The following is a 57,671-nucleotide window of genomic DNA, read 5'->3' on the forward strand; positions in this document are numbered from 1 at the left end:
GCGCGGGGAACTGCGCGACCAGCCACACCCAACCCGCACCAACCCACCCACCCCAACCACCCCCCCACCCGGGGGTCTAGGGCGGAGCCCCCAGGGACAGGATGGGACGGGTAGGGGCGGCGGAGACGAGGGGCGGGGGCGAGGAGCTACTTCGTCGACTCGACCGCGTGGCCGCCGAACTGGTTCCGCAGCGCCGCGATCATCTTCATCTGGGGAGAGTCGTCCTGCCGGGAGGCAAAGCGGGCGAACAGCGACGCGGTGATCGCCGGCAGCGGCACGGAGTGGTCGATCGCGGCCTCCACCGTCCAGCGCCCCTCGCCGGAGTCCTCCGCGTACCCCCGCAACTTCTGAAGGTGCTCGTCCTCGTCCAGCGCGTTGACCGCCAGGTCCAGCAGCCAGGAACGGATGACCGTTCCCTCCTGCCAGGAGCGGAACACCTCACGGACGGAGGTCACGGACTCCACCTGCTCCAACAGCTCCCAGCCCTCGGCGTAGGCCTGCATCATCGCGTACTCGATCCCGTTGTGGACCATCTTCGCGAAGTGCCCGGCGCCCACCGTGCCCGCGTGGACGTACCCGTACGGCCCCTCCGGCTTGAGCGCCTCGAAGATCGGGTGGAGCCGCTCGACGTGCTCCTTGTCTCCGCCGACCATCAGCGCGTAGCCGTTCTCCAGGCCCCACACGCCACCGGACACGCCCGCGTCCACGAAACCGATCCCGCGCTCGGCCAGCTGCCCGGCGTGCTTCTCGTCGTCCGTCCAACGCGAGTTGCCGCCGTCGACGACCGTGTCACCGGGGGAGAGCAGACCGCACAGCTCGTCGACGACCGACTGCGTGGGACCGCCCGCGGGGACCATCACCCACACCACCCGCGGCGCTTCGAGACCGCTCACGAGTTCCTGGAGACTGCTCACGTCGGAGACGTCGGGGTTGCGGTCGTAGCCGATGACGGTGTGGCCCGCGCGGCGGATCCGCTCGCGCATGTTGCCGCCCATCTTGCCGAGGCCGATGAGACCCAGCTGCATCGATGCCATGTCAGTTCACTGCTCCCTGAATGCTCTGAACGTTGCGAAGACTGCGGTAGGTGGCCACCAGAGAGGCCGTGGAGGCGTCGAGACCGGGGACGTCGGCGCCTTCCGTCAGCGCCGGTTCCACACGCTTGGCCAGGACCTTGCCCAGCTCGACGCCCCACTGGTCGAAGGAGTCGATGTTCCAGACGGCTCCCTGCACGAACACCTTGTGCTCGTAGAGGGCGATGAGCTGGCCCAGCACCGACGGGGACAACTCCGTGGCCAGGATCGTCGTGGTCGGACGGCTGCCGCGGAACGTGCGGTGCGCCACCTGCTCCTCCGGCACCCCCTCGGCCCGTACCTCCTCGGCCGTCTTGCCGAAGGCGAGCGCCTGGCCCTGAGCGAACATGTTCGCCATCAACAGGTCGTGCTGCGCGGCGAGTTCGGGACCCAGTTCCTCCACCGGGCGTACGAAGCCGATCAGGTCGGCCGGGATCAGCTTCGTGCCCTGGTGCAGCAGTTGGTAGTACGCGTGCTGGCCGTTCGTCCCCGGCGTGCCCCACACCACCTGGCCCGTCTGCCACTCCACCGGATGCCCGTCGCGGTCCACCGACTTGCCGTTGGACTCCATGTCCAGCTGCTGCAGGTACGCCGTGAACTTCGACAGGTAGTGGCTGTACGGCAGCACCGCGTGCGACTGCGCGTCGAAGAAGTTGTCGTACCAGATCCCCAACAGGCCCAGGAGCAAAGGCGCGTTCGACTCCGCCGGCGCGCTGCGGAAGTGGTCGTCGACGGTCCTGAAGCCCTCCAGCATCTCCCGGAAGCGGTCCGGGCCGATCGCGATCACCAGTGACAGGCCGATCGCCGAGTCGAACGAGTACCGCCCGCCGACCCAGTCCCAGAACTCGAACATGTTGTCCGTGTCGATGCCGAAGTCCGACACCTTCTCGGCGTTCGTCGACAGTGCCACGAAGTGCCTGGCCACCGCCTTGTCTCCCCCACTCTCGACTTCGCTCGAGCGGGAGGTACCCCCATCCCCCAGCCCGGCCAGCAGCCAGGAACGGGCCGACGTCGCGTTCGTGATCGTCTCGATCGTCGTGAAGGTCTTGGACGCGACGATGAACAGCGTCTCCGCCGGGTCCAGGTCGCGCACCGCCTCGTGCAGGTCGGCGCCGTCCACGTTCGACACGAAACGGAACGTCAGGTCGCGCGCCGTGTACGGTCGCAGCGCCTCGTACGCCATCGCCGGGCCCAGATCCGAGCCGCCGATGCCGATGTTGACGACGTTCCTGATCCGCTTGCCGGTGTGGCCGGTCCAGTCACCGGAGCGGACCCGCTCGGCGAACGCGCCCATCTTGTCCAGCACGGCGTGCACGCGCGGCACCACGTTCTCGCCGTCGACCTCGATCACGGCGTCCCGCGGGGCGCGCAGGGCCGTGTGGAGGACGGCCCGGTTCTCCGTGATGTTGATCCTCTCGCCGCGGAACATGGCGTCCCGGAGGCCGAACACGTCCGTCGCGGTGGCCAGTTCCTGGAGGAGCGCGAGAGTCTCGTCGTTGATCAGGTGCTTGGAGTAGTCGAGGAGCAGGTCGCCCACGCGGACGGTGTAGCGCTCGGCGCGTCCCGGATCCGCCGCGAACAGCTCGCGCAGGTCCGGGTGCAGCATCACGTCCGCGCGGTGGTCCTGCAGTGCGGTCCACTCGGGGCGCAGGGTGAGCTTGGGCGTGTCAGACATGGGCGGCGGTCTCCTTGGTGCCCTCGCCGCGCAGGGCGACGGCGTACATCTCGTCGGCGTCGAGGCGGCGCAGCTCCTCGGCGATCAGCTCGGAGGTGGGGCGCACCTTCAGGGCGAGGGTGCGCGCCGGCTGGCCCGGCAGGGTGAGCGTGGCCAGCGGGCCCTCGGGGCGGTCGATGACGATCTCGCCCCGTGCGGTGCCGAGGCGGACACCGGTCACGACCGGTCCGCCGGTGACCACCCGCTCGACGGGCACCCGCAGCCGCGCCTCCAGCCAGCGCGCCAGCAGCTCGGCGCTCGGGTTCTCCGCCTCGCTCTCGACGGCCGCGGACGTGATCTGCGCACCGGCCTGGTCGAGCGCCGCCGCCAGCATCGAACGCCAGGGGGTCAGCCGGGTCCACGCCAGGTCGGTGTCACCCGGCGCGTACGAGATGCGGCGCTGCTCCAGCGTGGCGAGCGCGTCGTCGACCGCGTACAGGTCGGTGATCCGGCGCTGGGCCAGCGCCCCGAGCGGGTCCTTGGCGGGCACCTCGGGCGCGTTCACCGGCCACCAGACGACGACCGGCGCGTCGGGCAGCAGCAGCGGCAGGACCACGGAGTCGGCGTGGTCGGACACCTCGCCGTACGTCCGCAGGATGACCGTCTCGCCGGTGCCCGCGTCCGCGCCCACGCGGACCTCCGCGTCCAGGCGGGACGTGGTGCGGTCGCGCGGGGTCCGGGCGTGCCGCTTGATGACGACCAGGGTGCGCGAGGGGTGCTCGTGCGAGGCCTCCTCGGAGGCCTTGATCGAGTCGTAGGCGTTCTCCTCGTCGGTCACGATGACCATCGTGAGGACCATGCCCACGGCGGGGGTGCCGATGGACCGGCGTCCCTGCACGAGCGCCTTGTTGATCTTGCTTGCCGTGGTGTCGGTGAGGTCGATCTTCATGGCCTGCGCCAGCTCCGTCCGTCTCGTGCGAGCATCTCGTCGGCTTCCTCGGGTCCCCAGGTGCCCGAGGGGTACTGCGCGGGCCTGCCGTGCCGGTCCCAGTACTCCTCGATCGGGTCGAGGATCTTCCAGGACTCCTCCACCTCCTGGTGGCGGGGGAAGAGGTTGGCGTCGCCGAGCAGTACATCCAGGATCAGGCGTTCGTACGCCTCCGGGCTGGACTCCGTGAACGACTCGCCGTACGCGAAGTCCATCGACACGTCCCGGATCTCCATCGAGGTACCCGGCACCTTCGAACCGAAGCGCACGGTCATCCCCTCGTCCGGTTGCACGCGGATGACGATCGCGTTCTCGCCGAGCTCCTCGGTGGCCGTGGAGTCGAAGGGGGAGTGGGGCGCCCGCTGGAAGACCACCGCGATCTCGGTGACCCGCCGGCCCAGGCGCTTGCCCGTGCGCAGGTAGAAGGGGACGCCCGCCCAGCGGCGGTTGTCGACCTCCAGCTTGACCGCCGCGTACGTGTCGGTCTTCGAGTTGGCGTCGATGCCCTCCTCCTGGAGGTACCCGGGCACCTTCTCGCCGCCCTGCCAGCCCGGCGCGTACTGACCGCGCACCGTGTGCAGCCCGACGTCCTCCGGCAGACGCACGGACTTGAGGACCTTGAGCTTCTCGGTGAGCAGCGACTCGGCGTCGAAGGCGATGGGCTCCTCCATCGCGGTCAGCGCCAGGAGCTGGAGCAGATGGTTCTGTATGACGTCACGGGCCGAGCCGATGCCGTCGTAGTAGCCGGCGCGGCCACCGATACCGATGTCCTCCGCCATCGTGATCTGGATGTGGTCGACGTACGACCTGTTCCAGATCGGCTCGTACATCTGGTTGGCGAAGCGGAGCGCCAGGATGTTCTGGACGGTCTCCTTGCCGAGGTAGTGGTCGATGCGGAACACCTGCTCCGGGTCGAACACCTCGTGCACGATGGCGTTCAGCTCGCGGGCGCTGGCCAGGTCGTGGCCGAACGGCTTCTCGATGACCCCACGCCGCCAGGAGCCCTCCGGGGGGTCCGCCAAGCCGTGCTTCTTCAGCTGCTGCACGACCTTGGGGAAGAACTTCGGCGGTACCGAGAGGTAGAAGGCGAAGTTGCCGCTGGTCCCACGGGAGGCGTCCAACTCGTCGACGGCCTCGCGCAGTTGCTTGAACGCGTCGTCGTCGTCGAAGTCGCCGGGAACGAACCGCATGCCCTCGGCGAGCTGCGTCCAGACCTCCTCACGGAACGGCGTACGGGCGTGGTCGCGCACCGCGTCGTGCACCACCTGCGCGAAGTCCTGGTCCTCCCAGTCGCGGCGCGCGAACCCCACGAGCGAGAAACCCGGCGGCAGCAGACCGCGGTTGGCCAGGTCGTACACGGCTGGCATCAGCTTCTTGCGGGACAGGTCACCGGTCACCCCGAAGATGACCAGACCCGAGGGGCCCGCCACGCGGGGCAGACGGCGGTCGCGGGGATCGCGGAGCGGGTTGGCCCGATAGGCCTCGACCGCGTCCGCCAGGGAGCCCGTCCCGGTGAGAACCTCGTCGCTCATTCCCCGTCAACTCCCTTCCTGCTCAAGGACGTCGAGACCGCGCCCAGCAGCTCCTGCCAGGCCACCTGGAACTTCGCCACGCCCTCGTCCTCCAACTGCTTCACGACCTCGTGGTACGGGATCCCGAGCGCCTCCACGGCCGCGAGGTCGGCCCGCGCCTGGGCGTAACCGCCGGTCACCGTGTCACCCTGCACGACGCCGCGCTCGGCGGTGGCGTCGAGGGTGGCCTCCGGCATGGTGTTGACCGTGCCCGGCGCGACCAGTTCGTCCACGTACAGCGTGTCCTTGTACGCCGGGTCCTTCACGCCCGTGGAGGCCCACAGCGGACGCTGCTTGTGGGCGCCCGTCGTCACGAGCGCGGTCCAGCGGGCGGAGAGCAGGGGCGCGTGGCCGCCGGAGCCGAACACCTCCTCGTACGCCTCGTACGCCAGACGGGCGTTGGCGAGGGCCGCCCTGCCCCTGAGGGAAAGGGCCTCGTCCGTGCCGAGCTTCGTCAGCCGCTTGTCGACCTCGCTGTCCACACGGGAGACGAAGAAGGAGGCGACGGAGCGGATCGCGGACAGGTCGAGGCCGGCCGCCTGTGCCTTCTCCAGACCGGCGAGGTAGGCGTCCATGACCTCGCGGTAGCGTTCCAGCGAGAAGATCAGCGTCACGTTCACGCTGATGCCGAGGCCGATGACCTCGGTGATCGCCGGAAGACCGGCCTTCGTCGCCGGAATCTTGATCATGACGTTCGGACGGTCCACCAGCCAGGCGAGCTGCTGGGCCTCGGCGACGGTCGCCGCCGTGTTGTGGGCCAGGCGCGGGTCGACCTCGATGGAGACCCGGCCGTCGCGCCCGCCGGTCGCGTCGTACACCGGACGCAGGACGTCGGCCGCGGCGCGAACGTCGGCGGTCGTCATCATCCGTACGGCCTCGTCGACCGTCACACCGCGCACGGCCAGACCGGCGAGCTGTTCCTCGTAGCCCTCCCCGGAGCCGATGGCGGCCTGGAAGATGGACGGGTTGGTGGTGACGCCCACCACGTGCTTCTTCTCGATGAGTTCGGCGAGGTTGCCGGACGTGATGCGCTCGCGGGAGAGGTCGTCGAGCCAGATGGAGACGCCCTCGTCCGTCAGGCGCTTCAGGGGTTCCGCGGCCGTGGTCGCCGCGGTTGCTTCGGTGGTCACAGTGATCATCTTCCTTCAGGCGCTCGCGTCAACCGCGGGCGGCGGTAAGACCAGTAGGTGAATTGAGCACAGCCCGGGCGGCGGCGACGACGTTCTCGGGGGTGAAGCCGTACTCGGCGAACAGGGTCCTGGCGTCGGCCGAGGCACCGAAGTGCTCCAGCGAGACGATCCGTCCGGCGTCCCCGACGTAGCGGTGCCAGGTCAGCCCGATGCCCGCCTCGACCGCGACACGGGCCTTCACGCCCGGCGGCAGCACGCTCTCGCGGTACGCGCGCGGCTGCTCCTCGAACCACTCCACGGACGGCATCGACACCACCCGCGTGCCGACGCCCTCGGCCTCCAACCGCTCCCGCGCGGCCACGGCGACGTGCACCTCGGAACCGGTGGCGATCAGGATGAGGTCCGGATTCCCGGTCGAGGACTCCCGCAAGACATAACCGCCCTTCGCCGCCTCGGCGTTGGGGGCGTAGGTGGGCACGCCCTGGCGGGTCAGCGCGAGGCCGTGCGGGGCCGGGTGGGTGGCGTGCCGCCTGAGGATCTCGGCCCAGGCGATGGCGGTCTCGTTGGCGTCGGCCGGGCGGACGACGTTCAGGCCCGGGATCGCGCGCAGCGAGGCGAGGTGCTCGACGGGCTGGTGGGTCGGACCGTCCTCACCCAGGCCGATGGAGTCGTGCGTCCACACGTACGTCACCGGGAGCTGCATCAGGGCCGACAGACGCACGGCGTTGCGCATGTAGTCGGAGAACACGAGGAACGTGCCGCCGTAGATACGGGTGTTGCCGTGCAGGGCGATGCCGTTCATCTCCGCGGCCATGGAGTGCTCGCGGATGCCGAAGTGGATCGTGCGGCCGTAAGGGCTCGCCTCCGGCAGGGGGTTGTCCGCCGGGAGGAACGAACTCGTCTTGTCGATGGTGGTGTTGTTGGAGCCCGCCAGGTCTGCCGAGCCGCCCCACAGCTCGGGGACGACCGCGCCGAGCGCCTGCAGCACCTTGCCGGACGCGGCACGCGTGGCGACGGACGCGCCCTCCTCGAAGGCCGGCAGCGCCTGCTCCCAGCCCTCGGGCAGCCGGCCCGCGACCACCCGGTCGAACAGCCGCGCGCGCTCCGGCTGGGCGGCCCGCCACTCCGCCAGCTCCTTGTCCCACGCGGCGTGCGCCTCGGCACCCCGGTCCAGGGCCTGACGGGTGTGGTCCAGGACCTCGTCGGCGACCTGGAACGTCTCGTCCGGGTTGAAGCCGAGGACACGCTTGGTGGCGGCCACCTCGTCGTCGCCGAGCGCGGATCCGTGCGCGGCCTCGGTGTTCTGGGCGCCCGGGGCGGGCCAGGCGATGATCGTGCGCATCGCGATGATCGAGGGGCGCGCGGTCTCGGCCTGCGCCGCCCTGAGCGCGTCGTACAGCGTGGGGACGTCGATGTCGCCGTTGAACGCGGGCTCGATCCGCTGCACGTGCCAGCCGTACGCCTCGTACCGCTTCAGCACGTCCTCGGAGAAGGCGGTGGCGGTGTCGCCCTCGATGGAGATGTGGTTGTCGTCGTAGAGGAAGACCAGGTTGCCGAGCTTCTGATGACCCGCCAGCGACGAGGCCTCGGCGGAGATTCCCTCCTGCAGGTCGCCGTCGGAGACGATCGCCCAGATGGTGTGGTCGAAGGGGGACTCGCCCTCGGGGGCGTCCGGGTCGAACAGGCCGCGCTCGTAGCGGGCGGCCATCGCCATGCCCACCGCGTTCGCGACACCCTGACCGAGCGGGCCGGTGGTGGTCTCGACGCCCGCCGTGTGCCCGTACTCCGGGTGGCCGGGCGTCTTGGACCCGTGTGTACGGAACGCCTTCAGATCGTCCAGCTCCAGCTCATAGCCCGCGAGGAAGAGCTGGGTGTAAAGGGTCAGCGAGGTGTGGCCGGGGGAGAGGACGAAGCGGTCGCGGCCGGTCCACTCGGGATCGGCGGGGTCGTGCCGCATCACCTTCTGAAAGAGGGTGTACGCGGCCGGGGCGAGACTCATCGCGGTGCCCGGATGCCCGTTGCCGACCTTCTGCACGGCGTCGGCCGCGAGAAGCCGGGCGGTGTCGACGGCACGGCGGTCGAGGTCGGTCCACTCGAAGCCGTCAGATGTCTGTGCTGTCTGTGCGGTCTGTGAGCTCATCTGCAGGAAGCCCTCCATCTTCAAGAAGTCCTCACGAAGCGGGATGCCGTGGCCGGTTCGCCTTCAAAGCTAAAAGTCTGACTTTTGCTGGGGAAGGTGCGCCTGTGTCAGCCTTCGGTGAAAGTGGGACATCGACCGCAGGACCGCTCGCAGGGCAGACTGCTGGGCGGACAACAGGGCCGAGCCTCAGCGAGAGGGACATGGCGCACAGAACCCCCCAGAACGCGGGGAGAACCTCCCCGGATGGTGATGGGATCAAGACGTTTCCCTTCCCCGTCGACCTCAGCCTCTCCGGCGTCGGCATGCAGGTCGGCCGGATGGACCCGGACCGCGCCTGGCACCCGGACGTGCCGGTGGAGCGCGTGCACCGCATCGACTTCCACGTGGTCATGCTGTTCGGCGGCGGCCCCGTGACCCACATGATCGACTTCGCCGAGTACGAGGTCTCCGACGGTGACCTGTTGTGGATCCGTCCAGGCCAGGTCCACCGCTTCTCCCGCACGGCCGAGTACCGCGGGACCGTGCTGACCATGCAGCCCGGCTTCCTTCCGCGTGCCACCGTCGAGGCGACCGGCCTCTACCGCTACGACCTGGCACCGCTTCTGCGCCCGGACGCGGCCCGGCTCGCCGCTCTGCGGCACTCCCTCGACCAGCTGGAACGCGAGTACACCGACACCGAGACCCTCCCGCTCAGCCTGCACACCGCTGTGCTGCGGCACTCCCTGACCGCGTTCCTGCTCCGCCTGGCCCACCTCGCGTCCGGTTCGGCGGAAGCCGAACGCCTGCACGCCGACACCACTTTCACCCGCTTCCGTGAGGCCGTCGAGAAGGGGTTCGCAGCCAACCACAGCGTCAGTGCGTACGCCGACGCGCTCGGGTACTCCCGCCGTACGCTGGTGCGCGCTGTTCGCGCCGCCACGGGGGAGACGCCCAAGGGGTTCATCGACAAGCGGGTCGTGCTGGAGGCGAAGCGGTTGCTGGCCCATACGGACCTGCCGATCGGGCGGGTCGGTGCCGCTGTGGGGTTTCCCGACTCGGCCAACTTCTCCAAGTTCTTTCAGCTGCACACGGGGGTGGCTCCGGTGGCGTTCCGGGCGGAGTTGCGCTGAGGGGATGGAGCCGAGAGCTGTTTTCGCCATCGCCGCCCCTGCACGTCCCGTCGCCCGGGGCGCTGCCACTCCGATCCCGTTCAAGCGTGTCGGATGCGGGCGGTGGCCTGGACGGCGTGATGCAGGCCGTCGCCCCGCCGGCGGTGGTGCCCGGCGGTGGCGCGAGCCGCCGCATGAAGCTTCCCCTTGATCGTGGACACCTGGAGACTGGGACGTGTGAGCCCAGAGGGAGCAGTGCAAGCAGTGCCGGGGGGAAGCCAGTACACAAGGCGGTATTCGGAAGGGTCCAAGCAGGCCGCGGTCGCACTTGTGGCCTCCTCGGCCCGGACGGTGAAGTCCCCCTGTGTCTGGGCAATCTCAACGCGCTGCACACGGTGTCTCCGGACGCCACGCTTGTGTGGCGCCATCGCCACGAGCGCCCCCCAAGCTTTACGGCGCGGTCGGCGCCCGCTTGACCGCCGCCGAAGCCGCCCGGTTCCCCGGTGCGTCGAGTCGGCGTTCGCTGAGTACAACGCGCTGCGGACCAAGGTCGAATCGCAATCCTTATCCTGCTTGAGAGTGAGGTCGGATGATTTCCCTTGCTGATTTGGTAGATCTAGCGCGGCGGTATGAGGGCGATCTCTCCCTGCCTGTCGACCCGCTTCGCGTGGGGGATCGGGAAATCGATGTCGACGCCACCCCGGCTGTCATGGGATGCATCAATCTTTCTCAAGACTCGACATATCGAGAGAGTGTCGCGACCTCGACTCGGTCTGCTGTCCGAAAAGGGCGTATCCTCGCGGCGCAAGGAGCCGATATCGTCGATATTGGCGCCGAGTCCAGCAATCCCCGTACTGTGCAGGTGACCGCGCGCGAGCAGATCTCCGCCTTGGTGCCGGTCGTGAAGGAACTTGCTGAGCAAGGGATCGTCGTTTCGATCGAGACCTACGAGCCTGCCGTTGCCCGATCGTGCCTGGAGGCGGGGGCGCTCCTCTTGAATTACTCCGGTGGGTTGGCGTCGGACGGTGACATGTTTCCCATAGTGGCCGACCGGCAGGCGACGATCATTCTGTGCCATGTCGAAGGGAAGGACTCTCGGGACGTGAGTGCAAGAGGTGTCGATGAAGACCCTGTCCCTGGGATGCTCGACTACTTTGGTAGGCGCGTGGAGCACGCTCGCTCGATGGGAGTCGATCGAATCGCCATTGATCCTGGAATCGGCTTCTCTCATGGGGAATCTGTAACTGCCGATGTTCGCATTCAGTATCAGGCCAGGGCTCTCCTCAATACATTCCGATTGCGACGGATGGGTCTTCCAATCTGCCACGCCCTACCGCATGCTTTTAGTCTCTTCGAGGATGAATTCCGTACCGCCGAAGGGTTCTTTGCCGTGTTGGCACACCTTGGAGGAACAGGTATTTACCGCACTCACGAAGTGCCCAAGGTCAGGGCGATACTAGCTGCTCTCCGGGCACTCGGTCCTCAAGCCTTCAGTCTGGACAAAACCGAGTCGACCGCCCGGTGGATTCCTATGCCGGAGGGGTAGTGGTACTCCCCGACGTCAGTCAAAGAGACACGGAGCCCTTTCCAACCTCACTTGCCAGGCGGGCGGTTGGGCTGACAGACAGATGAAGCCCCTGATAGATGGGTTTTCGACCAAGAGAACCGTCTCCACCAGAGGCTTCGCATGCTTGTCTTCCCGTCCGTCGCCGGCGTGGCCAGCTCTGCCCTGCGCTTCCTCGCCGCCCGCCTGAGAGAACACCGCCGCGCTCTCGGAACCCGATGGAGGCGTCTCAATGCAGGACGACAGGCTCTGCTCACCCTCGCCCACCTGCGCAACGGCCAGCCCTACGCCCTGCTCGCGGCCGGATTCGGGATCGGCACCACCACCGCCTACCGATACATCACCGAGGCCGTCAACCTCCTGGCCGCCCTCGCTCCCACCCTCAGCGAAGCCGCACGAGCGGCGTCGACGAAGGCGTACGTGATCCTGGACGGGACGCTCCTGCCGATCGACCGAATCGCTGCCGACCGCCGGTTCTACTCAGGCAAACACAAGAAGCACGGCATGAACGTGCAGGTCATTGCTGATCCGAAAGGGCGTCTGATGTGGGCTTCACCAGCCCTGGCCGGCGCCGTCCACGACGTCCGTGCCGCGCGCGAGCACGGCATCATCGAGGTACTCGCCGCGGCCAACATCAGCTGCTGGGCAGACAAGGGCTACCAGGGCGCAGGCGGCACGGTCCGTCTCCCTTACCGCGGCCGATGGGAACCCCTCTCCACCGGTCAGCAGGCCGTCAACCGGTCCCACGCAAAGATCCGCGCACTGGTCGAGCAGGCCATCGCCACCCTCAAGTCCTGGCGCCTCCTCCGTAAACTCCGCTGCTCGACGACCCGGATCACCAGCCTCGTCCAAGCCGTCCTGGTCCTACAGCTCACTGCCACGGGCTGAGATCAACTCGCAGCATTCACCAAGTCCGTCAATTCCGCTTCCGTCGTCCCCGCCCGCAGACGGACGTCGAAGGGTAACCCTCATCGCAGAACACCAGGTCGAGGTCCAGAGGTGTCAGCCTGCGGAAGACGATCGCCAACCAGATGGCGTCGTCTTCCTGCCAGACGCCCATGTACAGGCAGCTACCGTCCTCGTGCAGATACGCCTCACCGGGACCGTTCTCGGTATCGAACTGCCATATGAGACTGCGTACTTCGCTGCGTTGCGCCGAGTCGATCTCGACCCCGGACCACCGGGCACGAATCGCGTCTGTCAGACCATCCCGATCGATGCGCCATCCGCCCCCATCACCCTCGACCACCGCCAAGAACGTCATAGCCAGGTCTACAGACATCCGTGGCACAGCGTCGATCGGCTGTCGCCTGAACTTGGAATGGGCTCACTCGCCCTCGCCCCGGTCCTCTACGTCCGCCGTCAGCGGGTCCACCGTGGTGAGCAGCCGGTAGGCGGCGGGTGAGCGCGATTTACGGCGGTGCGCTCAGCCCGCTTCGTGAAAGCCAGAGGCTAAATGGGATGCTTACAGATCCACACCCAGTGGGACCTCAAGTGGCCCAATATTGCGTGCACCAGCACCATTGGCTCAGGGCACGGAAAATCATCCCCGTCGCCATCATCACGATAGAAGCACCTATCAATGACGACTCGGTTGACCTTGTGCCCCTCGCCTTCGAGAAAGCTCTTGGCGAACTCGTCAGGAGCCGCGAGAAACGCAGACTTCTCATCCGGGCTCAGTTCAACGTTGAAGACTTCTACCTCTTGCACCGATTCTTGCGGAGCCTCGCGTGTCATTTTCGCCATGGGTCCACCTCGCCGGATGTCCGTCTTCCTTCGCGCCGGACACAGAGCTGATGCCTCGTGAGGAAATTTCCGCCGTAGCGCTTCCCTGCTGATTCTCTCTACAACAGCATGCTCTTGCGACGGGCTTGCGCAACTCGGCAGCATCACCAGATGTCCACTCATCCACGGAACCTGCTGACAGTGTCACCCAGATGGCGTAGCCCCTCTCGCCTGGCTCTCGGAGAGCCAGAAGAATGGACTGGAAAAAAGGCCGGGGAGTCCCTGTCTCAGCCGGCCACCCTGATACAGAAGGAGCGGGAAAGTGGGTAATTCATTCCGGTCCATCAACTTCCCGGATCGCTTCATCCGACACCAGAACTTCCTGGGGGAACTCACTCAGATCGTGAGCGAACTGGACCGAGAGGACGCCACGTTCGAAATCGTGCAGGGTCTCGCGGACCCCAATCTCCTTTCGTTCCGCTCGTTCAACTTCCCCACGCACTACCTGCGGCACCAGGACTTTCGCATGAAGCTCCACGAGGGGCCCAACGTCCCTCTCGGACCGCCTCCGCCCGAGACTCCGGAGATGCAGCTCATGCGCAAGGACGCAACGTTCGTCATGGTCCCGGGGCTCGCGGATGCCGGCGCGGTGTCGTTCCGCTCCCTCAACTTCCCCACACGCTTTATCAGGCACAGAAACTTCGATCTCTTCCTTGAGGAGACCGACAACGGCAACGACGTCGACCGCAAGGACTCGACCTTCAGGATTGTCGGCGGACTGGAGCCGGAGCCGCCCGGGCCCAATTAACCTCGCGCGCCAATGCGGAGGTGGGCGAGCCCGAGCAGGGCCTACCAGCCTGCTCAGGCTCCGCCATCGGATGCCGATAGCGCGGCAGTCGCAAACCCATCTAACAGGGGCTTCATCCGTCTGTCAGGCCAACTACCTTGCCAGCAGCAGAGGTTGGAAAGGGCTCACGGGCTATTTGTACGGCAGCCACACGCTCGTCCTGTCGGGTGGCTCGAACCCCGACCGCACGTACGACACGAGGTCCGGCAACCCGGGGTGCCGGTTGTGTGAGTGCCAGATCAGGGACCACGGGTACAACGGCGCGGGGTCGACGAGGGGGATACGGTGCAGCGACTCGTCTTCCGGCCAGGTGAGGCGGGTCCTGTGTCCCACGAACGTGATCAGTGAGCTCGATGCGGCGATCGTCTCCAGCAGTGACTCCGGGCCGAAGTTCGGGCCGCTCGAGTCCATGGTCACGGAGAAGGCTTCGCCGAACTCGCGGTAGAACTCGGCCCATTCGCTGCCGCTGACGATTCCGGGCATCCACGCGGTGAAGGGGGTCAGATCTGCGGGCCGGAGCCGTTCCGTCCTCGCGAGTGGGTGCTGCGCACCGACGACGACGTCCAGCCCCTCGAAGTGGACGGGCGTGCTCTTCAGCAGGGGGTCACGCTCCTCGACGGGGCTTCGCAGGTACGCGAACGCCACGTCGATCTCGCCGTCCAGGAGCGCACGGACGGCCGCGTCGGCCTTGGCGAGGGTCACCGTCTCCAACGGGGCGTCCTGATGAGTGCGATGGAACTCCCGCAGTATCTCGGCCGACGCGAGGTGACTGCGCAGCACGTCCACCCGGAGGGGCTCCCCGGCGGTCCGTACCGACGCGACGGCCTGCCGCACCGCCATCAGGACGGCACGCGCGTGCGGGAGGAAGGACTCCCCGTGCGTGGTGAGGACCGCTCCGGTGGGCACGCGCCTGAACAGGGTCACATCCAGGGACGACTCCAGCGTCGCGATGCGTTTGGACACCGCCTGCTGGGTCAGGCCGAGGCGGGCGGCGGCGTGCCGGAACTGCCCTTCCTCCGCCACGGCGACGAAGGCTCGAACGGACTCCAGATTCACCCGGGGGACGCTAGCACTCGACAACCAGAGGTTGTACGCGGGCTTGCTCCACTGTGTGCGAGCCCCCGGGCGCCGGATTTGGACAACGGTTCCGACGACGGGTCCCGAGGGCGCGCGACTCAAGGACGCGTGTGTGTGGGCGCATGCGGACGACGGTCTGCCGCCCCGGTCACCCGATCGACGCTCGGCCGGCGTTCTGGGCCGACCTCAAGGCGGCGGTGACCCCGATCCGGGTGATGGAGGACGCCCGGCCCGGGCGGAGTACTCCTCCAGCCGAGCCGGGCGCCGCCAACTCGCCGGTTAGTGACCGAAGTTGAACCAGTTGACGTTCACGAACTCCTGGGGCTGGCCGCTCGTGAAGGTGAGGTAGACGTCGTGGGTCCCGGTGACCCCGCTGATGTTCGCCGGGATCGTCCTCCAGGACTGCCAGCCGCCGGTGTCGCCGACGGCGAAGCTGCCGACGGGGGCGCTCGTGCGGCTGTCGAGGCGGACCTCGACGAGGCCGCTGACGCCCGAGCCGGCGCCGCTGGCGACGCGGGCGTTGAACTGGGCGGCCGCCGTGGAGCCGAAGTTCACGCCCCGGTAGAGGGCCCAGTCCCCGTTGGCGAGAGCGCCGATGTTCTGGCCGCCGCCCGAGTCCGAGGTGGACTCGGTGCTCACGCCGCTCTGACCGTCGTAGGACTCCGCCTGGATGGGGCTGTAGGCGTCACGGTTGCCGGTGGGCGGGGGAGTGGTACCGCTCCCACTGGAGAGCACCTGGACGTAGTCGACGACCATGGGGTGGCCGGGCTCCGTGGCGCTGTCCAGGCCGCCGCCGAGCGCGTCCGGGAAGGCGCCGCCCATGGCCACGTTCAGGATGATGAAGAACCCGTGGTTGGTGGCGTTGGCCCAGGTCGTGGCGTCGACCTGGTTGGCCGTCACCGTGTGGTAGTTGGTGCCGTCGACGTAGAAGCGGATCGCCTCCGGGCTCGCCGAGCGGTCCCACTCCATCGTGTAGGTGTGGAAGCCCGACTGGCACGTGGTGCCCGGGCACGCCGTGTAGTTGCCGATGCCGGTGGTCTCGTTGCACGGGCCGCCGGGGTTGGTGCCGCAGTGCATGGTGGCCCACACGCGGTTCAGGCCCTGGACGTTCTCCATGATGTCCAGCTCGCCGACGCTCGGCCAGTTCTGGTAGTTGCCCCGGTAGGGCCCGCCCAGCATCCAGAACGCGGGCCAGTAGCCCTCGGCGGGGGTGCCGGTGACGTTCGGCATCTGGATGCGGGCCTCGACCCGGAGTCTGCCGCCCGACGGGGGCTGGAAGTCGGTGCGGTTGGTCTCGATGCGGCCCGAGGTCCACCTGCCGGCGGAGTCGCGCAGCGGGGTGATGCGGAGGTTGCCGTTGCCGTCGAGCGCGACGTTGTTGGTGCTGTTCGTCATCGTCTCGACTTCGCCGGTGCCCCAGTTGGCGGGGCCGCCCGGGTAGGAAGTGCCGGTCGCGTACTGCCAGTTGGAGGTGCTGACGCCGGTTCCGGCGGAGCCGTTGAAGTCGTCGACGAAGACCTGGGTCCAGCCGGTCGGAGGGGCGGGTGCCGACGCCTGTGCCGCCGAGGCGCCTGCCGCGGCCAGGCTCAGTGCGCTGAGGAGAGCGAGGAGGGTGCGGCGTAGAGGCCCGCGTCTGGGGGGTGTGGGGGTTGTCCTCATGAGTACCTCTTTGCGTACGGAGTGGGGTGCACGGATGCAGAGGCGAGCGCCCTGAGTGGAGCTCTGGGGAAGACCGTTCATGAGAGCGCTCTCAAACGAGAGGTGCGGGGCCAATGTGCTCCCGGTCACTCGGGCCGTCAAGAGGTGAAGCAGTGAAAGTTCGACTGGGGGGGATGAGTTCACGCTCTGAAGGAGTCGGGAAGGAGGCGGTCTCGTGGGAGCTCCTGTTGGATCACAGGACGGGCACGGGCTCGATGGCGGCGGCCGGGGCCGGGCAGTATGCGCGGTATGGGGAGACGCGGGGGATGCGTGGGAGCGGGCTGTCTGGCCGTGGCGGTGGTGGCCGGCGTCCTGCTCGTGCTGGTCGTCGGCGCGGTGGTGTCGTTGAAGCTCGATGACCGCAAGGCCGAGCGAGATGCCCGGGACCAGCTGGCCTCGACAGTTGACGGGACGCGGGCCGGGCTGTCGCGTGCGGCAGCCGACGGCGTACTGGTCGACACCGAGATCCGACGGGCTGTCACGACCTGGCTGAAGAGTTCGGGCGAGATCCGGCGGGACGGCCGACGAGTGACGGTGACGGCGCGCTTCGCCGTGGTCGTGGGCGGGGGGTTCGCTGTTTCCGGCGACGCCGACGGCTGCTTCCGCTTCGAGGTCGTCCCGGCCGTGGGCCAACCGCCCGTCTCTGTGCGCGAAATGCCGTACAAGGCCTGTGGGTACGAAACCTGGCGGTTGCGGCGTGACCCGGCCGACGTGGCCGATGACGTCGTCGCCGAGCTGCGGGCCGCGGTGACGACGAACGGTGCTGAGGGTGCCCGTACGGCGGATGTGTGGACGACCCCGGGCATTGAGGTGGAGGACACGGAGTGGGAGGGAGGTCGGTTCACCGCTCTCGTATGGCTGTCAGGTGCCGGTCGGGAGGGCCGGGCTGTCGAGGACTGCTATGAGTTCCGTGTGCGAAGCGACCTCGACGCGGTCTTCGCCAAGAAGCTCGAGCCGGACGGCTGTTACCGCATCGAGCGGGAGAGAGACGGAAGCTGAGGGGCCGGATCTCCGTCGTGGTGCTCTGGTGGTCCTCTGGTGGTTGGGCGGGGCCTTCTCGTGTTCCGGGTTCTGTGTGTGGGCGGCAGCGGCCCGGCGGGGGGCGTCGGGTACGTCGCGTACGGGGTCGTCGGCGCGTTGTGCTGCCGGGGGCGCCCGGGTCTTCAGGGGCGCGGGGAACAGCGCGACCAGCCACGACGCACCCGCAGCCGCCCCCCACAGAACCAGGCACACCATATTCGCTGGAACCGCCGGAGGCACCCCGCTAGCGTCTCACCGCATGACGGACATACAGGGCACGTGTACCGACCAGTTCGCCGCCGTACGCGACGCGTTGGCGGCCACGCTCGCAGACCGTGACGTGGGCGCCTCCGTGGCGGTGTACGTGGACGGGGAGCCCGTGGCCGACCTGTGGGGCGGCTTCGTGGACGAGGCGCGTACCGTCCCCTGGGAGCGGGACACCCTCACCAACGTCTGGTCCACCACCAAGACCATGACGGCCCTGTGCGCGCTGATCCTCATCGACCGCGGCGAGTTGGACCCGGCCGCCCCGGTCGCCGCGTACTGGCCCGAGTTCGCCGCGGCGGGCAAGGAGAAGGTCCAGGTCAGGCATCTGCTCGGCCACACCGCCGGGCTGCCGACCTGGGCGGAGCCGATGACGGTCGAGGACCTGTACGACTGGCCCACCGCCACCGGCCGTCTCGCCGCGCAGGCCCCGGCCTGGGAACCGGGCACCGAGGCCGGCTATCACGCGCTCACGCAGGGGTATCTGGTCGGAGAGGTCGTCCGCCGGGTCACCGGCCGCCCGCTGGGCACGTTCTTCGCCGAGGAGGTCGCCGGTCCCGTGGGCGCCGACTTCCACATCGGGCTGGGGGAGGAGCACGACCACCGGGTCGCCCCCGTGATTCCGCCCCCGAGCACACCGGATCCGTCGTCCCCGCTCGGTCGCCGCGGCAATCCGGATGTGCCGCCCGCCACTGCCAACACGGCGGCCTGGCGGCGCGCCGAGATCCCCGCCGCGGGCGGTCACGGCAACGCTCGCTCGGTGGCCGCCGTGCAGTCCGTACTGGCCTGCGGCGGCACGGCACGGGGCGTACGGCTGCTGTCGGAGGCCGGCTGTGAGCGCGTGTTCGAGGAGCAGTTCCGCGGTGAGGACAGCGTGCTGGGCGTGCCCATGCGGTACGGACTGGGATACGGGCTGCACAGCGGCCAGTTGCCCAACCCGCGCAGCTGCTTCTGGGGCGGCTGGGGCGGCTCGATGGTCCTGGTCGACCTCGACGCCCGTATGACGGTGGCGTACGTGATGAACCGGATGCTCCACCAGGAGTCGCTCGGCGACGACCGGGCGTTCCTGATGCTGGCTGCCGCGTACGAGGGGTTCTCGGTCTAGCCGGAGGGCACGCCGATTCCGGCGTGGCGGTGCCGGATGAAACGAGCGGGGCCGGAGGGCATCGGCGGCTCCCTGGGGCAAGGGACCGTCCCGGTATCTCTGCGGGGGATCGGTGAAGTCCTCACCGGTGCGAGGGATGTCGGAGGGCCGGGAGGTGGGCGGACGGGGGCCCTGGCGAGGGCGTGGCGGGGCTCATGCGAAGATCGCTCACGGCCGAGGGAACCAGAACGCGGCATTCCCCCTCTCTAGGGTCGGGTGCCGCCCGAAGCTCCCCCCGAGGCTGCGGGCGGCACCCGGTGACCTGCAACAAGGTGTTCATGCCCTGTGCATGGTTCCGCACGGACCGTCCCGCTGATCATCGGATCACGGCCAACCACCGCCCACCGACAGGAGTTCCGCATGCCCAGCCGCCGCCGTTTTCTCGCCGGGTCCGCCGCCCTCGGCGTGACCGGAGCGGCGGCCGGGTGTTCGGCGGGCAAGGAGGCCGGGGGCGGGGACGCGGCGCAGCCGGAGGGCCGCCCGTCCGCCTCGGTCGTCCCGGCCACCCAGCCCAGGGCCCAGCGGCTCAACTTCGTCGTGGTCCTCGCGGACGACCTCGGCTGGGGCGAACTCGGCAGTTACGGGCAGAAGCTGATCCACACGCCGCGTCTCGACGCCCTGGCCGCCGAGGGACTGCGGTTCACCGACGCGTACGCCGCCGCCCCCGTCTGCGCGCCCTCCCGCTGCTCCCTGCTCACCGGACTGCACAGCGGCCACGCGACCGTGCGCGAGAACCCATGGGGGCCGGGCGGCCAGGGCAGCCTCACCGAGCACGACTTCACCTTCGCGGAGGCGCTCCGGGCCCGCGGCTACCGCACCGGTCTCATCGGCAAGTGGGGCTTCGGACCGGAGGAGCCGGACCAGCCGAGCCACCCGAACTCCCGGGGATTCGAGGAGTTCTACGGCTACATCACCCACCGCCACGCCCACGACTACTACCCGGACTACCTCTGGGAGAACGGCACCCGGCAGGAGATCCCCGCGAACCGGGACGACGCCCGCGAGGTGTACGCGCCCGACCTCATCCAGCAGCGCTCGCTCGACTTCGTCGACGCGCACAAGGACGAGCCGTTCCTGCTCTACCTCGCGCCGACGGTCCCGCACGCCCCCAGCCAGGACCCCCACCTGGGCCGGTATGCGGACGCCCCCTGGCCCCACCCCGACAAGGCGCACGCCGCCCAGGTCACGTCCTTCGACACCCTCGTCGGCAGCGTCGTCGACCGGCTCACCGAGCACGGTCTCGCCGAACGCACCCTCGTCCTCGTCACCAGCGACAACGGCCCGCACGAGGAGGGCGGCACCGACCCCGACCTCTTCGACGGCAACGGCCCGCTGCGCGGCTACAAGCGGAACCTGTACGAGGGCGGCATCCGCGTCCCGCTCATCGCCTGGTCCAAGGGCCGCGTCCCGGCGGGGACCACCGACCGGCCGACCCCGCTGACCGATCTGCTGCCGACCCTGGCGGACCTCGCGGGCGCGCCCGTCCCCACGGACATCGACGGCCTCTCCCTGGCGCCGCTGCTGCGGGGCGCCCGGGACACGGCGCGCACCCCCGTGCACGATCACCTGTACTTCTACCGGAACCACAGTGGCGTCACTCCGCGCGCCGACGTCGTCGACGGCGGCCGGGCACGGCGTCTGGCCGAGGCGGTGCGCCGCGGGGACTTCAAGGCGGTGCGGTTCGCGCCCGGTCAGGACCGGCGCGTGCCGGACGACCGCTGGCAGGTCGAGCTGTACGACCTCGCCAAGGACCCCGGAGAGCGGGACGACCTCGCGGCGGCACGGCCACGGGAGGCCGACGCGCTGGTGCGCCTGATGCGTGAGTCGTGGGCCGACACCTACGAGCGCAAACCCTTCGGTGTCACCCTCGAAGTGACCCGGCAGGGTGGGGAGTTCCTCGTGACGGCCACCCTCGCCAACGGCTCCGCCCGGCCCTGGACGGCCGCCGGGCTCTCCCTCCAGGCACCCGACCGCTGGCAGGTGCGCACGCTCGGCCGGGCGAGCGCGGACCGCGTCCCCGCGGGCGGCCGGCTCACCGCCCGCTGGACGGTCACCCCCTCCGCGGGCGCGAAGCGCGGCCGGCTGACCTGCCACGGCACGGCCACGCACGTGGGGGTGCCGGTGGCGTACGCGGCACAGGTGGTGGCGCGGTAAGCCTGTTGGTGCGTGGCTGCCGGGTGCGTTGCGGTGCCGGGTGCGCCCGAGGCTCCTGGGGGCGCGGGGCTGTGTTGATATGCGGCTCCGCCGCGTGGGCGCGACCAGCCACAGCGATCCCGCAGTCGGCCACCGTCAGAACCTGGCAGACGAGACCGGACCGGTCAGCTCCCCGCCTCCGGTTGCCACCCCAACCCACGAGAGATCCCCCGAGCCGCCAACCGCACCGCGGGTACCAGCACCGGAACCTGCGCGCCATCCTGCGGCACGACCACCGACACGGCCGCCACGACCGCGCCGTCCCGGCCGCGGACCGGGGCGGCCACCGAGAGGGCGTCGTCCGTGACCTGACGGCTGCTCACGGCGACGCCCGTGCGCCGCACCTCGGCGAGGACGCGTCGCAGGCGCGCCGGGTCGGTGATGGTGTACGGCGTGAACGCGGCCAACGGCCCCGCGCAGTACTCCTCCTGGTCGTCGGGGTCGCCGTGCGCGAGCAGGGCGAGGCCGACGCCCGTGGCGTGCAGGGGCCAGCGGGCGCCCACGCGGATGTGGACGCCGACCGCCGAGCGGCCGGAGAGCCACTCGATGTAGACGACCTCGCCCCCGTCCCGCACCGCCAGCTGTACGTTCTCGTGCGTCGCCTCGTACAGGTCCTCCAGGTACGGCAGCGCGATCTGCCGCAGCGCCAGCCCGCGCGGGGCGAGGGCGGCGACCTCCCAGAGTCGCAGCCCCACGTGGTAGACGCCGGAGTCGTCGCGCTCCAGGGCGCCCCACTCGGTGAGCGCGCCGACCAGCCGGTGGGTCGTGGTGAGCGTGAGCCCGGCCCGGCGGCTGATGTCGGTGAGGCAGAGCGCGGGGTGCTCGTGGTCGAAGGCGGCGAGTACGGCGAGCAGCCGGTCGGGCGCGGACCGCGTCGCCGACGTGGGTGTGGACGGCGCCGGTGCGGACGAGTACCGCAGCGACGGGGACCGCGGGGACGACGGCGGAGGTGTCGGAGACGGGACGGTGTCGGCGGTTATCGGCATGGCATCGGCTCTGTCTCTGCTCGGGCGGCGCTCTCTCGGTGCGGCTCTCTGCTCGGTCGGCTCGGGTTCTCGCTTCCCTGGGCTCGCGCTCGCGCTCGCGCTCGCGATCGCGCTCTCGCCCTCGCTCAGCTCAGCTCGGTCTCGGCGACCTTGTGCAGGAGAGTATGCAGGGTGTCCCGCTCGGCCGGGTCGAGGGCCTGGAGCAGGGTGTTCGTGACGCGCAGCCCGGCCTCGTCGGTGTCGCGGAGGAAGGCCCGGCCGTCCTCCGTGAGCACCACGATGCGGCTGCGCCGGTCGTCGGGCGACGGGCGCCGCTCGGCGAACCCCAGCTTCTCCAGGTCGTCGACCAGCCCCACGATCGCACTCGGGTCGTAGCCCAGCCGGGAGCTCAGCTCGCGCTGCAGCGCGCCCTCCGACGTGGCGAGGAACCGCAGCAGCGCGTAGTGGCGCAGGCGCAGTCCCGACTCCTGCAGGAACGCGTTGAAGAGCTGCCCCGACCTCAGGCCCAGCCGGTACAGCAGGTAGCCCGTGTCCGTGTGCAGCGTGCGCATCCACGGCTCCTGTGCGTCGATGAGGGCGGGGCCCACTGCGTTGTCGGTGGCGTGCTGCTGGCCGGCGATGGCTGGCTCCCTGGGCCGGGCCCCGGTGGGGCGGTACGTACGTCTGCCTCCAGCATGCCGCAACACCGACACGGCAACAACTATTGACGACAACAATGATTGTCCTTAGCTTCGATCCTGTAGTCGTGGCCCGGCCCGTCCGGCAGCCGCACCTCATCGTTCGCATCGTTCGAAGGGACCCCTCGTGCCCAGCATCGATCTCACCGGCAAGGTCGCCGTCGTCACGGGCAGCGGCCGTGGCCTAGGCCTGGCCTACGCACAGGCCCTGGCCGCCCACGGAGCCGCCGTGGTCGTCAACGACATCGACGAGGCCGTGGCCGAGGCGGCCGTGAAGTCCATCACCGAGGCGGGCGGCAGGGCCGTCGCCGAGGTGGTCCCGGTCGGCACCTCCGAGGCGGCGGACCGGCTCGTGAACCGCGCGGTCGAGGAGTTCGGCCGGCTCGACGTCCTGGTCACCAACGCGGGCATCCTGCGCGACAAGGTCCTGTGGAAGATGTCCGACGACGACTTCGACGCGGTGATCGCCACGCACCTCAAGGGCACCTTCACCTGCGCCCGCGCCGCCGCTATCCGCATGCGTGAGCAGGGCGAGGGCGGTTCCCTGATCCTCGTCGGCTCCCCGGCCGGACAGCGCGGCAACTTCGGCCAGACGAACTACGCGGCCGCCAAGGCGGGCATCGCCGCCTTCGCCCGCACCTGGGCGATGGAGCTGGGCCGCGCGAACATCACCGTCAACGCGATCGTGCCGGTCGCCGCCACCGCCATGACGGAGACGATCCCCTTCTTCGCCCCGTACGTGGAGGCCCTGCGCGAGGGCAAGCCGTTCCCCGACTTCCTGCGCAAGGGCGAGGGCTTCGGCACCCCGGAGGACTGCGCGGCCCTGGTTCCCTTCCTCGCCTCCGAGGCCGCCCGCGGCGTCACCGGCCAGGCCATCGGCATCGGCGGCGACAAGGTGGCACTCTGGTCGCATCCCAAGGAGATCAGGACGGCGTACGCGAACGGCGGCTGGACCCCCGAGGCGCTCGCCGACGCCTGGCCGACCTCGCTGGGCGCCGAGCCGGAGACCGTCGGAGTGCCCGCCCCGAAGATCCCGGAGGCGTGATGAACCCCGGCACCCCCCGCACCCCCAGTACCTCCGGCACCCCCGGCATCAACCCCGACGACCTGGTGGCCATCGACGTCCACACCCACGCCGAGGTCTCCTCCAAGGGCAAGGCGTCCCTGGCCGACGACCTGCACGACGCGTCGTCCGCCTACTTCAAGGTCGAGGGCAAGCGGAAGCCGACCCTGGAGGAGACGGCCGCCTACTACCGCGAGCGGAGGATGGCCGCCGTGATCTTCACGGTCGACGCCGAGTCCGCCACCGGCACCGAGCCCGTCCCGAACGAGGAGGTCGCCGAGGCCGCCGCCGCCAACCCGGACGTGCTGATCCCCTTCGCGTCCATCGACCCCTTCCGCGGCAAGGCGGGCGTGAAGCAGGCCCGGCGGCTCGTCGAGGAGTACGGGGTCAAGGGCTTCAAGTTCCACCCCAGCATCCAGGGCTTCTTCCCCAACGACCGCTCGGTGGCCTACGACCTGTACGAGGTCATCGAGGAGACCGGCACGATCGCCCTGTTCCACACGGGCCAGACCGGCATCGGCGCCGGCGTGCCCGGCGGGGGCGGGATCCGGCTGAAGTACTCCAACCCGCTCCACGTGGACGACGTGGCCGCCGACTTCCCGCATCTGAAGATCATCCTGGCGCACCCGTCCTTCCCCTGGCAGGACGAGGCCCTGGCCGTGGCCACCCACAAGCCCGGCGTCCACATCGACCTCTCCGGCTGGTCGCCCAAGTACTTCCCGCCGCAGCTCGTGCAGTACGCGAACACGCTGCTCAAGGACAAGGTCCTCTTCGGCTCCGACTACCCCGTCCTCACCCCCGACCGCTGGCTCGCCGACTTCGAGAAGCTCAGCATCAAGGACGAGGTCAAGCCGAAGATCCTCAAGGAGAACGCCGCCCGTCTGCTCGGGCTGACGAAACCGTAAGGGACACCCCATGTGCAATGACGGACAGGGGCGGACAGATGCGCAATGAGGGAATCGGGTCGTGGCCCGCGCGCCGGGCCCGCAAGACCCCGCACCGCACCGCCCTGATCCACGGCGACACCACGCTCACCTACGGCGACCTGTTCGAGCGCACCACCCGTCTCGCCCACGCCCTGCGCGGCGCGGGGGTCCGCCGGGGCGACCGGATCGCGTATCTGGGGCCCAACCACCCCTCGTACCTGGAGACGATGTTCGCGGCCGGCACGCTCGGCGCGGTGTTCGTCCCGCTCAACACCCGCCTCGCCGGACCCGAGATCGCCTACCAGCTCGCCGACTCCGGCGCCAAGGCCCTCGTCTACGGGCCCTCGCACGCCGGGCTCGTCGCGGGCCTGCCGGGCAGCACGGACGTGCGGACGTACATCGAGGTCGGTGCCGAGTACGAGGCGCTGCTCGCCGGGGCCGAGTCCGAGCCGATCGACCAGCCCGTCACACCCGACGACACCTGCATCATCATGTACACCTCGGGTACGACGGGCCGCCCCAAGGGCGCCATGCTCACCCACGGCAACCTGACCTGGAACGCGGTCAACGTCCTCATCGACCACGATCTGATCGCCGACGAGCGTGCCCTGGTCTCCGCCCCGCTATTCCACACGGCCGGGTTGAACATGCTCACCCTGCCCGTACTGCTCAAGGGCGGCACCTGCGTCCTGGTCGAGGCGTTCGACCCGGCAGCCACCTTCGACCTGATCGAACAGCACCGGATCACCTTCATGTTCGGGGTGCCCACCATGTTCGACCAGGTGTCCCGGCACGAGCGCTGGGCCGGAGCGGACCTCTCCAGCCTGCGGATCCTGACGTGCGGCGGCTCCCCGGTCCCGACCCCGATGATCGCCAGGTACCAGGAGCGCGGACTGACCTTCCTCCAGGGCTACGGCATGACGGAGGCCGCTCCCGGCACGCTGTTCCTGGACGCCGAACACGCGATCAGCAAGGCGGGTTCGGCGGGTGTCCCGCACTTCTTCAGTGATGTCCGCGTCGTACGGCCCGACATGACCCCCGTCGACGTCGGCGAGACCGGCGAGGTCGTCGTCCGCGGCCCGCACGTCATGCCCGGTTACTGGGGGCTCCCCGAAGAGACCGCCGCGTCCTTCACGGACGGCTGGTTCCGCAGCGGGGACGCGGCCCGGATCGACGAGGACGGCTACGCCTTCATCGTCGACCGCATCAAGGACATGATCATCTCCGGGGGCGAGAACATCTACCCCGCCGAGATCGAGGACCACCTCCTCGCCCACCCCGACATCGTCGAGTGCGCGGTCATCGGCGTGCCCGACGAGAAGTGGGGCGAGGTGCCGCGTGCGGTCGTGGTCCCCCGGGAGGGCGCCTCGGTGGACCCCGACGAGGTGCTGGCCTCGCTGGCCGGACGCCTCGCCAAGTACAAGATCCCGAAGTCGGTGGTGCTGGCGGACCAACTGCCCCGCACCGCCTCCGGGAAGCTCCTCAAGGCCCGGGTGCGCAAGCGCTACGGGAACAGCTGACTCTTCATCAACCCACTTTTAAGGACAGCTACATGAGCATCACCGTGAACGGCATCGACGAGCTCAAGAAGCTCGCGGGCAGCGACCTCGGCGCCAGTGAGTGGATCGAGGTCACACAGGAGCGGATCGACACGTTCGCCGATGCCACGGGGGACCACCAGTGGATCCATGTCGACCCGGAGAAGGCCAAGGAGGGTCCGTTCGGGGCGCCCATCGCGCACGGATACCTGACGCTTTCCCTGTTCATTCCGCTGTTCACCGAGCTGCTGGACGTCGAGGGTGTGTCGACGAAGGTCAACTACGGGCTGAACAAGGTGCGGTTCCCGTCGCCGGTGAAGGTGGGGTCGAAGATCCGGCTGGTGGGGAAGCTTGACTCTGTCGAGGACGTGCCGGGTGGGGTGCAGATCACCGTTGACGGGACGATTGAGATCGAGGGTGGGGCGAAGCCGGCCGCCGTTCTCCAGAGTCTGTCGCGTTTTTACGCCTGAGCGCCGTTGGGCTTCAGGCCGTGGGGAACCGCGCGTCCGTTGTGGCTGGTCACGCAGTTCCCCGCGCCCCTTACGGGGCGGCCCTCAGTTGCCCACGACGTCCACGAACACCGGGTTCGAGTAGAACCACGTGTCCTCCCACGGGTCGCCGTTGCCCGGCTCGTGCGGGATCGGGCCGTGGGGGTCGATCGCGGCGCCCAGGTAGCCGGTGCCGGTGCGCTTGCCGTCGCTGCCGCGCAGGCGGACGTAGAAGGACTCGTCCCCTGCGGTCACCGGGATCCGCAGGGTGTACGTGCCCGTGCGTCCGGACACGTCCACCGTGCGGGCGACCTTGGTGTCGGGCGCCCGCCACTCCTCCCGGTCGGTCACCGGGCCGCGCACCGCGCCCCGGATGAGGTCCACGTGCGCCAACTGGGGCAGGATGCCCTGCGTGTTGGGGCGGGAAGTGGTGGTCACGGTGACGTTGAGCGTCAGCTTCTCGCCCTTGCGGACGCGCAGCCGGCCGCCCAGCGTCACACCGGGACCGCCATCGCAGTCACGCTTCAGGCGGACGTCCAGACCGTCGAGCAGATGCCCGTGGTCGAGCCAGACCCGGCCCGCGCGCAGGCCCGCCATCACGGCGCGGTAGCCGTAGCGGGTCACGCCGACGTGGGTGCGGCTGAACTGGCCGGGCCAGAAGTCGCCGCCGGGCTGGGGCGAGTCCGTGTTCACCGGGTCGGGGATCCTGCCCGTGTTGTCGAAGTTCTGCCCCGGCAGCCAGTCGCCGTTCTTCCACGTGTCGAAGACGACCCGGTGGACGTCGGAGTTGGTGGTGATCGTGAACAGCTTGCCCTCGGCGAGCATCGCGTCCCACATGCCGCCGACCGTCGCCGTCATCCAGTCGAAACCGCCGTACAGCACGTACGCGTTCTCCGGGTAACCGGCCCAGGAGTTCACGGACGGCTTGTTGGTGTACTCGCCGCGCTGCGAGGTGGGGCCCTCCCAGCCGGGAATGCCGCCGCCCTGCGCGCCGGGCGCGCCCTCCATGCCGATCATGATCTCGGGAGCCGCGTCCCGCCAGTTGCGCATCTCGTGGGGCGAGTCGATGCCCAGCCGCATCGGATGGTTCGCGAAGACGAGGACGTCGTCGACGTATCCCGTACGGCGCTGCTCGGCGAGCCACTGGATGGCCTTGACCGCGTGCGCCTCGTTGCGCGCCGTGTTCGGGTTGTCCGGCGCGCCGTCCGTGTAGCCCAGCAGCTTGCCGTCGTAGGCCAGCTCGAACTGCGTGAGGACGTCGACCTCGTGGGGACCGGGCGCGGCGAAGATCGTGCAGTGCTCGGCGGCCGGGATGTACCACTCCAGGCCCTGGAAGATCAGCTGGCGGGGGTTCTCGGCACGGGCCTTGAGGATCTCCTCGTGCTCCATCTTGGCGCCGTAGTAGGCGTGCCCGAAGTTGGAGTGCTCGTTGAAGACCATCCAGTCGAGGCCGTACTTGGCGGCGGCGGTGGCCAGTTGCGAGAAGGTGTACTTCGCGTCGTGGCTGTAGACGCTGTGGACGTGGTGGTCGCCGACGAGATAGGCGAGTCTCGGGTCGTTGCCGCCGAAGCCGTCGGCGGCGGCCGCCTCGGGTATCGCCGCCGAGCCGAGGGCGAACGCGGCGCCGAACAGGCCCGCGCGGCGCATGAGCTGACGGCGGGAGACGCCCTGGGCGTCGAGGTCGGCGGGGGAGACGGACGGGTCGGCCCAGGTGGGCAGCTGCTGATCGGTCATGACGTTCCTCTTGGGTGTCACATGTGTCAGTGGTTCATGAAGCTGGTGACGGGCAGCGCCCGTGCGACGATCCGGACGTCACCGAGACGCCCGTGCAGGATCTGGTCGATCTGGCCCGCGTACTCGTAGCCGCCGAGGAGCCACGGCAGGCCGACGGAGGTGATGCCGATCGCGGCGGCCTTCGGGTTGCGCACGACCGGGCAGCCCTCGACGTAGAGAGTGGTGTGCTCGCCGTCGTTGACGACCGCGAGGTGCCACCAGGTCTCCAGCGGCGTCTCCTGACCCCAGTTGGTGGCGATGCCCTCCTGGTTGAGCGGGCGCATGGCCCACTGCGGTTCGCGGTCGTTCGACAGGGAGAGCGTGGCGATCGGCTCGTCGGGGTCGTCCGCGGTCTTGCCGGCGGCGCCGCCCGTGCCGGTGCGGCTGACGATGCCGGACCAGGCGTTGTGGTCGGGGTCCCAGTCGGCGGGGAGGCGGTAGAAGGCCTCGATGGTGTAGCCGGCCTTGAAGACCGCCGAGTTGAGGGGCGCGCCGTCGACCGTGCGCAGATACGCGCCCTTCAGCGGCGACTTGTAGCCGTTGAACTCCAGGCTGCCGTGGCCGGGCTGGTCGGGGTGGTGGTCCGCGGACCAGCCGAGCTTGCCGCCGCCCACCGTCACCAGGGTCAGGTCGTTGCCGCGTCCGGACAGGTCTCGGACCGTGCCGGACGCGGGCTCCTCGAAGCGCCAGTACGCGACCGTGCCGGGAACCAGCATCTTCGACGCGGGGCGCGCGGGGCGCGGGGCCACTGGAGCGAAGCCCGAGAAGCGCTCCTCGAAGTCGATCCCGACCGAGAACCGGTCGGCGTCGCCGGAGAGTTCGATCTCCTGCCGTTCCAGCTCGTTGAGCCCCTTCGCGGCCCGGCCCAGGATCCACGGGGAGATCGTCTCCACGTCGATGGTGTTCCGGTCGAGGTCGAAGCGGTAGAGGCGGATCATCGCGGCGCCGCCGAAGTACCGGTTCTGGTAGTTCGTCAGGTGCAGGTGGACCTCGTTGCCCGCCGCGTTCTTGCGCGTCGCACGGCCCGCGGGCCAGTAGTGCCCGTTGAGGGCGAGGAAGATCTGGTCGTGGTCTTCGACCAGCTGGTCCCACAGCTGCTGACCGTACTCGGACAACGTGTCGTCCTCGACGACGAGTTCGTGCGTGGTGAGGACGACCGGCGTCTTCGGGTGCTGGGCCAGGACGTCCCTTGCCCAGGCGAAGCCCTTGGCGGACAGCCGCCAGTCCAGCGCCAGCACCATCCACTCGCGGCCGGCGGCCCTGAAGAGGTGGAAGGTGTTGTAGCCGTCGGGGGAGGCCCCGCCGAAAGTGGGCTTGCCCTTGAAGCGGGCGGGGCCGAAGGCGTCCAGATACGCCGTCGATCCGCGCTGGTCGTCGGTGGAGGAGCGTACGTCGTGGTTGCCCGCGAGGACGCTGTAACCCACCCCCTGCCCGTCGAGCAGGCGGAACGCCTCGCTGATGGCTGCGAACTCGGGCTGCGCGCCGTTCTGCGTGAGGTCACCGAGATGCGACAGGAAGACGAGGTTCTCGTCCTTGCCGTGCTCCAGCAGATACCGCAGCGACGCCTCGACGGGCTCCTTGTCGATGCTCGGACCGTCGAAGAGGTACTGGGTGTCGGGCATCACGGCGAGCGTGAAGCGGCGGCTTTCGGGGTCGGGCCGCCAGCCGGCGGTCGTGGAGGCCGCCGGAGCGGCCTCGGCGGTCGTGGCCGGCAGCCCGACCGCGGCGGCCGCTCCGATCAGCGCGGTCGCCCGCAGGAAGTTGCGTCTGCCGGCGCCCGCCTGGGGCGCCTCCTGGGCATGCTCGTGCCCAGGCTCGTGCGAATTGCACACATCTGCTCCGTGAGAGGTCGAAGTCGGGGAGAGGGAAGGGGGGCGACGTCCTGGCGGGGAAGGGGGGTTCGACGTCCTGGAGAAGCAGCGGGGGGTTCTACGGGCCGGGCGGAGCCGGCGTCACAGGGCGCGCAGGGTCCAGCTCCAGCGATGGGTGCCCGGCGGCACGAGGTACGAGGGTGAGGTGTCCGGACCGCACGAGGCGGTGCCGACGCCCCGGTGGGCCGCGTCGACGTGGACCACACAGCCGGGCCGCGGCACCAGTTCGTCGTGGTGCGCGACCGCCGTGAGGTCCTCGGCGCGGTAGCGGGTCACGGATACCTGGCGGGGCCCGTCGAGGCGTACTGCCAGCCCGTGGCCTCCGTCCCCGGTGAGCGAGAAGTGGCGCACGCCGTGCCGGCCCCCGCTCTCCTGCGGGCGCAGATACGGGGTGAACAGCTCGTCCACGGCGGCCGCGTAGTGGCCCACCGGTGCCCCGGCACGGTCCGGGTAGCTCTCCCACGGGCCCTGCCCGTACCACGCGAAGCGGTCGAGTCCGGCGACGGTCTCGAAGACGGTGCCCACCCGGGCCACGTCCGTCAGCTCCTCGGGCAGCACCGCCGTCTCCTCGACGAGCACCCGGCCGTCCAGCAGCGCGGTGAACGTCTGCTCGTGCTCGACCGGCCCGGCGGACGTGGACCAACGGGACCGCACCTGCACCCGGGAGCCCTTCCGCTCCACGGAGACGGTCTCGCGCTCCGGACGGTCCAGCCCCCACGCACGCCAGCGGCCGGCCATGCCGCCGAGGACGTCGTTGTCGGTGGGGGCGCGCCACAGGCACAGCACGGGCGGCGCGGTCAGCAGCGGGTGCAGCAACAGACCGTCGGCGTCGGTCTCGGGCGGAGTGTCGGAACCCGGGCCGCCCGCGACGGGAAGCAGAGGGCCGGAGCCGTCCCGCAGGGACCCGTCGGCGGAGGCTGCCGCGACGCCCGCCGCCGCGTCGGCGCCCACCACCGGCTCGCCCGCGTCCGCCTCGTACCAGCGGACCTGCGGGCTGCACACCTCGGTGCCGCGCGGTGCCCACGGTTCGTCGGCGGCCGTCGTCACGCGCAGCGTCAGCCAGATCTCGCCGGCCCCGTCGAGTACTTCCGGCCGGTCGATCACGGCCGCGCCGCCGGGCGGGACGTCGGGCAGTTCGGCGGGCACCGTCCAGCTGCCTCCGTCGGCGGCGGCGAACTCCCACTCGGCGGCCAGCCACGACAGATCGCGGAAGTGCTGCCGGTTGTGCACGCGCAGCACCCGCCAGGTGCCCTCGCCCTCCACGGACAGCCGCACCGGCGCGGCGATCTCCCGGTGCTCGAACATCGCGGGCTTGGGCGTGCGGTCCGGGAAGACGACACCGTCGGCGATGAACGCGCCGTCGTGGATCACCTCGCCGAAGTCGCCGCCGTAGGCCCAGCGCAGGCCCGGTGCGGCGACACCGCGCTCGTACAGCCCGGCGCCCGCGCGCCCGGCCGGTTTTCCGTCGTTCACGCGCTGGAGAATGCCGTGGTCCCAGAACTCCCAGATGAAGCCGCCCTGAAGACCCGGGGTGGACTCGATGGCGGCCCAGTGGTCGGCGAGTGTGCCGTTGCTGTTGCCCATGGCGTGGGAGTACTCGCACTGGATGAGCGGCCGGGTCTGCTCCCCCGACAGGGCGTGGGCCACACAGTCCTCGATCGGCGCGTACATCGGGCAGGCGATGTCCGAGGCGTCGTCCGTGGCCGCCCAGTCCAGCTTGGCCGCGCCCTCGTACTGGATGGGCCGCGTCGGGTCGTGGCGGCGCACCCAGCCGGCGGCCGCGTCGTGGTTGGCGCCGTAGTCGGACTCGTTGCCCAGCGACCAGATGATCACGGACGGGTGGTTCTTGTCGCGCAGCACCATGCGCGAGACGCGGTCCACGAACGCGGACGAGTAGCGCGGGTCGTCGGCGATCTCGTGGGCGTGGTCGTGGGACTCGATGTTCGCCTCGTCCACGACGTAGAGGCCCAGCTCGTCGGCGAGGTCGTACAGTGTCGGGTCGTTCGGGTAGTGGGCGGTGCGGACCGCGTTGAAGCCGAACCGCTTCAGCGCCACCAGGTCGGCCCGCATGTCGTCGTACGACACGGTCCGCCCCGTCAGCGGATGGAAGTCGTGCCGGTTCACGCCCCGGATGTAGACCCGCTCGCCGTTGACCAGCAGGTTCCGGCCGACGATCTCGACATCGCGGAAGCCCACCCGGTGCGTGGAGGTGTCGGCGACGGAGCCGTCGGCCCGGTGCAGGCGCACGGTCAGGCCGTACAGCTCGGGTGTCTCGGCGGTCCACGTGCGCACGCCGGGCACGGTGGCGTGCAGACGGGCCTCACCGAGGAACTCGGAGACGCGCTCCTCCTCGACGTTGAGGCGGTCGAACTCGGCGTCCTGCGCGAGATGCAGGTCGTCCAACTGCCCGGTGACGTACCAGCCGTCGGGCAGCGCGCCCGCCGTCGACCGCACCCGGCAGTCCACCCGCAGCTCACCGTCGCAGCGCGCCCGCACGGTCACGTCCGCGAGGTGCAGCGGGTCCGTCGCGTACAGCAGCACCGAGCGCGTGATCCCGCCGTGCCACCACTGGTCCTGGTCCTCGATGTGGGAGGCGTCGGACCACTTCACGACGGTGAGCCGCACGGTGGCCGGCTCCCCGGACCGTACGGCGCCGGAGAGGTCGAACTCGGCCGCGAGGTGGGAGTCCTTGGAGATGCCCACCGGCCGCCCGTCCACGTGCACGAGCAGCACGCTCTCCGCGGCGCCGACCTGGAGCACGATGCGGCGGCCGGCCCAGTCGGCGGGGATGTCCACCTCCCGCTCGTACACGCCCGTCGGGTTCGCGGCGGGGGAGTCCGGCGGGAACTCGGCCCACGGCATACGGACGTTGGTGTACTGCGGCAGGTCCGCCGTGTCCTGCGTGGTCCAGGCGCCGGGAACCGACGACGAGGACCAGGTGGGGCCGGGCTCCGCGTCGGGGGACGGCAGTAGCTGGAAGCGCCACCGGCCGTCGAGGGCCACGGCGCCCTCGCGCCGGTCCACCGCGCACATGGGCATCCGCCCCCAGGAGGTCACCTCCGGTGACTCCCACGGGCGGAGCGCGTTCAAAGGGTCCAGGAACATCACCGTATGGCTCCCTTGCCGAGGTCCGCGATGATCTGCTTGGCGCCGACCGCGAAGACGATCAGCAGCGGGACGAGGGCCAGGAGCGCGCCCGTCATGACCATTCCGTAGTCGGTCGTGCCATGCACGCCGTTGAGCTGGGACAGCGCGACCTGGAGGGTCACGTTGTCCGGGTTGGTCAGGGAGATCAGCGGCCAGGCGTAGTCGTTCCACTGGCCCATGAACGTGAAGATGCCGAGGAACGCGAGACCCGGCCGGACCACCGGCAGCGCCACGTGCCAGTACTGGCGCAGGAAGTTCGCGCCGTCCAGCTTCGAGGCGTCCAGCAGCTCGTCGTGGATGGCGCTCTTCATGTACTGGCGCATCCAGAAGATGCCGAACGCGTTGGCCGCCGCCGGCACGATCAGCGCGGTCATCGAGCCGATCCAGCCGATCTTCGCCATGATCACGAACTGCGGGATGATCGCCAGCTGTGTCGGCACCATGAAGATCGCCATCAGCAGGGCGAACAGCACCCTGCGCCCGGGGAACTCGAACTTGGCGAAGACGAACGCGGCCAGCGAGTCGAAGAACAGGACCAGGAAGGTCACCGAGCCCGCGACCAGCAGCGAGTTGAACATCGAGCCGAAGAAATCGATGTTGTCGAAGAGGCTGCGGAGGTTCTCCATGAAGTGCGAGCCGGGCAGCAGCTTCGGCGGGTAGGAGAAGATCTCGCTCGACGTGTGCGTCGACATGATGACGGCCCAGTAGAACGGGAAGGCCGACAGCAGCAGCCCGATGACCAGGACCGCGTGGAGGGCGACGCCCCTGCGCCCAGAACCCTTGATGGATGCCATGGAGTGAGGCCTCCCTAGTCTTCGCCCCGGCGCCGCACCAGGCGCCAGTTGATGATCGAGAAGATGACGACGACGAGGAAGATGCCCCATGCCACGGCGGCGCCGTAGCCGAAGTCGTTGTTGTCGAAGGTCTGCTGGAAGAAGTAGAGGACCATCGTCCGGCCCGCGTGTCCTGGGCCTCCGGAGAACGTCGAGTCGTTGGAGGTGTTCTGCAGCAGCACCTGCGCCTCGGTGAAGCTCTGCAGGCCGGTCACCGTCGAGACCACGAGCACGAACAGCAGGGTCGGCCGCAGCAGGGGCAGCGTGATCCGGAAGAAGGTCTGCACGGGCCCGGCGCCGTCCACACGTGCCGCCTCGTACAGCTCGCCGGGGATGGTCTGCAGCCCGGCGAGGAAGATGATCGCGTTGTAGCCGGTCCACTGCCAGGTCATCAGCGTCGCGATGGCGACCTTGATGCCCCACGGTGTGTTCAGCCACGCCACCTGGTCGAGACCCACGGCGTGCAACAGGGCGTTCACCAGGCCGAAGTTGGTGGAGAAGACGGAGCCGAAGATGATCGCGACGGCCACCACCGAGGTGACGTTCGGCAGGAAGTAGGCCAGGCGGTAGACGCTCTTGAAGCGGACCGCCGAGTTGAGCAGCACGGCCGTCACCATCGCCAGGAAGATCATGGGGAAGGTGGCCAGCGCCCAGATGATCAGAGTGTTGCCGATCGACGCCCAGAAGTCGCTGTCGCTCAGCAGGTACTGGTACTGCGAAAGGCCCGCCCACTCCATCGAGCCGAGTCCGTCCCAGCGGTGGAAGGACAGGTAGAGCGAGAAGCCCACCGGGACCAGGCCGAAGCAGAGGAAGAGGAGGTAGAAGGGGGAGATCGCCGCGTAGAGGTGCCAGTACTTGCGGAACCCCTTCTTGGGCTGCGCGGCGGGCGCGTCCGTCACGACGGCCGGGGGCTTCTGAAGTGCGGGAGCGGTGGCCATCAGGAGCTCACCCCCAGGTGCTTGGCGATGCGCCGGCACTTGCTCATGGCGTCACTCCAGGCCTTCTCCGGGTCCTTGCCGAGGACGCCGACGTTCTTGATCTCGTCCTTGATCGGCTGCCCGAGGGCCACGTCGAACGGGCTGTTGTAGGCGACCACGATCTTCTGCGCGGCGGGGCCGAAGACGTCCGTCGTCACCTGGCCGCCGAAGAAGGCGTCGGGCTCACGCAGTTGCTTCAGGGCGTAACTGGCGGGAGTGGAGGGGAAGAGCCCGGCATCGACGTACCCGGAGGCCTGGTTGGCCGCGTCGAGCATCCACGCGATGATCTCGAAGGCCTTCTCGGGCTCCCGGCACGCCTTGGTGATCGACAGGAACGAGCCGCCGTTGTTGGCGGGCCGCACGGGCATGTCGGTGACCCGCCACTTGCCCTTGGTCTTCGGCACGCCGTTCTTGAGGTCGTAGCTCGCCCAGGAGGCGCCCAGCTGGCTGGGCAGCTTGCCGTCCTCCACCGCCGAGAGCTGGTCCGGTGTCCCCGTGACGAGGTTCGAGACGAGTCTGCGCCGCTTGGCCTCCACGGCGAGCGCCCAGGCGTGGCGTACGTGCTCCTGGTCGCCGATGAAGTTCCGGTCCTTGTCGACGTAGCGCTTGCTGCCCTGCTGCACCGCGTTCTCGAAGACGCTGTTGACGTCGGTGAGAATCGAGGTCCCCGGTATCCGCTCGCGGAGCTGCTCGCCCGCCGCGAAGAACTTCTCCCAGGTGTTCAGCTCCTTGGAGACGTCGGCGGGCTCGTACGGCAGGCCCGCCTTCCGGAACACCTCGTACTGGTAGTAGTGCGCGACCGGACCGCAGTCGATCGGGAAGCCGATCATCGAGCCGTCGTCGGCGATGCCCTGGTCCCACTTCCACGGCAGGTACCGGCTCTTGTACTTCTCGGCGCCCAGCGTCCTGAGGTCCACGAACTGGTCCGCGTTGGGCAGGTACGACGCCATGTCCTCGCCCTTGAGGCCCGCGATGTCCGGGAGGTGGGCGCGGCCGGCCATCGTGGTGATCAGCTTGGACCGGTAGTAGCCGCCGATCTTGATGGCCTGCAGGTTCACGCTGCTGTCGTACCGGGCCCTGGCCTTCTTGACGACCGTGTCGCCGAGGCCGCCGTCCCAGTACCACAGCACCATGTTCCGGCCGGTCGACCCGGTCGGAACGGCACAGCCGGACGCCAGTCCGCCGAGCGCCGTGGCGGCCGTGCCCGCCAGGCCCGCGCGGAGCAGGCTCCTTCGTGAGAGCCGCAAAGCTCCCACCGCCTTTCGCATGTCTTGAATCAGGTGGGGGGTCAGTGAGGGTGAGCGCAGATCAGTGGGGAGTGCCGACCGGCGGCGTGACCGGGGCGTGGGGAAGCGGTGGCCCGGGGTCGGCCGGCAGCCGCTCGGCGAGGAAGCCGTACGCGCGCCGCAGCGCCGGGTCGTCGAGCGTGCGCCACCACTCGTGGACCCCGTACCAGCCGGGCGCCGCCAGGGCGCCGCCGTGGTGGCGCACGGACAGGCCGGCGGCGAGCACGGCGAAGCGCAGCCGCTCCTGAAGCGGCCAGCCGCCCAGCGAGGCCGCGACGAAGCTCGCCCCGAAGACGTCCCCGGCGCCCGTGGCGTCCAGCACGTCGACGTCCAGGGCGGGCACCTCGGCGTACTCGCCCGTCGTCTGGTCCACGGCGACGGCGCCCTCGCCGCCACGCGTGACCACGGCCACCGGCACGAGCTCCGACAGGGTGCCGAGGGCGGCGACCGCGCTGTCGGTGCGGGTGTAGGCCATGGCCTCCGTCTCGTTCGGGAGGAAGGCGTGGCACAGGGACAGCTGGTCGAGGAGGGCGGAGGACCACTGCTGGGTGGGGTCCCAGCCGACGTCGGCGTAGATGTGCGTGCCGTTCGCGGCCGCCTTGGCGAGCCACTCGCGGGGCTCGGCCTCGATGTGCACCAGGGCGGTGCGCGCGGCGGGCGGGTCGCCCATCAGCGCGTCCTGGGTGAACGGGGGCTCCTGGCCGTGGGTGACCAGTGCCCGGTCGTTGCCGTGCGCGAGCGAGACGGTGACCGGCGTGTTCCAGCCCTCCGCCGTACGGGACAGCGACAGGTCGATGCCCTCCTGGCCGTCGAGGACGTCACGGCAGTACTCGCCGTAGAAGTCGTCGCCGAAGACCGTGGCCAGCGAGGTGGACAGCCCGAAGCGGGAGGCGGCGACGGCCAGGTTGGCGATGCCGCCCGGACCGCAGCCCATGCCGTCGGTCCAGATCTCCTCGCCGGGTGTCGGCGGCTTGCCCAGCCCGGTGAGGACGAGGTCGTAGAAGAGCAGCCCGGTCAGCAGCACATCGGGCCGGTCGTCATCCACGCGCGCATCCTCTCGTCACCGGCGTCCACGATCAGTTTTGAGCGCAGTCACCACTGGCTCGCCTTTTTGATGCACAGGATCGTGCGCGCATCCCGGGGATTTGGCAAGAGTCAAGCAGAAGTGAGCATAGAAATGATTGAAGATGACGAGTACTGTTCAGCGCGTGCTGGCAGAACGACGACACCAACTCATCCTGAGGGCCCTGCGCTCCGGCGGCCCGGCGGCGGTCACCGACCTGTCCGAACAGCTCGGTGTGAGCCCTGCCACCGTCCGGCGCGACCTCGTCAAGCTGGAGGAGGAGGGGCTGCTCACCCGCGTGCACGGCGGCGCGGTCGTGGAGGAGGGCGACCAGCCCTTCGCCGAGGTCGCCGAGATGCGGGTGCCCGAGAAGGACGCGATAGCGGCGAAGGCCGCCTCGCTCGTCCGGGACGGTCAGTCCGTGCTGCTGGACATCGGCACCACCGCCTACCGGCTGGCCCGGCAGCTGCACGGCCGCCGGCTCACCGTGATCACCAGCAACCTGGTGGTCTACGAGGAGCTCGCCGACGACGATGGTATCGAGCTGGTGCTGCTGGGCGGCATGGTCCGCCGCGAGTACCGCTCGCTCGTCGGCTTCCTGACCGAGGACAACCTGCGCCAGCTGCACGCGGACTGGCTCTTCCTCGGCACCAGCGGGGTGCGGCCGGGCGGGCACGTGATGGACACCACCGTCGTCGAGGTGCCGGTCAAGCGAGCCATGATCAAGGCCGGCGACAAGGTCGTCCTGCTGGCGGACCGCGCCAAGTTCCCGGGCACGGGCATGGCACGGGTCTGCGGACCGGAGGAGCTGGACATGGTGGTGACCAACGCACCCGTCGACCCGGCCACACGGTCGTCGTTGGAGGAGGCGGGCGTCGAGGTGGTTCCGGCGTGAGCCGGGTAGATGGAAGAACGACAAAGGCGGTAGTGGCGTGAAGCTGACGATTCTGGGCGGTGGCGGGTTCCGGGTGCCGCTCGTGTACGGGGCGCTCCTCGGCGACCGCGCCGAGGGCCGGGTGACTCGTGTCGTCCTGCACGACCTGGACCCGGAGCGGCTGTCCGCCGTGACCCGCGTCCTGGCCGAACAGGCGGCGGACGTGCCCGACGCGCCCGAGGTGACGGCCACCACCGACCTCGACGAGGCCCTCAAGGGTGCCGACTTCGTCTTCTCGGCCATCCGCGTCGGCGGCCTGGAAGGGCGGGCCGACGACGAGCGCGTGGCCCTCGCGGAGGGCGTCCTCGGTCAGGAGACGGTGGGCGCCGGCGGTATCGCTTACGGACTGCGCACCGTGCCCGTCGCCGTCGACATCGCCCGGCGGGTGGCCCGGCTCGCCCCCGACGCCTGGGTCATCAACTTCACCAACCCCGCCGGACTGGTCACCGAGGCCATGTCCCGCCACCTCGGCGACCGCGTGATCGGCATCTGCGACTCGCCGGTCGGCCTCGGCCGCCGTATCGCCCGGGTGCTCGGCGTCGCCGACCCGCGCGAGGCGTGGATCGACTACGTGGGCCTGAACCACCTCGGCTGGGTCCGGGGCCTGCGCGTCGCGGGCCGCGACGAGCTCCCGCGCCTGCTCGCCGACCGCGACCTGCTCGGCTCCTTCGAGGAGGGCAAGCTCTTCGGCCCCGAGTGGCTCCAGTCCCTCGGCGCCGTCCCGAACGAGTACCTGCACTACTACTACTTCAACCGCGAGGCCGTCCGCGCCTACCAGCAGGCCGAGAAGACCCGCGGCGCGTTCCTGCGTGAGCAGCAGGCCCACTTCTACGAGCAGATGCGGCGCCCCGACGCCGAGGCCCTTGACGCCTGGGACCGCACCCGCGCCGAGCGCGAGGCCACCTACATGGCGGAGAACCGGGAGACGGCGGGCGCCGGCGAGCGCGACGCCGACGACCTGTCCGGCGGCTACGAGAAGGTCGCCCTCGCCCTGATGCGGGCCATCGCCCGCGACGAGCGCACCACCCTGATCCTCAACGTACGCAACAAGGGCACCCTCTCCGTCCTCGACACCGAGGCGGTCATCGAGGTGCCCTGCCTCGTCGACGCCAACGGCGCCCACCCCGTCGCCGTCGACCCGCTGCCCGACCACGCCACCGGCCTGGTGTGCGCGGTCAAGGCCGTCGAGCGCGAGGTCCTGTCCGCGGCCGAGTCCGGTTCCCGCACGACCGCGGTGAAGGCGTTCGCGCTGCACCCGCTCGTCGACTCCGTGAACGTGGCCCGCAGGCTGGTCGACTGCTACACGGCCGTCCATCCGGGCATGGCGTACCTCACGTAGCAGACAGCCCGTACGGTTCTCGAGCGAGCCCCGCACAGTCCCCAGGAGACCTTCTTCCATGCATGACGAACGCCGCCGGATCGAGGAACGCGTCGAACGCGTCCACACCCAGCGCATCAAGCCCGCGATCTACGCCGCCACCGTGCCCTTCGAGGTCGAGGCCTGGCAGGCCCCCGGCGAGCCCGTCTCCTTCGATGAGGCGGCCGCAGCCCCGTACAAGCCGTTCGCGATGGACACCCCGTGGGGACCCCCCTGGGGCACCACCTGGTTCCGGATGCGCGGCCAGGTGCCCGCCGAGTGGGCCGGCAAGCGCGTCGAGGCCGTCATCGACCTCGGCTTCATCGGCGACTGGCCCGGCAACCAGGCCGAGGCACTGGTCCACCTCACGGACGGCAAGCCGCTCAAGGCGGTCAACCCGCTCAACCAGTACGTGCCGATCGCCAACCCCGCCACGGGCGGCGAGGAGATCCACTACCTGGTCGAGGCGGCCTCCAACCCGGACATCCTCGCCGACAACTTCTCCAAGATCACGCCGATGGGCGACAAGCTGACGGCCGGCGACAAGCCGCTCTACACCTTCCAGCGCGCCGACATCGCCGTGCTCGACGAGAACGTCTGGCACCTCGACCTGGACCTCCAGGTCCTGAGCGAGCTCATGGTCCACCTCGAAGCGCACGACCCGCGCCGCCACGAGATCATGCACGCCCTGGACCGGGCCATGGACACCCTGGACCTCGACGACGTCTCCGGCTCGGCCGCGGCCGTCCGCGAGGTCCTCGCCCCCGTCCTCGCCAAGCCCGCGCACGCCAGCGCCCACACCGTCTCCGGCGTCGGCCACGCCCACATCGACTCCGCCTGGCTGTGGCCCATCCGCGAGACCAAGCGCAAGACGTCCCGCACCTTCTCGAACGTCACCTCGCTCGCCGACGAGTACGACGACTTCATCTTCGCCTGCTCGCAGGCCCAGCAGTACGAGTGGGTGCGCGACAACTACCCGCACGTCTGGGCCCGCATCCAGGAGTCGGTGAAGAAGGGCCAGTGGGCGCCCGTCGGCGGCATGTGGGTCGAGGCCGACGGCAACCTGCCCGGCGGCGAGGCCATGGCCCGCCAGCTCATCCACGGCAAGCGGTTCTTCATCGAGCACTTCGGCGTCGAGACCAAGGGCGTGTGGCTGCCGGACTCCTTCGGCTACACCGCCGCCTACCCGCAGCTCGCCAAGCTCGCCGGCAACGACTGGTTCCTCACCCAGAAGATCTCCTGGAACCAGACGAACAAGTTCCCGCACCACACCTTCTGGTGGGAGGGCATCGACGGCACCCGCATCTACACCCACTTCCCGCCGGTCGACACCTACAACGCCCGCTTCAGCGGCGAGGAGATGGACCGCGCCGTCCGCCAGTACTCGGAGAAGGGCGGCGGCACCCGCTCCCTGGCCCCCTTCGGCTGGGGCGACGGCGGTGGCGGCCCCACCCGCGAGATCATGGAGCGGGCGCGCCGGCTCGCCGACCTGGAGGGCTCCCCGAAGGTCGTCGTCGAGCACCCCGACGAGTTCTTCAAGGCCGCCCGCGAGGAGTACCCGGACGCCCCCGTCTGGGTCGGCGAGCTCTACCTGGAGCTGCACCGCGCCACGTACACCTCCCAGGCCCGCACCAAGCAGGGCAACCGGCGCTCGGAGCACATCCTGCGCGAGGCCGAGCTGTGGGCGACCACGGCCGCGCTGCACGCGCCGGGCTACTCCTACCCGTACGACAAGCTCGACCGCCTGTGGAAGACGGTCCTGCTCCACCAGTTCCACGACATCCTGCCGGGCTCGTCGATCGCCTGGGTGCACCGGGAGGCCGAGGCCGAGTACGCGCGGGTCGCGAAGGAGGTCGAGGAGCTGACGGCCGAGGCGATCGCCGCACTCGGCGCGGGCGAGGCGCGAGTCTTCAACACGAGCCCGGTGGAGCGCCGGGAGGTCGTCCGGGCCGCCGACGGCTCCCTGGCCCACACGGTCGTCCCGGCGAACGGCAGCGCGCCGCTCGGCGCGGGCGAGGGGACCGACCCGGTGACGGTCACCGGACGTGTCCTCGACAACGGCCTCGTACGGGTCGAGGTGGCCGAGGACGGCACCCTGGCCTCCGTACGCGACCTGCGGGCCGGAGGCCGCGAGGTCCTCGCCGACAAGGGCAACCTGCTCCGCCTGCACACCGACCTCCCCAACTACTGGGACGCCTGGGACGTCGACAAGCACTACAAGAACCGCTACACGGACCTGCTGGACACGGACTCCGTCACGGTGGTCGAGGAGGACCCGCTGCGGGGCGCGATCCGCGTCGAGCGCTCCTTCGGCAAGGGCTCGAAGATCGTCCAGACGATCAGCCTCCGGGCCGGCAGCCCCCGCGTCGACTTCGAGACGGACATCGACTGGCACGAGGCCGAGAAGTTCCTCAAGGCGGGCTTCCCGGTCGACATCCGGGCGCCCCACTCCTCGGCGGAGATCCAGTTCGGCCACGTCCAGCGCCCCACCCACACCAACACCAGCTGGGAGGCGGCCCGCTTCGAGGTCTCCGGCCACCGCTGGGTGCACATCGCCGAACCTGGCTACGGCGTGGCGGTGATCAACGACTCCACCTACGGCCACGACGTCTCCCGCACGGTCCGCGAGGACGGCGGTACGACCACCACGGTCCGCCTCAGCCTGGTCCGCGCCCCGCGCATCCCGGACCCGGAGGCCGACCAGGGCAGGCACCGCTTCACGTACTCGCTCCTGCCGGGCGCGAGCGTCGAGGACGCGGTCGCGGAGGGCTACGCGCTCAACCTGCCGCTGCGCATCGCGGACGCGGCGGGCCCGGCGGAGCCGGTGGTCTCGGTCGACGGCGCGGGTGTGACGGTGGAGGCGGTCAAGCTGGCCGACGACGCCTCCGGTGACGTCGTGGTCCGGCTGTACGAGTCCCGCGGCGGCCGCGCCGAGGGCGTGCTGCGCACCGGCTTCCCGCTCGGCGGAGCCCAGGTGACGGACCTCCTGGAGCGCCCGCTGGAGGCGGCGGCCACGGAGGGGAACGCGGTGCCGGTCGCCTTGCGCCCCTTCGAGGTGAAGACGCTGCGGCTGGCCGTGCAGAAGCCGTGATTCCGCTTCGCAGGATTCCCAGTAAGAATTAAGAAAGAGGTAAACGCGCAGGTCGCGGTGGGTGCACGACCCGCCGCGACCCTCGCGCGTTCCCTCCGCGACACCTGAAGTTCGCCCACTGCCCCTGGGATACGGGGCAACGACAGTGGCGGTCGAGAGGTGTCATCGTGCGAGACCCGCGTATCAACGCGATCAGTAAAGGGCTGAAGCGCAGGGGCCGGCTGATCGCCGAGGCGGTGAGCCCGCCGAAGCGGAACCTGGACGGGGTGCCCGCGCCCCGAGGCACCGAGACCGGCGCGGGGACCGGGGCCGGGACCGGGATCGGTGCCGCAGCGGAGCAGCCTTACGTCGCCCCGAGCGCCCCGCGGCTGGTGGAGTCGCCGGTGTTCGTCCTCTCGTCCGTCCGGTCCGGCTCCACGCTCCTGCGGGTGCTGCTGAACAGCCACAGCCGGATCCGTGCCCCGCACGAGATGCACCTGCGTACGGTGCACGTGCATATGTCCCGTGACTTCACCGCGGACGCCATGAAGGCGCTCGAACTCGACAAGGACGAGATCGAACACGTGCTGTGGGACAGGCTGCTGCACCTGGAGCTCACCCGCAGCGGCAAGGAACTGATCGTCGACAAGACGCCGCCGAACACGCTCATGTGGCCGCGGCTGCACCGATGTTGGCCCGACGCACGCTACATCGTGCTGCTGCGTCACCCGAGTGCGGTGATCGCGTCGCTGACGAGCCGACGTACGGACCCCGACCACGAGGCCATCGCCGCGGAGGTGCTGTCCTACAGCGAGAAGCTGGAGGAGGCGCGGCAGAACCTGCCCGGCCACGTCATCACGTACGAGGACCTCACGGCTGAGCCGGAGGACGTGACGCGGGGCATCTGCGACTACCTGGGCGTCGGGTGGGAGCCGTCCATGCTCGACTACGGCAGCAAGGACCACGGGACGTTCCGGCCCCAGCTCGGCGACTGGTCCACCACGATCAAGTCGGGCCAGATCCAGGCGGCCCGCCAGGCCGACCCGGACGCCACCCTCCCCCCGCGCCTGTCGGAACTGGCACGTGCGTGGGGGTACACCACCTGAGATTCCTCGCCCCGGCTGGATGGTGCGGGGCTGCGCCCCGCAAGGGGCGCGGGGAACTGCGCGACCAGCCCCCGCCCACCCGCACCCGACCAACCCACCCCAGACACCCCCCACCCCGGGAACCTGGGGGCGGAGCCCCCAAGGACGGGACGGGCAGGGGCGGCGGGGGCGAAGACAGCCCCGTCAGACCGTCAGGGGGCGGTCCGCCGAATGGGAGCGGACAGCCAGCGTCGGACCGAGAGCGAGGTGGGGCGCCTCCACGGACTCCGAGGCCACCGCCCCCGCGACCACGTCCGGCCGCTGGTGCGGAAGGGCCACGGGACGCACCGCCCGCAACCCCGAGACCACGGTGTAGTCCGGCCCGAGACGGGCCGGCAGAAGGTCGCCGGGATCCTCACCGAGGGCCAGCTGAACGGCGGCCCAGGGCGCGTTGAGACCGCACAGGGAGAGCTGGTGGAGCCCACCGGCGGGACGCGTGTTGACGTCCATGAGCACCGGCACCTCGCCGAACATGCGGAACTGGATGTTGGAGAGGTAGTGGAGGCCGAAGCCCTCGGCGAGCCGACGCGCCGGCTCGACCCAGGCGGGGTTGAGCGTGAAGCCACGGCGCCGGCCGTTCTTCGTACGGCCCACCGCCATACGGACCCGCCCGTCCGGCGCGACGAGGCAGTCCACCGACACCTCCGGCTGCTCCAGGCGAGGCATCACCAGCCAGTCCACCGGCTCCTCGGCCTCGCGCAGAGCGTCCAGCACCAGTTCCAGCTGCACGTACGGACTCGGAAACCCGTTGAGGTGGCTGATCGAGAAGGAGCCGCGGGTCACGACACGGAAGCCCACCCCACCCGCACCCGCGGCGGGCTTGAAGCACGCGGTGTGTCCACGGGCCTCCAACTCCTCCACGGCGGCCACGAGTTCGTCGGCACACCGCACCCGGTAGTACGGCGGCACCGGCACCCCCAGCGCCTCGACCGCCTGGTACGCCGTCACCTTGTCCTCGAAGACGTGCACGGCCTCGGCGGGCGGCGCGAGCAGCGCCGTACCCACGGCGGCGAACTCCTCGCGGTGCGCGGCGATCGCCGCCTGGTGCAGACGGGGAACGAAGACGTCGACACCGCGCCGCTGGCACTGGTCGAGCGCGAACTCGACGTACGCGGCGGGGGAGAGGCTCTCCGGCTCCAGCTCGGCGGTGTCGGCGGCGGCGAGCACGGGCGAGTCGGGGTCCCCATGGGTGGCGTGGATCTCGACCGGTCGCCCCCGTGGATTACTCCGCAACTGATCCATGAAGAACACGTTCTCCGCGTACGTGCGGTTGAGCCAGACGCGTACGCGAGAGACCATGCAGGCCGCCTTTCAATGGTTCGCGGGCAGGGCTGAGCAGGCCGTGCCCGGCCAGGGGGGAGGGAGGTACGCCGAACCGCCCGACGCAGAGAGGAAGCGCGGCGGATGCGTTGGGGCCGATCATAGGGCCACCGGAGCCCTGGTTGCTGTCACGCGCGTGTTAATCCTTCGTCCGCGTCGTGACGATCGCTGTTCAAGCGCTCGGCGGGCCGCTCTTGTCCGCTGGTACGCGCGTGTGTTCTCTTGTTCCCATCCGGTTCTGGAGGGAGCGAGGGTGGAGTCGACCGCCGGCGGTTCGGGACATTTGCTGGCCATCAGCGACCTGCACATCGGCTATCCCGAGAACCGCGCCCTGGTCGAACGGATGCGCCCCGAGACCGACGACGACTGGCTCCTGGTGGCCGGGGACGTCGCCGAGAAGGTGGCCGACATCCGCTGGGCACTCCAGACCCTCGCCGGCCGTTTCGCCAAGGTCGTCTGGGCACCCGGCAACCACGAGCTGTGGACCCACCCGAAAGAGACCCTCACGCTACGCGGAGTCGAGCGGTACGAACATCTCGTCGCCCTGTGCCGCGAACTGGGCGTCATCACGCCCGAGGACCCGTACCCCGTCTGGGACGGGCCGGGCGGCCCCGTCGTCGTCGCCCCGCTCTTCCTGCTGTACGACTACTCGTTCCTGCCTCAGGGCTGCACGACCAAGGAAGAGGGGCTGGAGTACGCGTACGGGACCGGCGTCGTGTGCACCGACGAGCGGGTGCTGTACCCCGACCCCTACCCGAGCCGCGACGCCTGGTGCCGCGCCCGGGTGGCCGAGACCGAGCGCAGGCTCGCCGACCTCCCCCCTGACCTGCCCACCGTGCTGGTGAACCACTACCCCCTCGACCGGCACCCTACGGACGTCCTGCACTACCCCGAGTTCGCGATGTGGTGCGGCACACGGCTCACCGCCGACTGGCACCGCAGGTTCCGCGTCGAGGTGATGGTCTACGGACATCTGCACATCCCGCGGACCACCACAGTGGACGGGGTCCGCTTCGAAGAGGTGTCCGTGGGTTACCCCCGCGAGTGGCGCCCGCGCCCCGGGCCGCCCGGAAGGCTGCGCCGCATTCTGCCGATGGAGGTCGGAGCCGGTGATCGAGGAGTTGCTCCCGGAGTCGGTCGTGGTCGTGGAGGCGTACGGTGAGGACGCCGCCGGAGCCGGCCACGCCGCCGAGGGAGCCGCGGGCCCGTCGCTCTTCCCCGAGGAGGAGTCGGTCATAGCCAGGGCGGTGCCCAAACGCCGCAGGGAGTTCACCGCCGTACGAGGGTGCGCCCGCCGTGCCATGGAGAAGCTGGGCGTGCCTCCGCAGGCCGTGCTGCCCGGCGAGCGCGGCGCCCCGGCCTGGCCGGACGGTCTCGTCGGCAGCATGACGCACTGTGAGGGCTACTGCGCCGCCGCGCTGGTCCGTGCCGCCGACGTGGCGTCCCTCGGTATCGACGCCGAACCCCATCAGCCCCTCCCGGACGGCGTTCTGGACGCCATCGCGCTTCCCACCGAGGAGGCTCGGCTGCGGCGCCTGACCGCCGACCGGCCCTCGGTGCACTGGGACCGGTTGCTGTTCAGCGCCAAGGAGTCCGTCTACAAGGCGTGGTTCCCGCTCACCGCCCTGTGGCTGGACTTCTCGGAGGCCGACATCGACGTGTTCGCGGACCCCGACTCCGACTCCGATACCGGGACGGGCACCTTCCGCGCCCGGCTCCTAGTCCCCGGGCCGGTGGTGGGCGGCCGGCGGATCGGGTCCTTCGAGGGGAAGTGGACGGTACGACGCGGGCTGGTGGCCACGGCCGTGTCGGTGCCTTTCCCCACCAGACGCGCGGAGGCCGCCGGATGACCTCGCCCCTGTCGTACGTCGAACTGCACCGTCAGATCTCGGGTGACATCGACGCGGCTCTGGGCGACGCTCTCGACGCGCTGGGCCCGGAGTCGGAGTCCGTCAGGAACGCGATCGCCGGCCTGCTGCACCACCAGAAGATGAAATACCCCCTGTCGGTGCTCCCGCTGCTCGTCCACGCCGCCGAGACCGGCGCCCCGGAACCGGCCGTCCCGCTGTCGGCCGTCCACCTGCTGTGGTGGACCTCGGCCTGCTACCTCGACGACCTGGCCGACAACCGGACGACCGGCACGCCCGAGGGACTCGGCGCGCACGAGGCGCTGCTGGCGGCCGTCATCGGCGGACAGGCGCTGGCCATCCGGATCGTTCAGGCACAGCCGGTCCCCGACGCCATGCGCAACACCCTCACCGCCGAGATCGTCAACTGCTGGTTCCCCGCCGTGGAAGGCCAGCTGAGAGACCTGCGGGGAGACATGGAGGGGGCCGCGCGGGAGGCGGTCGTCGCGGCGTACCGGTGCAAGTCCGGAGCTCCCTTCGCGATGATCACGGCCATGGCCGCCATATGGGCGGGCGCGGACAGCGGGCGCATACGGCTGTGGCGTGAGTTCGGCGGCGTCTTCGGCGTCGTGTGGCAGCTGTTCAACGACCAGGAGGACATCCTGTCCGGCCGCCACGAGGACCTGCGGAACGGCACGCTCACCTATCTGCTGGCCTGTGCCCTGGAAGAGGCGCCGCCCGGGGCGAGGGGGCGGGTGCTGGACCTGGTCGGCGCCGCGCGGACGTCCGAACAGGCGCGGCACGACCTCACGGAGCTGCTCCTCGCGCCCGCCGTGCTCCGCCGGTACCGGACGGACCTCGACGCGTTCCGCGACGAGGCGTACCGCGTCCTCGGTGAACTGGGCGGCCACGCGGCGCCCTTGGCGGCGCTGCGGCAGCTCGTGGACCAGTCGGCCGCACTGTACCTGCGGGCGACGGCTGCCTGAACCGCCCGCCCTTCCCCGTTCCCGGGACGGTCCGCTCCCGTCCTCCGGGAACGGACCCTCGCCCGCGGCGTCAGGCCTCCGGGCACCAGTCCCGCAGCAGCCGGAAGAACTCCTCCTCATTGCCCGCGAGTCCGGCCGCCGCCAGAGCCTGCTCGGCCTCGGCGAGCGCGCCGGTCGGCACCACGGGTGGTCGGCACCCGTCCGGCGGGCCGTCGAACGCGGCTCGTACGGTCTGCAAGAGCCGCAGATAGGCCTGCACGGCGGTGCGTTCGCGGTCGGTCAGTACGGCGGTCGGCATCGGACGGCTCTCCCCTGTTCGGCCGGTCTGATCGGTCGGTGCGCCCCGGCTCGGTAGTGGCGCACCTCCAGCTTGCCGCCCGCCACTGACAATCCCGTTCCCGTCCGCGGAGGTTCGCCCGCTCAGCGGAGGCGAAACCTCGCGGAAACCCCTGGTGGAGGGAGGGTTCCTTCGCTGGGAGAAAGGGTTGGCGCCCCCGCCGCTCCTACCCGTCCCATTCCTGAGGGCTGCGCCCCCAGACCCCCGCTGTCGGACTGAACGGCCTCGTCCTCAAACGCCGGACGGGCTGAAAACCCAAGCCCCGGCCGGAGGAAAATCAGCCCCTCCGGCGTTTGAGGAGCGGGGTCCGGGGCGGAGCCCCGGGGATGGGACGGGTAGGGGCGGCGGGGGCGACATGCAACCCACCCCGCACCCGCGCGCGAGACGCCCCTACGCCTCCGCCCCCTCCAGCCCCCCGAACACCGCCGCACGCTCCCCCTCCGTGAGCGGCGGAGCCGTGAGCGGTGGCTTCAGCGGGCCGCGGGCGACGGCGAGGAGCACTTCGGGCGTGAGCAGGGCACTCAGCGGCTTGGAGAGCGTGATGACACCCAGGAACGCATGGAAGACCAGGGGCCGCCCCGTCGAGGTGCGCATCAGCCGGCTCACGTAACGGGTGAGCGCGCGCTGCACGAACCCGGGCTGTTCGCCGACCGCCTCCGGATAGCGGATGTCCGTCTCCGTGGCCAGCTGCCACGCGATCGTCACCGGCCCGGCCACGGCCCGCTGCACCCGCCGCGCGAGCCCGGGAGCCGTGATCCCGTGCTTGGCGACCCGGTCCCGCAACGCCAGGGCGCTCTGCGCGGCCACCGACATGCCGTGCCCGTAGAGCGGGTTGTACGTGGCCACGGAATCACCGATCGCGACGAACCCCTCGGGCCAGCCCGCGACCTTCTCGTAGAAGCGCCGGCGGTTGACGGTGCTGCGGGTGACGACGACATCCGTCAGGGGCTCCGCGCGGGCCAGCAGCTCGCCCACCACGGGATGCCGTACGTTCCTGGCGAAGGTCTCGAACTCCTCGGCGGACGCGGTCGGCTGGCCACCGCGCGTGCCCGACAGCGTCACCAGCCAGCGCCCGCCCTCGATGGGCACGAGGGTCGCGCTCTGTCCGGGGACCGGCCGCGCCGCGTCCGGCTGGACGTTGACGACGGGGAACTCCTCGGTGCCCTCCGGCGCGCGGAAGACCCGGCTGGCGTACACGAGCCCGGAGTCGACCTCGCCCAGCGGTGCCGGCGGTACGCCCAGCGCCTCCAGCCACTTCGTGGCCCGCGAGCCACGACCCGAGGCGTCCACCACCAGGTCGGCCGCCAGGACGCGCTCCTCGCCGTCGGCCGCGCGGATCCGCACGCCCGTCACCCGGGACGCACCGCCCTCCAGGCCCCGCACTTCGGTGCCCTGCACCACGGTGATCCCCGACTGCCCGACGACCTCGGCGCGGATCACCGACTCCAGCAGGTCCCGGCTGCACGCGATCATGAACTGCATCTCGGGCCAGCGCCGCACCCAGCCCTGCGCGGACAGCGACACGAGCCCGGTCGGCAGCGGGATCCGGCGGGCGCCCGCGGCCGACCAGGCGTCGGTCACCCCCGGCAGCAGCTCCTCCATCGCACGGGCGCCACCGGACCACAGAAGGTGCGCGTGACGGGCCTGCGGGACGCCCCTGCGTGGTTCGGGCCCCTCGGGCAGCGTGTCGCGCTCGACGACGGTGACGTCGGCGTGGGGCCGCAGCGCGGCGGCGGCCAGCAGACCGGCCAGGCCTCCGCCGATGACGACGGCCCGACGGGGCTCCGACGGCGCGGTGGATTCCCGGACGTCAGCTGGTTCGCTCATGAAAGTCGCTCTCTGACAGGGCCGCGGCGTGCTCCCGGGCAGCCGCGACGACGGGTGACTGACGCAGGGCCAGGGACAGTCGTACCAGGTCGCGCGGACCGTCCGTCGACGGGGTGGGGGCCGTGCCGGTCTCCGCCGAACCGACGACCCTGCCCTCGGGGTCCAAGGCCCGGGCCCGCACCGCCGCCGTCACCATCGCCGCGTCGGCCTCGGCCCGTGCCTCCTCGGGCGCGGACCCCGACGCGACGGCCGCCGCGTAGGCCCTTGACCGCACTTCGGAGTCGAAGTAGGGGTGCAGGTTGAGCATGCCGTCGTGGATGTCGGACTCCCGCTGGGTCACCTGCAGTTGGACCGGAGACCACCAGGACATCCGCACCGCGCGCTCGCCCTGGTCGGCCACGGGCCGGAGCTCCCGCCACAGCGGGCCGAGCCTCCGGTACGTCGACCAGGTCGACCACGAGTCCCCGATGCGCTGGCAGGCCAGTGGCAGACAGAAGCCGACCGCGCTGATCTGCGCCCCCGCGGAGGCCACCAGTGGCGCCACGTACGTGCTGAGGTCGTCCAGGTTCCCGCCGTTCCAGCGGGCCACCACGGCCGTGAACTTCAGCGCCGAGTAGGGGACGTTCGACAGGAAGCCGAACGCGATGATCAGTAGTCCGGCGCGCAGCCAGCCGCGCACCTGGAGCGCCCAGCGCCAGCACATGACGACCATGGCGATGCCCGCGACGGAGAACGCGGCGAGATAGAGCACGATCATCTCGCGGACGAACGACGTGTTGGCGTAGTACGTGTCGAAGTCGCGCAGTCGCTCCACCGGTGTGTCACCGAGCGCGAACAGCACCACGATCGCCGCGCTCACCGCCCCGTAGCCGGCGATCCAGCGGCCTGTGAGCCGGCGCGTCACCTCGGGCGGACCCCCACGCCAGTTGATGATCAGCACCAGGCAGGAGGCGCTGAAGGTGCTCAGCAGGACGTAGACGAGGGGAGCCGAGATGTTGGTGACGCCGGTGACGTGGTTGACCTCGGCGATCGTCGGCGGGGCGGCGAAGCAGAACACCAGGCCCGCCAGCAGGAGCAGCGCGCACACGGACCGCAGCAGCGGATCGCGCCAGTCGCGCAGCAGCGCGGGCGTCTTGATGACGAGGACGATCGCCATCGCCACGGCGGGGAAGTAGTAGCTGGACCCGTCCATCCGAGGCGGCTCAGCCCTGTGGCCCGCGATAGCCCAGGGACGCCTCGATGCGCCCCGCGAGCTGGTCCCGCTGCACGGGCCCGCGCAGTGCGGAACTCGCCAGCCACGTACGGCACTTGCTCGCCAGCAGCAGGCCGAAGCTCTCGGCGTCCTGCTCGTCCCTCACCTCGAACCGGGTGCGTGCGGCAACCTTCTGGACGGTCGCCCGCAGATCGTCGTCGTCGCTGTCGGCGCTCAATAAGCGCGCCGCGACCGCGGCACCCTCGACGTGGTGGCCGCAGTGGCCGGCGTGCATGTGCCACAGCTCGTGGCCCAGGATCACCAACTGGTGGTCGGGCGCCGTGCGTTCCTCGATCACGACCAGGTCCTGCTCGGCCATGTCCAGCCACAGCCCGCTCGCGGTGCCGGGCGGGAAGGCGGCCGTACGGTACTGGACGGGGCGGCCCCGGCGTCTGCTCATGGCGTCGCACAGCGCGGAGTACAGGCCGGCGGGCTCCGCCGGTGCCGGGAGCGTGAGCTCGCCGACCAACTCGCCGCACAGGCGGCGCATTTCCTTTCCGATGCCCACTGTTCTCCCCCGGGTCAGGACTCGGGCCGCTTGACGCTCTCCAGGAGCATGTCGAGCCACTCCGCCACTTTGTCGCGGTGTTGGTCGGTGGGTAGCTGGGCCGCCCGCCAGGCGATGCCGCGGACGCCGTGGTCCTGGAGCAGCCGCTCCAGCGGATCGTCGGGGGCCTGGACGGTCCGGGCGGCTTCCCGCTCGCGGTCGGCGAGCTGCTGGAGCAACTCCTGCTCGGTGCGCATGAGCGCGCTCCCGAGTGCCTCCGGATCCTCGGCGGTGAGGAAACCGGCGTGCACTTTGAAGAAGCGCTGGATGGCGTCGCAGTGCTCCATCGTGGGGCGCCGGTCGCCGTTGATGAGGGCTCCCGCCTGCTGGCGCGACATGCCCGCGCCGTCGGCGATCTCCTGCTGTGTGTACTTGCGTCCGTTGGGCTTGAGGCGGGTCCGCCGCAACAGGGCCAGCCGCTGCAGGAACCGGGCCTGCAGATCCGGCTCCCCGGCGGGCCGCCCGCCCAGCAGCGCCTTCACCACGGACTCCGGCACCCCGGAGGCCGGCGACAGGCGCCGGGGGTCGAAGACCTCGCCGTGGGCCACGCCCAGCCGGTCGGCGAGCGCGGTGACACGGGCCACGACGGCCGGCAGCAGAACCGTCGCCGCGGCGTCCGGAACTTCGAAGCCATCCGTCACCGACAGATCTCCTACGTCTCTCTCAAGCCAATCTCATGATGGGGCCCCGTGCCGCGGGACGCGAGCCCCCGGGCACGGTCAACCACCGTGAACTGCACGGAGATTAGCCCGTGACTCGAACTCACATCCAGGTCTCGCCACAACTGTGGCGAGATTCAGCCGTCGGCGGTCGTGGAATGCCACGATAGTTGACACGACTCCTTCGCGGGCCCCAGGATCAAGACGCCGCGTGAAGGCCGCATAGGCAAGAGGGGTGACCTCCCGATGGCATATCAGGCAGGAGGGCAGCGGACCGAACCGCGACCCGTCCCCGAGAGCCTCGAGGCTCAGGCGTACTTGCAGGACTACGCCACGTTTCTGGAGGCCGTCCCCTTTCCGTCCGTCGTCTTCGACCACCGCTGGGACGTCGTGCTGTCCAACGGCGCCTACGACAAGCTCTTCCAGGACGTGGGCCCGCACCCGACCGCGATGCCGGGCGACAACTTCCTCCGCTTCGTGCTCTTCCACCCCGACGCGGCCACGGTCCTCGGCGACCACGAGTCCAGTTGGTGCCTGCCTTTGCTGGCGGACTTCGCCGCCGCCGTGGAACGACACGGCCAGGACAGGGGCCTTGCGTCCATCCGCCGCGACATCGCCCAGGACCCCATCATGGACGCCGCCTACCGGCACGGCCTCCCGCACTGGCTCCGCGTGGTCGGACCGGAGGCCGCCGAACACGACGGCGCCGTCCGTCCCGTGGTCCACCCCGACCCGCGCTGGGGCCGCACCGACTGCCGTGTCGTCGGTGAAACCCCCAAGACCCTGCAGGGCATGGGATACACGCGGATGACACTGGTGCTGCGCGCGGCGCGACGCCCGTCGGTCACTCCGCGCCGGCCCCGCCGTGCCCGGCACACGGCGAGCCATCTCAGCGTGGTGCCCGCGCCCGAGGCGTAGGCCCGTCCCGAAAACCCCGACACCGCCGGCGTTCAGGTCGCCGGCGGCGTCGGGGTTTCTTGTGGCTCGTTCGCCTCCGGGGCGCCAAAGCCTGTGTCGAGACCGCGACCGTGCTCACTCGCCCTCGGGGTGGCCCATTTCGGTGCGCCACGTCGGGCTGTTCCCCGCTTCGGCACCCCTTCCGCAAAAGAACCCGCACCATTCCCCGCAGCAGAACCATGTGACATAGTACTGATGTGAACACACGGCTGACCTGCGACGTCGTAGTGATCGGGGCCGGGATGGCGGGCGCGGCCTGCGCCCTGTACGCGGCCCGGGCGGGGCTGGACGTGACCGTCGTGGACCGCGGCCCGGTGGCCGGAGGCACCACGGGCGCGGGGGAGGGCAATCTCCTCGTCTCCGACAAGGAACCCGGACCGGAGCTCGAACTCGCCCTGCTGTCCAACCGGTTGTGGGCCGACCTCGCCGAGGAGCTGGGGGAGGCGATCGAGTACGAGGCGAAGGGCGGTGTGGTCGTCGCGTCCTCGGAGGAAGGACTCGCCGCCCTCACGGATCTCGTGGCCGGACAGCGCGCCGCCGGCGTGGTGGCCGAGCCGGTGACCGCCGACCGGCTCCACGACCTGGAACCGCACCTGGCCCCCGGCCTCGCGGGAGGCGTGCTGTACCCGCAGGACAGCCAGGTGATGCCGACCCTCGCCGCCGCGCACCTCCTGCGCGCCTCGAGTGCCCGGCTGCTCACCGGCCGGACCGTGACCGAGGTGCTGCGCACGGCGGACGGTGCCGTACGCGGGGTGCGGACCGGCCACGGCGACATCCACGCCCCGGCCGTCGTGAACGCGGCCGGTACGTGGGGCGGTGAGGTCGCCGCCCTCGCCGGCGTCTCCCTGCCCGTCCTGCCCCGGCGCGGCTTCGTCCTGGTCACCGAGCCGCTGCCTCGCAGGGTGCGGCACAAGGTCTACGCGGCCGACTACGTGGCCGACGTGGCCAGCGACTCGGCGGCCCTGCAGACCTCGCCGGTCGTCGAGGGAACGGCGGCCGGACCGGTCCTGATCGGGGCGAGCCGTGAACGGGTCGGCTTCGACCGGTCGTTCTCGTTGCCGGTCGTCCGGGCGCTCGCGGCGGGCGCGGTCCGGCTGTTCCCCTTCCTGGAGACCGTACGGGCGATGCGGACGTACGTCGGTTTCCGGCCGTACATGCCCGACCACCTGCCCGCGATCGGCCCCGACCCCCGTGTCCCCGGACTGTTCCACGCCTGCGGGCACGAGGGCGCGGGCATCGGCCTCGCCACCGGCACGGGGCAGTTGATCGCCCAGGTGCTCGGCGGCAAGGTGCCCGACCTGGACCTCGCGCCGTTCCGGCCGGACCGCTTCGAGGAGGAGGCCGCGTGAACCCGTTGGAGCTGGCGCGGGCCGAGCCCGGCCCCGCCTTCACCGTCACCCTGGACGGCCGGGAGATCGAGGCCCTGCCCGGCCAGACGGTCGCCGCCGCGCTCTGGACGGCAGGCGTCACCGCGTGGCGCACGACACGGGGCGAGGGCCGCCCGCGCGGGATCTTCTGTGGCATCGGCGTCTGCTTCGACTGCCTCGTGACCGTCAACGACCGCCCCAACCAACGGGCCTGTCTGGTCCCGGTCCGGCCGGGCGACGCGATCCGCACCCAGGAGGGGACGGGCCATGGGGACTGATCTCGCGGTGATCGGCGCGGGCCCGGCCGGGCTCGCCGCGTCCCTGGCCGCCTCCGCGCGGGGCGTCCGCGTCACGTTGATCGACGCGGCCGGGGAGGCGGGCGGCCAGTTCTACCGGCAGCCCGCCGCCGGACTCCGGGCCCGTCGCCCGCAGGCGCTGCACCACCAGTGGCGCACGTGGGAGCGGCTGCGGGACGGGCTCGCGATGAGTACCGTCCGCCACCTGACGTGCCATCACGTGTGGTGCGTGGAACGGCACCCGGACCCGTCCGCCGGCTTCACGGTGCACGCCCTGCGCGGTCCTCACCAGGACGAGCCCGCCACCGTGGACGCCCACGCCGTCCTCCTCGCCACCGGCGGCTACGAGAAGGTGCTTCCCTTCCCGGGCTGGACCCTCCCCGGCGTCGTCACCGCGGGCGGGGCGCAGGCCATGCTCAAGGGCGGACTGGTTGTGCAGGGCCGGACGGCCGTCGTGGGCGGAACCGGTCCGCTGCTCCTGCCGGTCGCGACCGGGCTCGCCGCCGCGGGCGTCGAGGTCGCCGCCCTCGTCGAGTCCGCCGACCCGAGGGGTTTCGTACGGCATCTGCCCGCGCTCGCCGCCAAGCTCCCCGAGGCCGCCGGGTACGCGGCCCGGCTCGTCCGCCACCGCGTACCGTTCATGACCGGCCACACCGTCGTCGAAGCCCACGGCGACGACCGCCTCGAAGCCGTCACCGTCACCGCCCTGGACCCCGACGGACGCGTCCGGCCGGGCACCCGGCGGCGCATCCCCTGCGACACCCTCGCCGTCGGGCACGGCATGCTCCCGCACACCGATCTCGCCGAGGCACTCGGCTGCCGTGTCGACGGGGCGAACGTCCTCGTCGACGACGAGCAGCGCACCGACGTCCCCGGCGTGTGGGCGGCCGGCGAGACCACCGGCATCGGCGGCGCGGCGCTCGCCCTCGCCGAGGGACACATCGCCGGTCGCTCCATCGCCGCCCGCCTCCGGGGCACCGCACCCGACCCACGCGCGTGGGCCGCGGCCGACAGGTCCCGTACGCGACTGCGGGCGTTCTTCGCCGCCGTCGACTCCGTCTGCGCACCGCCCGCGCACTGGACCGAGCAGGTCACCGACGACACCGTTGTCTGCCGCTGCGAGGAGGTGCGGGCGGGCGAGGTGCGCGAGGCGGTCCACGAGCTGGGCGCCGGCGACCTCCGCACGGTGAAGTTGCTGACCAGGGCAGGCATGGGCTGGTGCCAGGGCAGGGTGTGCGGCCCGGCGGTCGCCGGGCTCGCCGGATGCGCCCCGACACCGGCCAGACGACCGTTCGCCCGCCCGGTACCGCTGGGAGTACTGGCCCGGACCGGCCAGTCGACCGGGACCGGCCGTGCCGCCGGGACTGGCGAGTCGACCGGGACCGGCCGCGCCGCCGGGACTGGCCAGTCGACGGGGACCGACTGCGTCACCGGGACCGGGCACTCGGCCGGGGCCGGCCACTCGGCCGAGACCGACCGCGCCACTGAGATCGGCGAGTCGACCGGGACTGGCCACTCGACCGGGACTGGCCACTCGACCGGGACCGGCCGCGCCACCGGGACCGGCCGCGCGGCCGAGCCCGGCCAGTCGGCCGAGCCCGGCCAGTCGGCCGAGCCCGACTGGGCCGCTGAGATCGGCCACTCGACTGAGACCGGCGAGGCGACCGGGACCGGCCACTCGACCGGGACTGGCCGCGCCACCGAGCCCGACCGCGCCACCGAGACCGACCGCCTCCCCGAGACCGACCACGTCACCGAGGCCGGCCACCCCACCGAGGAAGGATCCTCATGACCGTCTCCGCCCACCGCCCCTGGCGCGGCGTCCTCGTCGCCACCGCGCTCCCGCTGAACCACGACCTCTCCGTCGACTACGACAAGTACGCCGAGCACTGCGCCTGGCTGGTCGACAACGGCTGTGACGGCGTCGTGCCGAACGGCTCGCTCGGCGAGTACCAGGTGCTGACGCCCG

The 57,671-nt window shown here is 70.4% G+C and carries 47 protein-coding genes and 2 pseudogenes (1 of these 49 running past the window's edge); 24 read left to right on the plus strand and 25 right to left on the minus strand.

From position 1 onward, the window contains the following. Window positions 1-146: 146 nt before the first annotated feature. Genes gnd through tkt form a run of 6 tightly spaced genes read right to left on the minus strand, consistent with a single transcriptional unit; the run spans window position 147 to window position 8,553 of the window. On the minus strand, window positions 147-1,025 hold the full coding sequence (gnd, locus tag AB0959_RS35655; protein WP_366830977.1) for a phosphogluconate dehydrogenase (NAD(+)-dependent, decarboxylating): 879 nt from the start codon (window positions 1,023-1,025) through the stop codon (window positions 147-149). Window positions 1,026-1,035: 10 nt separating this feature from the next. Then, complete coding sequence (pgi, locus tag AB0959_RS35660) at window positions 1,036-2,745, minus strand: glucose-6-phosphate isomerase (RefSeq protein ID WP_366830889.1); 1,710 nt, start codon at window positions 2,743-2,745, stop codon at window positions 1,036-1,038. Beyond that, window positions 2,738-3,673, minus strand: coding sequence for a glucose-6-phosphate dehydrogenase assembly protein OpcA (opcA, locus tag AB0959_RS35665; protein ID WP_366830890.1), 936 nt, complete (start codon window positions 3,671-3,673; stop codon window positions 2,738-2,740). Before opcA ends, pgi begins: the two co-directional genes overlap by 8 nt. After that, window positions 3,670-5,244 (minus strand): glucose-6-phosphate dehydrogenase, encoded by a 1,575-nt coding sequence (zwf, locus tag AB0959_RS35670; RefSeq protein ID WP_366830891.1) that lies wholly within the window; start codon window positions 5,242-5,244, stop codon window positions 3,670-3,672. Before zwf ends, opcA begins: the two co-directional genes overlap by 4 nt. Then, window positions 5,241-6,422: a transaldolase gene (gene tal / locus AB0959_RS35675; RefSeq protein ID WP_366830892.1), complete on the minus strand. Its 1,182-nt coding sequence runs from the start codon at window positions 6,420-6,422 to the stop codon at window positions 5,241-5,243. The genes zwf and tal overlap by 4 nt, the downstream gene beginning before the upstream one ends. Window positions 6,423-6,441: 19 nt before the next feature. After that, window positions 6,442-8,553, minus strand: coding sequence for a transketolase (gene tkt, locus AB0959_RS35680; RefSeq protein ID WP_366830893.1), 2,112 nt, complete (start codon window positions 8,551-8,553; stop codon window positions 6,442-6,444). A gap of 200 nt (window positions 8,554-8,753) precedes the next feature. Here tkt and AB0959_RS35685 point away from each other — a divergent pair, with 200 nt between their 5' ends. The 3 genes from AB0959_RS35685 (at window position 8,754) to AB0959_RS35695 (ending at window position 12,093) form a co-directional block, all read left to right on the plus strand. Continuing rightward, complete coding sequence (locus AB0959_RS35685) at window positions 8,754-9,662, plus strand: AraC family transcriptional regulator (protein WP_366830894.1); 909 nt, start codon at window positions 8,754-8,756, stop codon at window positions 9,660-9,662. 568 nt (window positions 9,663-10,230) lie between these two features. After that, window positions 10,231-11,187: a dihydropteroate synthase gene (locus AB0959_RS35690; protein ID WP_366830895.1), complete on the plus strand. Its 957-nt coding sequence runs from the start codon at window positions 10,231-10,233 to the stop codon at window positions 11,185-11,187. Between the two features lie 141 nt (window positions 11,188-11,328). Next, window positions 11,329-12,093: an IS5 family transposase gene (locus tag AB0959_RS35695; protein WP_366830896.1), complete on the plus strand. Its 765-nt coding sequence runs from the start codon at window positions 11,329-11,331 to the stop codon at window positions 12,091-12,093. A 28-nt stretch (window positions 12,094-12,121) separates the two neighbouring features. On the opposite strand, the gene AB0959_RS35700 is transcribed toward AB0959_RS35695, so the two are convergent. Then, window positions 12,122-12,469, minus strand: coding sequence for a hypothetical protein (locus AB0959_RS35700; protein ID WP_366830897.1), 348 nt, complete (start codon window positions 12,467-12,469; stop codon window positions 12,122-12,124). Window positions 12,470-12,657: 188 nt separating this feature from the next. After that, complete coding sequence (locus tag AB0959_RS35705; RefSeq protein WP_366830898.1) at window positions 12,658-12,951, minus strand: hypothetical protein; 294 nt, start codon at window positions 12,949-12,951, stop codon at window positions 12,658-12,660. A 301-nt stretch (window positions 12,952-13,252) separates the two neighbouring features. Here AB0959_RS35705 and AB0959_RS35710 point away from each other — a divergent pair. Further along, a pseudogene (locus tag AB0959_RS35710) lies at window positions 13,253-13,330 on the plus strand (hypothetical protein); the annotation flags it as partial. A gap of 3 nt (window positions 13,331-13,333) precedes the next feature. Further along, on the plus strand, window positions 13,334-13,738 hold the full coding sequence (locus AB0959_RS35715; RefSeq protein ID WP_366830978.1) for an AbfB domain-containing protein: 405 nt from the start codon (window positions 13,334-13,336) through the stop codon (window positions 13,736-13,738). A 171-nt stretch (window positions 13,739-13,909) separates the two neighbouring features. Here AB0959_RS35715 and AB0959_RS35720 read toward each other — a convergent pair whose 3' ends face one another. Beyond that, entirely contained in the window at window positions 13,910-14,833 is a 924-nt protein-coding gene (locus tag AB0959_RS35720) for a LysR family transcriptional regulator (RefSeq protein ID WP_366830899.1), read from the minus strand. Window positions 14,834-15,133: 300 nt separating this feature from the next. Beyond that, window positions 15,134-16,513 carry a glycoside hydrolase family 16 protein gene (locus tag AB0959_RS35725; RefSeq protein ID WP_366830900.1) on the minus strand — a complete coding sequence of 460 codons (1,380 nt, stop codon included), beginning with the start codon at window positions 16,511-16,513 and terminating at the stop codon, window positions 15,134-15,136. A 288-nt stretch (window positions 16,514-16,801) separates the two neighbouring features. Here AB0959_RS35725 and AB0959_RS35730 point away from each other — a divergent pair, with 288 nt between their 5' ends. The 3 genes from AB0959_RS35730 (at window position 16,802) to AB0959_RS35740 (ending at window position 21,134) form a co-directional block, all read left to right on the plus strand. Next, a complete protein-coding gene (locus AB0959_RS35730) occupies window positions 16,802-17,551 on the plus strand; it encodes a hypothetical protein (RefSeq protein WP_366830901.1) in 750 nt (249 codons plus the stop codon). Window positions 17,552-17,831: 280 nt separating this feature from the next. Then, window positions 17,832-18,941 carry a serine hydrolase domain-containing protein gene (locus AB0959_RS35735; RefSeq protein WP_366830902.1) on the plus strand — a complete coding sequence of 370 codons (1,110 nt, stop codon included), beginning with the start codon at window positions 17,832-17,834 and terminating at the stop codon, window positions 18,939-18,941. 399 nt (window positions 18,942-19,340) lie between these two features. Continuing rightward, on the plus strand, window positions 19,341-21,134 hold the full coding sequence (locus AB0959_RS35740) for a sulfatase-like hydrolase/transferase (protein WP_366830903.1): 1,794 nt from the start codon (window positions 19,341-19,343) through the stop codon (window positions 21,132-21,134). A gap of 164 nt (window positions 21,135-21,298) precedes the next feature. Here AB0959_RS35740 and AB0959_RS35745 read toward each other — a convergent pair whose 3' ends face one another. Then, the gene (locus tag AB0959_RS35745; RefSeq protein WP_366830904.1) at window positions 21,299-22,159 is read right to left on the minus strand and encodes an IclR family transcriptional regulator; all 861 of its coding nucleotides are present in this window, start codon (window positions 22,157-22,159) and stop codon (window positions 21,299-21,301) included. Window positions 22,160-22,284: 125 nt separating this feature from the next. After that, window positions 22,285-22,710, minus strand: coding sequence for a MarR family transcriptional regulator (locus AB0959_RS35750; protein WP_366830905.1), 426 nt, complete (start codon window positions 22,708-22,710; stop codon window positions 22,285-22,287). 253 nt (window positions 22,711-22,963) lie between these two features. On the opposite strand from AB0959_RS35750, the gene AB0959_RS35755 reads away from it, so the two are divergent. The 4 genes from AB0959_RS35755 to AB0959_RS35770 are packed head-to-tail and all read left to right on the plus strand — an operon-like array spanning window position 22,964 to window position 26,833. Continuing rightward, complete coding sequence (locus tag AB0959_RS35755; protein WP_366830906.1) at window positions 22,964-23,881, plus strand: SDR family oxidoreductase; 918 nt, start codon at window positions 22,964-22,966, stop codon at window positions 23,879-23,881. Between the two features lie 47 nt (window positions 23,882-23,928). After that, complete coding sequence (locus AB0959_RS35760; RefSeq protein ID WP_366830979.1) at window positions 23,929-24,804, plus strand: amidohydrolase family protein; 876 nt, start codon at window positions 23,929-23,931, stop codon at window positions 24,802-24,804. A gap of 38 nt (window positions 24,805-24,842) precedes the next feature. Continuing rightward, window positions 24,843-26,345 carry a long-chain fatty acid--CoA ligase gene (locus AB0959_RS35765; protein ID WP_366830907.1) on the plus strand — a complete coding sequence of 501 codons (1,503 nt, stop codon included), beginning with the start codon at window positions 24,843-24,845 and terminating at the stop codon, window positions 26,343-26,345. A gap of 32 nt (window positions 26,346-26,377) precedes the next feature. Then, the gene (locus AB0959_RS35770; RefSeq protein ID WP_366830908.1) at window positions 26,378-26,833 is read left to right on the plus strand and encodes a MaoC family dehydratase; all 456 of its coding nucleotides are present in this window, start codon (window positions 26,378-26,380) and stop codon (window positions 26,831-26,833) included. Between the two features lie 84 nt (window positions 26,834-26,917). On the opposite strand, the gene AB0959_RS35775 is transcribed toward AB0959_RS35770, so the two are convergent. The 7 genes from AB0959_RS35775 to AB0959_RS35805 all read right to left on the minus strand — a co-directional run bounded on the left by AB0959_RS35775 (window position 26,918) and on the right by AB0959_RS35805 (window position 37,783). Further along, window positions 26,918-28,585, minus strand: coding sequence for a PHP domain-containing protein (locus AB0959_RS35775; protein ID WP_366830909.1), 1,668 nt, complete (start codon window positions 28,583-28,585; stop codon window positions 26,918-26,920). A gap of 26 nt (window positions 28,586-28,611) precedes the next feature. Then, the gene (locus AB0959_RS35780; protein WP_366830910.1) at window positions 28,612-30,456 is read right to left on the minus strand and encodes a LamG-like jellyroll fold domain-containing protein; all 1,845 of its coding nucleotides are present in this window, start codon (window positions 30,454-30,456) and stop codon (window positions 28,612-28,614) included. Between the two features lie 120 nt (window positions 30,457-30,576). Further along, complete coding sequence (locus tag AB0959_RS35785; RefSeq protein WP_366830980.1) at window positions 30,577-33,600, minus strand: glycoside hydrolase family 2 TIM barrel-domain containing protein; 3,024 nt, start codon at window positions 33,598-33,600, stop codon at window positions 30,577-30,579. Next, window positions 33,600-34,436: a carbohydrate ABC transporter permease gene (locus AB0959_RS35790; RefSeq protein ID WP_366830911.1), complete on the minus strand. Its 837-nt coding sequence runs from the start codon at window positions 34,434-34,436 to the stop codon at window positions 33,600-33,602. The genes AB0959_RS35785 and AB0959_RS35790 overlap by 1 nt, the downstream gene beginning before the upstream one ends. 14 nt (window positions 34,437-34,450) lie before the next feature. After that, window positions 34,451-35,413, minus strand: a complete 963-nt coding sequence (locus AB0959_RS35795) for a sugar ABC transporter permease (RefSeq protein WP_366830912.1) — start codon at window positions 35,411-35,413, stop codon at window positions 34,451-34,453. Continuing rightward, window positions 35,413-36,699, minus strand: a complete 1,287-nt coding sequence (locus AB0959_RS35800; RefSeq protein ID WP_366830981.1) for an extracellular solute-binding protein — start codon at window positions 36,697-36,699, stop codon at window positions 35,413-35,415. Before AB0959_RS35800 ends, AB0959_RS35795 begins: the two co-directional genes overlap by 1 nt. Window positions 36,700-36,760: 61 nt before the next feature. Then, window positions 36,761-37,783 (minus strand): carbohydrate kinase family protein, encoded by a 1,023-nt coding sequence (locus AB0959_RS35805; RefSeq protein ID WP_366830913.1) that lies wholly within the window; start codon window positions 37,781-37,783, stop codon window positions 36,761-36,763. 163 nt (window positions 37,784-37,946) lie between these two features. Between AB0959_RS35805 and AB0959_RS35810 the strand changes: the two genes are divergently transcribed. The 4 genes from AB0959_RS35810 to AB0959_RS35825 all read left to right on the plus strand — a co-directional run bounded on the left by AB0959_RS35810 (window position 37,947) and on the right by AB0959_RS35825 (window position 44,268). Continuing rightward, window positions 37,947-38,696 carry a DeoR/GlpR family DNA-binding transcription regulator gene (locus tag AB0959_RS35810; protein WP_366830982.1) on the plus strand — a complete coding sequence of 250 codons (750 nt, stop codon included), beginning with the start codon at window positions 37,947-37,949 and terminating at the stop codon, window positions 38,694-38,696. Window positions 38,697-38,733: 37 nt separating this feature from the next. Continuing rightward, window positions 38,734-40,074 carry a 6-phospho-beta-glucosidase gene (locus AB0959_RS35815; protein ID WP_366830914.1) on the plus strand — a complete coding sequence of 447 codons (1,341 nt, stop codon included), beginning with the start codon at window positions 38,734-38,736 and terminating at the stop codon, window positions 40,072-40,074. A 58-nt stretch (window positions 40,075-40,132) separates the two neighbouring features. Then, window positions 40,133-43,183, plus strand: coding sequence for a glycoside hydrolase family 38 C-terminal domain-containing protein (locus tag AB0959_RS35820; protein WP_366830915.1), 3,051 nt, complete (start codon window positions 40,133-40,135; stop codon window positions 43,181-43,183). A 167-nt stretch (window positions 43,184-43,350) separates the two neighbouring features. Beyond that, entirely contained in the window at window positions 43,351-44,268 is a 918-nt protein-coding gene (locus AB0959_RS35825; protein WP_366830916.1) for a sulfotransferase, read from the plus strand. A gap of 183 nt (window positions 44,269-44,451) precedes the next feature. On the opposite strand, the gene AB0959_RS35830 is transcribed toward AB0959_RS35825, so the two are convergent. Next, on the minus strand, window positions 44,452-45,606 hold the full coding sequence (locus AB0959_RS35830; protein WP_366830917.1) for an ATP-grasp domain-containing protein: 1,155 nt from the start codon (window positions 45,604-45,606) through the stop codon (window positions 44,452-44,454). Between the two features lie 274 nt (window positions 45,607-45,880). On the opposite strand from AB0959_RS35830, the gene AB0959_RS35835 reads away from it, so the two are divergent. Genes AB0959_RS35835 through AB0959_RS35845 form a run of 3 tightly spaced genes read left to right on the plus strand, consistent with a single transcriptional unit; the run spans window position 45,881 to window position 48,460 of the window. Continuing rightward, window positions 45,881-46,789, plus strand: a complete 909-nt coding sequence (locus tag AB0959_RS35835) for a metallophosphoesterase (RefSeq protein ID WP_366830918.1) — start codon at window positions 45,881-45,883, stop codon at window positions 46,787-46,789. Next, the gene (locus AB0959_RS35840; RefSeq protein ID WP_366830919.1) at window positions 46,737-47,477 is read left to right on the plus strand and encodes a 4'-phosphopantetheinyl transferase superfamily protein; all 741 of its coding nucleotides are present in this window, start codon (window positions 46,737-46,739) and stop codon (window positions 47,475-47,477) included. The genes AB0959_RS35835 and AB0959_RS35840 overlap by 53 nt, the downstream gene beginning before the upstream one ends. Further along, complete coding sequence (locus AB0959_RS35845) at window positions 47,474-48,460, plus strand: polyprenyl synthetase family protein (protein WP_366830920.1); 987 nt, start codon at window positions 47,474-47,476, stop codon at window positions 48,458-48,460. The genes AB0959_RS35840 and AB0959_RS35845 overlap by 4 nt, the downstream gene beginning before the upstream one ends. Before the next feature lie 70 nt (window positions 48,461-48,530). Here the strand turns inward: AB0959_RS35845 and AB0959_RS35850 are convergent, their stop codons facing one another. The 5 genes from AB0959_RS35850 to AB0959_RS35870 form a co-directional block, all read right to left on the minus strand. After that, on the minus strand, window positions 48,531-48,758 hold the full coding sequence (locus AB0959_RS35850; RefSeq protein WP_366830921.1) for a hypothetical protein: 228 nt from the start codon (window positions 48,756-48,758) through the stop codon (window positions 48,531-48,533). A gap of 429 nt (window positions 48,759-49,187) precedes the next feature. Beyond that, complete coding sequence (locus AB0959_RS35855) at window positions 49,188-50,624, minus strand: FAD-dependent monooxygenase (protein WP_366830922.1); 1,437 nt, start codon at window positions 50,622-50,624, stop codon at window positions 49,188-49,190. Continuing rightward, on the minus strand, window positions 50,608-51,816 hold the full coding sequence (locus AB0959_RS35860) for an MAB_1171c family putative transporter (RefSeq protein ID WP_366830923.1): 1,209 nt from the start codon (window positions 51,814-51,816) through the stop codon (window positions 50,608-50,610). The genes AB0959_RS35855 and AB0959_RS35860 overlap by 17 nt, the downstream gene beginning before the upstream one ends. Before the next feature lie 10 nt (window positions 51,817-51,826). Continuing rightward, entirely contained in the window at window positions 51,827-52,366 is a 540-nt protein-coding gene (locus AB0959_RS35865; RefSeq protein ID WP_366830983.1) for a toxin-antitoxin system, toxin component, read from the minus strand. Window positions 52,367-52,398: 32 nt separating this feature from the next. Beyond that, a complete protein-coding gene (locus AB0959_RS35870) occupies window positions 52,399-53,064 on the minus strand; it encodes a helix-turn-helix transcriptional regulator (protein WP_366830924.1) in 666 nt (221 codons plus the stop codon). A gap of 264 nt (window positions 53,065-53,328) precedes the next feature. On the opposite strand from AB0959_RS35870, the gene AB0959_RS35875 reads away from it, so the two are divergent. The 5 genes and pseudogenes from AB0959_RS35875 to AB0959_RS35895 form a co-directional block, all read left to right on the plus strand. Next, on the plus strand, window positions 53,329-54,000 hold the full coding sequence (locus AB0959_RS35875; RefSeq protein WP_366830925.1) for a hypothetical protein: 672 nt from the start codon (window positions 53,329-53,331) through the stop codon (window positions 53,998-54,000). Between the two features lie 236 nt (window positions 54,001-54,236). Continuing rightward, the gene (locus tag AB0959_RS35880) at window positions 54,237-55,388 is read left to right on the plus strand and encodes an FAD-binding oxidoreductase (RefSeq protein ID WP_366830926.1); all 1,152 of its coding nucleotides are present in this window, start codon (window positions 54,237-54,239) and stop codon (window positions 55,386-55,388) included. Further along, on the plus strand, window positions 55,385-55,684 hold the full coding sequence (locus AB0959_RS35885; protein WP_366830927.1) for a (2Fe-2S)-binding protein: 300 nt from the start codon (window positions 55,385-55,387) through the stop codon (window positions 55,682-55,684). Before AB0959_RS35880 ends, AB0959_RS35885 begins: the two co-directional genes overlap by 4 nt. Further along, window positions 55,674-57,038: pseudogene (locus tag AB0959_RS35890) on the plus strand (NAD(P)/FAD-dependent oxidoreductase); the annotation flags it as partial. The gene AB0959_RS35885 and the pseudogene AB0959_RS35890, both read left to right, overlap by 11 nt. A gap of 452 nt (window positions 57,039-57,490) precedes the next feature. Continuing rightward, window positions 57,491-57,671 carry the 5' portion of a dihydrodipicolinate synthase family protein gene (locus tag AB0959_RS35895; RefSeq protein ID WP_366830928.1) on the plus strand. Its footprint extends 716 nt past the window's final position, so only the first 181 of its 897 coding nucleotides appear in the window; its start codon is at window positions 57,491-57,493; its stop codon lies beyond the right edge, outside the window.

The sequence above is a fragment of the Streptomyces sp. NPDC046862 genome, from assembly GCF_040704615.1.
In the GTDB taxonomy this organism is placed as follows: domain Bacteria; phylum Actinomycetota; class Actinomycetes; order Streptomycetales; family Streptomycetaceae; genus Streptomyces.

What these genes read in the sequence shown, in the direction of transcription:
- AB0959_RS35855 (WP_366830922.1), bottom strand. Translation starts at nt 50,624, where the DNA reads ATGAGCGAACCAGCTGACGTCCGGGAATCCACCGCGCCGTCGGAGCCC.
- pgi (WP_366830889.1), bottom strand. Translation starts at nt 2,745, where the DNA reads ATGTCTGACACGCCCAAGCTCACCCTGCGCCCCGAGTGGACCGCACTG.
- tal (WP_366830892.1), bottom strand. Translation starts at nt 6,422, where the DNA reads ATGATCACTGTGACCACCGAAGCAACCGCGGCGACCACGGCCGCGGAA.
- AB0959_RS35740 (WP_366830903.1), top strand. Translation starts at nt 19,341, where the DNA reads ATGCCCAGCCGCCGCCGTTTTCTCGCCGGGTCCGCCGCCCTCGGCGTG.
- AB0959_RS35850 (WP_366830921.1), bottom strand. Translation starts at nt 48,758, where the DNA reads ATGCCGACCGCCGTACTGACCGACCGCGAACGCACCGCCGTGCAGGCC.
- AB0959_RS35785 (WP_366830980.1), bottom strand. Translation starts at nt 33,600, where the DNA reads ATGTTCCTGGACCCTTTGAACGCGCTCCGCCCGTGGGAGTCACCGGAG.
- AB0959_RS35790 (WP_366830911.1), bottom strand. Translation starts at nt 34,436, where the DNA reads ATGGCATCCATCAAGGGTTCTGGGCGCAGGGGCGTCGCCCTCCACGCG.
- zwf (WP_366830891.1), bottom strand. Translation starts at nt 5,244, where the DNA reads ATGAGCGACGAGGTTCTCACCGGGACGGGCTCCCTGGCGGACGCGGTC.
- AB0959_RS35765 (WP_366830907.1), top strand. Translation starts at nt 24,843, where the DNA reads ATGCGCAATGAGGGAATCGGGTCGTGGCCCGCGCGCCGGGCCCGCAAG.
- AB0959_RS35725 (WP_366830900.1), bottom strand. Translation starts at nt 16,513, where the DNA reads ATGAGGACAACCCCCACACCCCCCAGACGCGGGCCTCTACGCCGCACC.
- AB0959_RS35745 (WP_366830904.1), bottom strand. Translation starts at nt 22,159, where the DNA reads ATGCCGATAACCGCCGACACCGTCCCGTCTCCGACACCTCCGCCGTCG.
- AB0959_RS35770 (WP_366830908.1), top strand. Translation starts at nt 26,378, where the DNA reads ATGAGCATCACCGTGAACGGCATCGACGAGCTCAAGAAGCTCGCGGGC.
- AB0959_RS35735 (WP_366830902.1), top strand. Translation starts at nt 17,832, where the DNA reads ATGACGGACATACAGGGCACGTGTACCGACCAGTTCGCCGCCGTACGC.
- AB0959_RS35830 (WP_366830917.1), bottom strand. Translation starts at nt 45,606, where the DNA reads ATGGTCTCTCGCGTACGCGTCTGGCTCAACCGCACGTACGCGGAGAAC.
- AB0959_RS35750 (WP_366830905.1), bottom strand. Translation starts at nt 22,710, where the DNA reads ATGCGCACGCTGCACACGGACACGGGCTACCTGCTGTACCGGCTGGGC.
- AB0959_RS35775 (WP_366830909.1), bottom strand. Translation starts at nt 28,585, where the DNA reads ATGACCGATCAGCAGCTGCCCACCTGGGCCGACCCGTCCGTCTCCCCC.
- AB0959_RS35820 (WP_366830915.1), top strand. Translation starts at nt 40,133, where the DNA reads ATGCATGACGAACGCCGCCGGATCGAGGAACGCGTCGAACGCGTCCAC.
- AB0959_RS35865 (WP_366830983.1), bottom strand. Translation starts at nt 52,366, where the DNA reads ATGCGCCGCCTGTGCGGCGAGTTGGTCGGCGAGCTCACGCTCCCGGCA.
- AB0959_RS35860 (WP_366830923.1), bottom strand. Translation starts at nt 51,816, where the DNA reads ATGGACGGGTCCAGCTACTACTTCCCCGCCGTGGCGATGGCGATCGTC.
- tkt (WP_366830893.1), bottom strand. Translation starts at nt 8,553, where the DNA reads ATGAGCTCACAGACCGCACAGACAGCACAGACATCTGACGGCTTCGAG.
- AB0959_RS35730 (WP_366830901.1), top strand. Translation starts at nt 16,802, where the DNA reads ATGGGGAGACGCGGGGGATGCGTGGGAGCGGGCTGTCTGGCCGTGGCG.
- opcA (WP_366830890.1), bottom strand. Translation starts at nt 3,673, where the DNA reads ATGAAGATCGACCTCACCGACACCACGGCAAGCAAGATCAACAAGGCG.
- gnd (WP_366830977.1), bottom strand. Translation starts at nt 1,025, where the DNA reads ATGCAGCTGGGTCTCATCGGCCTCGGCAAGATGGGCGGCAACATGCGC.
- AB0959_RS35705 (WP_366830898.1), bottom strand. Translation starts at nt 12,951, where the DNA reads ATGGCGAAAATGACACGCGAGGCTCCGCAAGAATCGGTGCAAGAGGTA.
- AB0959_RS35685 (WP_366830894.1), top strand. Translation starts at nt 8,754, where the DNA reads ATGGCGCACAGAACCCCCCAGAACGCGGGGAGAACCTCCCCGGATGGT.
- AB0959_RS35690 (WP_366830895.1), top strand. Translation starts at nt 10,231, where the DNA reads ATGATTTCCCTTGCTGATTTGGTAGATCTAGCGCGGCGGTATGAGGGC.
- AB0959_RS35795 (WP_366830912.1), bottom strand. Translation starts at nt 35,413, where the DNA reads ATGGCCACCGCTCCCGCACTTCAGAAGCCCCCGGCCGTCGTGACGGAC.
- AB0959_RS35875 (WP_366830925.1), top strand. Translation starts at nt 53,329, where the DNA reads ATGGCATATCAGGCAGGAGGGCAGCGGACCGAACCGCGACCCGTCCCC.
- AB0959_RS35695 (WP_366830896.1), top strand. Translation starts at nt 11,329, where the DNA reads ATGCTTGTCTTCCCGTCCGTCGCCGGCGTGGCCAGCTCTGCCCTGCGC.
- AB0959_RS35700 (WP_366830897.1), bottom strand. Translation starts at nt 12,469, where the DNA reads ATGACGTTCTTGGCGGTGGTCGAGGGTGATGGGGGCGGATGGCGCATC.
- AB0959_RS35845 (WP_366830920.1), top strand. Translation starts at nt 47,474, where the DNA reads ATGACCTCGCCCCTGTCGTACGTCGAACTGCACCGTCAGATCTCGGGT.